Raw genomic sequence first — 56,008 nt, 5'->3', positions numbered from 1 at the left:
GCCGGAGGGGAGCGTCGGACCGCCGCCGTTGGCCTGCACGTAGGCCATCAGCTGGTCGATCTCCTCGTCGGAGAAGACGGCGGGCTTGCGCTGCGCGTCGGCCTCCTGGCGGACCAGCGGCATGCGGCCGGTGTGCACCTGGAAGTAGACCGATGCCTCGCCGACGCCGATCAGCGACGGGCCGCGGTTGGGCACGCCCTCGAGGTTGGCCCCGTGGCAGGTGATGCAGCTGCGCTGGTACAGCTCGCGGCCGGCGGCCTCGGCGGCGGACTCCGTGGTGTCGTCGGCGGCCTGTGCCGGTGCGAACACCGAGTACAGGGCGCCGGTCAGCACGAGAGCGGTCATGAGGCCGGCGACGTTCGCGAGGCGACGGCGGTGCTTGGACCGGCGGCGGACGCGGGCCCGGCGCGCCGGGGCACCGGCGATGGAGCCACCCTCGTCGGGGGTGGCCTCGGACTGCGGGTTCGTGGTGGACACCGGTTCCCTAGCGGATCAGGTAGATCGTGGCGAAGAGCCCGACCCACACGACGTCGACGAAGTGCCAGTAGTAGGAGACCACGATGGCCGAGGTTGCCTGGGCCGGTGTGAACCGGCCCATCGTGGATCTGATGAGCAGGTAGACGAAGGCGACGAGGCCGCCGATCACGTGCAGCGCGTGGAACCCGGTGGTCAGGTAGAAGACCGAGCCGTAGGTCGACGACGAGATCGTCGTGCCGTGCTCGGTGACGAGGACGCGGTACTCGTTCGCCTGGCCGAGGACGAAGGCTTCGCCTGGCCGAGGACGAAGGCCAGGCCCATCACGAAGGTGATCGTGAACCAGCGCCGCAGTCCGTAGACGTTGCCCTGTTCCGCTGCGAAGACGCCGAACTGGCAGGTCACGGACGAGGCGATCAGGATCAGCGTGAAGACGACCGCGTACGGGATGTTCAGCTCGGTCGGCTCCGGCGGCCACCCTTCGGTGGCCCGCGCTCGCGCGGTGAAGTACATGGCGAACAGGCCGGCGAAGAACATCAGCTCGCTGGAGAGCCAGATGATCGTGCCGACGCTGACCATGTTCGGTCGGGTCAAGGAGTGCACCCGCGATGTGTCGAAGGTGCTGCTCGCGACGGGGGCCGTTGTCACGAGGGTCATCATGGCATCGGCGGGGGGTCGCGACGACCGCGGGTGCGATGGGCGTGGCGGCAAAGTGATCAGCTCTTTACCGTGACCGCCGCCTACCGCGGAATCCGGACGGGCAGCCACTAGGCTCCGCCGCGTGATCTCCGCCGCCGACACCGCCGTTCCGGCCAGCGTGCTGGTCTACAGCCACCGGTCCCAGACCCGCGACGCCGTGCGGACGGCGGTGGGTCGCCGTCCCGCCTCCGACGTCGGCCCGGTCACCTGGATCGAGTGCGGAACCGGCGACGAGGTCATCGCCGCCGTGGATCGCGGCGGCATCGATCTGTGCATCCTCGACGGCGAGGCGCAGCCCGTCGGTGGGCTCGCGCTCGCGCGCCAACTGGAGGAGGAGGTCGCCGACCGCCCGGCCGTGTGCGTGCTCATCGCCCGCCAGCCCGACCGCTGGCTGGCGCACTGGTCGCGGGCCGAGGGCACCCTGCCACTGCCGATCGACCCGCTCACCGCGCCCGCCGTGGTGGCGGACCTGCTGCGCGCACACGCGCGGCGCCCCGTCGTCCGTCGGTGAGCTCGCCCGGAGGCCGCCCGACCTGGCCGGGCCTGCTCAACCGGCTGCTCGGCGGTCAGGACCTCACCTCGGCCGACACCTCGTGGGCGATGCGTGAGGTCATGACCGGCGAGGCCACGCCGGTGCAGGTCGCCGCCTTCGCCGTCGCCCTCCGCGCGAAGGGGGAGTCCGCCGAGGAGGTCGCCGGCATGGCGACGGAGATGCTCGCCCAGGCCACCCCCGTGGACATCCCGCTGGACTGCGTCGACATCGTCGGCACCGGCGGCGACGGCGCGCACACCGTGAACATCTCCTCCATGGCGGCGGTGGTGGCCGCGGCGGCGGGGGTGCCGGTCGCCAAGCACGGCGGGCGCGCCGCGTCGTCGTCCTCGGGGTCGGCCGACGTGCTCGAGGAACTGGGCGTCGCGATCGACCTCCCGGCACCCGGCGTCGCCCGCTGCGTGCAGGAGGCCGGCATCGGCTTTTTCTTCGCGCCGGTCTTCCACCCGGGCATGCGCTTCGCGGGCGGGCCGCGGCGGGAGATGGGCATCCCCACCGTCTTCAACTTCCTGGGCCCGCTGACCAACCCGGCGCGGCCGGTGGCCGCGGCGATCGGCTGCGCCGACCGCCGGATGGCGCCGGTCATGGCCGGCGTGCTGGCGGCACGCGGCGGCCGTGCCCTCGTCTTCCGTGGGGACGACGGCCTCGACGAGCTGACCACCGCCACGACCTCGTCGGTGTGGGTGGTCCGCGACGGCGAGGTCACCCCGGACCGGCTGGACCCGGCGGCGCTCGGCATCCCGGCGTCGGTGCCCGATGACCTGCGGGGTGGTTCTCCGGCCTTCAACGCCGACGTGTTCCGGCGGGTGCTGGCCGGTGAGAAGGGCCCGGTCCGCGATGCCGTACTGCTGAACGCGGGGGCGGCGCTGGCTGCCTTCGACGAGCGGTCGGCCCGGCTGCACGACGCGGTCGGCGCGGGGATGGCGCGGGCCGCGGCCGCCGTCGACGACGGCCGGGCCGTGGCACTCCTGGAGCGCTGGGTGCAGGTCAGCCAGTCCGCCCGCTGACGTCCTACTAGTCGGCGGTCTCGAAGCCGATCGCGAAGGCCGCTTCCAGGTCGTGCTGGGAGTAGGCGCGGAAGGCGATGTGGGTCTCGGTCTCGAGGACGCCCGGCACCTTGTTGATGCGGCCGGCGATGACGTCGGCGACCTGCTCGAACTCGCGCACCCGCACGATGGCGATCAGATCGACCTCACCGGCGGTGGAGTAGACCTCGCTGACCCCGTCGAGGTCGGCGATGGCGGCCGCGACCTCGGGGATCGAGTCGGTGGCGGCATCGATCATCACGATGGCGGTGATCACGCGGGCGAGCCTAGCCGGGTGCGCGCCGGAACACCCGCTCCGGCCGTCACCCGCTCGGGCCGCGCCCGCGTGCCCAGCGACCGCCCGTCGGCGAACGGGTCGCGGCCGCTGCGGCCCGCCTCGACCCGGGCCAGGAAGGCGCTGAACGCGCCGGTGCCCGGTGCGGGGCTGGCCAGCGTGCCGGTCACCTCCACCAGCCGCGTCCCCGGCTTCTCCATCCAGCGCAGGATCAGTTCGGTCTCATCGACCGAGGCGGCCAGTTCGTCGTCCGGACCGGTCGGTGTCTCAGCCGTCAGCAGCAGCCCCGCGATGGTGGAGCGCACCGAGGTGGCCTGCGGAGCGCAGCCTGCGGCGACCAGCCGGCCCCGGCGGACGACGGACAGGTGCCACCCGCCGTCGCCGTCGGAGCGCGCGATGGCCAGCTCGGGGACGGCGGCCAGCGACGCGAGGCGCTGCCGGCGCCGGACCGCGCGCACCAGGACGGCGACCCGGTCGCGGAGCATCGCGGCGTCCTCGTACCGCTCCTCGCCGGCCAGCCGGTCCACGCGGGCGAGGAGCGGCGCCACGAGCGCGGAGGGGTCGTGGTCGACCGCCGCCCGGAACACGGCGGCGACCGTCGCGTACTCGTCGACCGACTGCGCGCCGGTGCACGGCGCCCCGCACCGGCCCATGCCGGCCAGCGCGCAGGCCGAGGTCGGCACCCGCGGGGAGATCCGGGTCGTGCACTGGCGCAGGGGCAGGGACTCGTGGACGGCGGCCATCGCGGCGTCGGCGGCCCGGCGGTCGGGGAACGGACCGAGGAACACCCCGGTGCCAGGCCGCACCCGGCGGACGACCGACAACCGCGGGAAGGGCTCCTCGGTCAGGCGCACCCACAGCGCGCGCTCGGGGAAGCGGGAGCGGCGGTTGTAGCGCGGCTTGTGCTCGGCGATCAGCCGGAGCTCCCGGACGGCGGCCTCGAGGTCGTGCGCGCAGGGGATGGCATCCACCCGCTGGGACAGCGCGACCATCTCGGTGATGCGGCTGCGCTGCTCACCGGCGGAGAAGTAGCTGCGCACCCGGCTGCGCAGGTCGTTCGACGTCCCGACGTAGAGCGGCTCGTCGCGCGGCCCGCGGAAGAGATAGACCCCGGGGCCGCGCGGGACGGTGTCGGCGAGGTGCCGCTTGCGCAGGCGCTCGGGGTCGACCTGCCGGGTGAGCGAGGTCAGCTCCTCCAGCGTGGTGATGCCCAGCGGCCCCAGCCGCTCGAACAGGCCGTGCAGGACGTCGACCGTCGCGCGGGCGTCGTCCAGCGCGCGGTGGGTGGGGGAGGTTGTGGCGGAGAAGAAGGGCGCGAGGGTGGCCAGCTTGCAGTTGGGCACCTCGTCGCGGGTCAGTAGCCGCCGCGCCAGGACGGCGGTGTCGACGGACGCCGTGGGCGGCCACGCGAGCCCGTTCTCCGCGCAGGCGGCCTTGAGGAAGCCGAGGTCGAACGGGGCGTTGTGGGCGACCAGCACCGTGCCACGGGCGAACTCGAGGAAGGACGGCAGCACGGTGCCGATGCGTGGCGCGGCGGCCACCATCATCGAGGTGATACCGGTCAGCACGCTGATGTAGGGCGGGATCTCCCGTCCCGGGTCGATCAGGGTCTGGAACTCGCCGAGCACCTGGCCACCGCGGACCTTCACCGCCCCGATCTCGGTGATCGCGCTGTCCTTCGGCGATCCGCCGGTGGTCTCGAGGTCGACCACGACGAACGTCACGTCCGCCAGGCGGGTGCCGAGCTCCTCGATCGACACCTGCTGGTAGCGGTCGAGTGCGGTTGGCCGGGGCACGGATCGGACGGTAGGTCGGGCTAATGACACTCTTGTGATGCCGCGCCGCTGCCCGGTGCCGCACGGACGGGTGCACGTCGTCGCCCGGGCGGGGGATCAGCGCCGCTCACCTGGCGGTTCGTCGGCGATCAGGACACCATCTGTGCCGGTGGGTCGCCCTTGTCGAGGGGGCGCCCCGAACGCAGAGGTGGTCCGATGTTCCCGCGCTCCCCGTGGCGCACCCCAGGGACGGCGCGTGTGGTCGCCGCGGCGGTCGTCGCGCTCGTGCTGGCCGGCGCCGGTCCCGCCGCGGCCGCACCCAGCGACCAGCCCGGCGGCACCTCCGGCGTGCTCGACAGCCGGGCGCTGGACGAGCTCCAGCAGCGCGCCGCCGAGGTGCAGAGCGGGCTGCAGGCCCAGCAGGGCGAGGTCGTCGCGGCCCGCGACGCCCTGATACGGGCCGAGCAGCTGGTCGCGGACGCGCAGCAGGTCTTCGACGACGCCCAGGGGGAGCTCGCGGGCTACCAGAAGGTGGTGGCGAGCTACGCGTCGGCGCTCTACCGGGACGGCGGCTCGCTGACGCCGCTGACCCTGCTGCTCTCCGGCGGCGACCCGGGCGACGTCCTGTCGGCCATGAGCTTCCTGGACGTCGTCGACGCCCACGCCGCCGACGTCATCGGCGCGGCCGAGGCCATGCGGCAGGCGGCGCTGGAGCAGCAGCAGCGGGCCAGTGCGGCCCTGGACCAGGCGCGCGCGCAGAAGGACGAGGTCGCGGCCCGGGTCGCCGAGCTCGAGGCGGCGGCCGACGCGGTCACCGACGAGCTCGACGCGGCCCTGGGCGACGTCGACCGGCAACTGGCCCAGCTGCAGCAGGAGCAGGTCGACGTGAACACGCGGACGGCGGCCAACTGGAAGGGCTACGTCGACCAGCTGACCGCGGCCGGGGTCGTTCCTCCGCCGGCGGCCGAGCTGAAGGACGCGCCCGCCGGGATCCCCGCGGGCATGGTCCCGGTCGCGTCTGCCACCGGCGGAGCGCAGCGGGGAGCGGCCCAGCTCCCGCGCCAGCCCATGTCCCTGCTCGTCCTGCCCGCCGAGACTCTGGCCGCGGTGAGTGCGGCGATGAACGCCCTCGGCAAGCCGTACGCGCCCGGGACGGCCGGCCCGGAGTCCTGGGACTGCGGATCGCTGGTGCAGTCGGTCTACGGTGCCGCGGGCATCTCCCTGCCGGCGACCCAGGCCGACCTCTTCGCCGTCACCACGCCGGTCGACGCGGCCGACGTCCTCCCGGGCGACCTCGTCTTCCTGGGCAACGGCGAGGCCGGTCTCGGGCACGTCGGCATCGCGCTGGACCCCAAGACGATGCTGGCCGCCGACGCGCGGGCGGGTGCGGTGGTCGTGCGCACCCTCCCCGGCGACCAGGTGCTGGGCATCGGCCGCCCCAGCCTGGACCAGCGCGCTCCCGTCCCGGCGCAGGGCCCGAGCGGCGGCGCCCTCCGCATGGAGTGCGGCAACACCGTCTACCCGCCGAGCTACGACGGCGCCCGCTCGTGGGGTGGCTATCCCAACGGGCTCATCCCGCCGAGCGCGATGTGCCCCCTCGGCGTCGCCGGCCACTCGCTCCGGTGCGATGCCGCGGCGGCCTACCGGGCCATGTCGGGAGCCTTCGCGGCGGCGTTCGGCTCGCCGATCTGCATCACCGACTCCTACCGCACCTACGCCAGCCAGGTCCGGTTGTACGGCCAGAAGCCGGCGCTCGCGGCGGTGCCCGGCACCAGCAACCACGGCTGGGGGCTGGCGGTCGACCTCTGCGGAGGCATCGAGAACTACGACACCGCGCCCTACAACTGGATGAAGGTCAACGCCGGCCGGTTCGGCTTCCTCCATCCCGACTGGGCCGAGCCCGGCAACGGGCGCGAGGAGCCGTGGCACTGGGAGTACGCGGGGACCTGAGCCCGACGGCCCCGGAATTGTCGGTGGCCGCTCCTACCGTGCGGACAACTCACGGAGGAGAGATCCCATGCTGATCGACTGCGACACCTGCACCGCGCGGGGCACCGGCTGCGCCGACTGCGTCGTTACCGTCCTGCTCGGCGCGCCGCCGGGCTGGCAGAGCATCGACCCGGTCGTCGTCCCGATGGCGGGGCGGGCGCGCACCGGCTTCCCGGAGGACGACGTCCACACGCACGCCGAGACCGCCGCGGAGGACGTCGTCGTCCCGCCGCCGGGCGTCGTGGTGGAGTTCGACGAGATCGAGCGCCGGGCCGTGCGGGCCCTCGCCGACGTCGGTCTCGTGCCCCCGCTCCGGCACCGCGGTGCCTCCGGGGAGGGCTCGGGAAGTGGCCGGCAGACGGGCTAGGAACGGGCGGACGGACCAGTCCGCACCGGGTCACAGCCGGGTGACGGCGGGCCGCTGACCAGCAGGGACGACGGCCAAAGCGGCGCCGGTCACACCCGTCCCACGGCCCTCCGTTTGTCACAGCAGCATCACGGTCGTAGGGTCGTGCCGCTCGACCGAGTGGTCGTCGCCCGTTGAAGGGTGGCCTCGGCCGAGCACCGCCGAATTGCCCGACGGCGCCTTCGTGGCGTCCGACGGCGAACCGGGGACCCACCGCAGTCCTGGGGTGAGTTTCCCTGTAGGGCCGGCTCGCCGGTGCGCAGGGGATAGGGCCAGTCTTCCCAGCCCGAACCCGTCAGCTAACTCGGTAGGCGGTTGCAGAGGAAGAATGGAGAGCCGCCGCTCGTGGCGACCCCGCACGCCCTACTGAAGCATGCCCTTGAACAGTCTCCCGCCGATCTTCCAGCCGGTCTCCGCCTGTCCCGTCGCGTCGGCCGGGTCCGCTCCGGTCTGCTGATCGGGGCTGCCGCAGCCCTGACCCTCACGGCCCTTCCCGGGTCCGCAGCGGCGGCTCCGGGCGACGCCGCCGACGTGGCCTCGCAGGTCGCCGACGCCAACCACCAGCTGGAGGTCGTCACCGAGCAGCTCAACGAGGCGAAGGTCCAGCTCGAGAAGCAGCAGGCGGCGGTCGCGAGTGCCGACCAGGCCGCGGACGAAGCCCAGAAGCGGCTCGACTCCCTCGACGGCCAGATCCGTCAGCTGGCGCGCTCGGCCTACACCAGCGACGGGTTCTCCCGCCTGGACGTGATGCTCACCAGCTCCTCCGCTGATGAGTTCGTCCACCAGCTGGGCACGCTCGACGCCATCGCCGACCACACGAACGCGCAGGTGGTCGAGATCGCGGCCGCCGCCGACCAGGCGGAGCAGGCGGAGGAGGCTTCCTCGGCCGCCCAGGCCGCGGCGCAGAAGTCCTACGACGACATCGCCGCGCAGCAGACGGCCCTCGAGGCGAAGATCGCCGACTACCAGCGCCAGTACGCGGCGCTGTCCGCCCCGCAGCAGCAGCAGGTGCTCGCTGCCCACGGCGGTGACACCCAGGCAGTGCCCAGCGGGGTCATCGCCCCGAGTGCCGCCGCTCAGCAGGCGGTCGACACCGCGCTGGCCCAGGTCGGTGACCCCTACGTCTGGGGCGCCGGCGGACCGAACGCGTTCGACTGCTCCGGGCTCACGCAGTACGCGTACTCCGCGGCGGGGGTGAGCCTCCCGCACTCGAGCAGCAGCCAGTCGCAGATGGGGATGGCGGTCTCCCGCAGCGAGCTGCAGCCCGGTGACCTGGTGTTCTTCTACAGCCCGGTCAGCCACGTCGGCATGTACATCGGCAACGGCCAGATGGTCCACGCCTCGACCTCGGGCCAGCCGGTCAAGGTCGCCAGCCTCGACTCGATGGGCAGCTACAACAGTGCCCGGCGCATCGCCGGCTGATCCGCACCCGCACGTCCGGCGAGGGCCGGTGACCCCATCCGGGGTCACCGGCCCTCGCCGTTACCTAGGATCGAGCGCACCGATGAACAGAGCCCGTCGCGCCGCGCTGGTCACCGCGCTCGTCCTCGGCGTCGCGCTCGCCGTCGTCATCGCCGTCCGGACGCCGTGGACGGTGCTCCCGGTGCCATCCGGGGGCCACACCCCCCTCGATCCGACCGCGGGACTGTCCGCCGACCAGGTGGACCGGGCCGAATCCTTCGCGGCGCTGCTCCGTCCGACGTCGCTGTTCTCCCTCGCCCTCGGGCTCGCGGTGGCGGCCGTCTTCGGGCTCACCCGCCTCGGGAGCCGGCTGGTGCGGGCCGTGGCGGCCCCGCTCGGTGGGGGATGGGCCTGGCAGGTGCTGCTCGGCGTGCTGTCCCTGGCCGTGATCGGCCGGCTGGTCACCCTGCCGCTGGCGGCGTACGGCGAGGTGGTCCGGCACCGCTACGGGCTCTCCACCCGGGGCTGGGGCCTGTGGCTCCGGGACGTCGCCGTCTCCACGGCCATCAACGCCGCCCTCACCGCCGTCGGGCTGCTGGCCCTGGTCTGGCTGGCCCGCCGGGCGCCGCGCACGTGGTGGGCGTGGGGGGGCGTCGGAGCGGCCGCGCTGGTCGTCGTCGGGTCCTTCCTGTGGCCGGTCGTGATCGAGCCGGCCTTCAACCGGTTCGAGTCGATGCCTCCCGGGCAGCTGCGCAGCGACCTGCTGGAGCTCGCGGAGGAGAACGGCACTCCGGTGCAGGACGTGCTGGTGTCCGATGCGAGCCGACGGACGACGGCGCTCAACGCCTACGTCTCCGGATTCGGCTCGACCCGGCGGATCGTCGTCTACGACACGGTGCTCGACCGGCTGCCCGACGACCAGATCGAGTCGATCGTGGCGCACGAGCTGGGCCACGTCGCCGCCGACGACGTCCTGACCGGGACGCTGATGGGCGCCCTCGGCGCCGGGGCGGGAGTGGCCGCGCTCGGCTGGCTCGTGTCCATCGGCCCGCTGCGGCGACGGTCGGGGGCGGAGTCGCTGGGCGACCCCAGGATCGTTCCGCTCGTGCTGTTCCTGATGGCCGTCGGCACGCTCGTCTCGACCCCCGTCCAGAACCTGGTGTCCCGGCACATCGAGGCCCGCGCCGACGTGCATGCCCTCGATCTGACCGCGGACCCTGACGCCTTCGTCGAGATGCAACGCCTCCTGGCCACGACCAACCTCTCCGATCCCGACCCGCCAGCGGCCTGGCAGTGGTTCTTCGGGTCGCACCCGACGACGGCGCAGCGGGTCGTGCTCGCACGGGACTGGGAACGGCTGGACCGGCCATGACCCGGACCCTGGTCGTCACGAACGACTTCCCTCCGCGACAGGGCGGGATCCAGACCTTCGTGGCGGCGCTCCTGGCCCGCCGGCCGCCGGACTCGGTCGTCGTGCTCGCCTCGGACTCCCCGGGCTCGGCCGAGTACGACGCCGCGCTGGAGTATCCGGTCGTCCGGCGGCCCACCGGCATGTTGCTGCCGACGTGGGCCACCGCCCGCGCCGCCATCGATCTCGCCCGACGGCACGGCTGCGACAGCGCCTTCTTCGGAGCCGCGGCACCGCTGGGGCTGATCGCACCCGCCCTGCGCGTCGCCGGCGTCGGGCACCTGGTGGGCGCGACGCACGGGCACGAGACGGGGTGGGTGGCCCTGCCCGGCTCCCGGCAGCTGCTGCAGCGGATCGCCGGCGACCTGGACGTACTCACCTACATCAGCGACTACACCCGCGGCCGGCTCGAGCCTGCTCTGGGCCGCCGCACCCGGCTGGCCCAGCTCTCGCCCGGGGTGGACGTCGACCGGTTCATCCCGGACGCCGACGGGGGAGGCGTCCGCGAGCGGTACGGCCTCGGGGACGCGCCGGTCGTCGTGTGCGTGTCCCGGCTGGTCGCCCGCAAGGGGCAGGACGTCCTGGTCGCGGGATGGCCGCGGGTCCTCGAGGCACATCCCGGCGCCCGGCTGCTCCTCGTGGGGGGCGGCCCGGCGGAGACGTCGCTGCGCCGGGCGGTGGCGCGACTGGGCCTGGAGCGGTCCGTCGTCCTCACCGGTCCGGTGGCGGGGGAGCAGCTGCCCGCGCACTACGCGGCGGGCGACGTGTTCGCGATGCCCTGCCGCACCCGTCGCGCCGGCCTCGACGTCGAAGGTCTCGGGATGGTCTTCCTCGAGGCGGCCGCCTGCGGTCGGCCCGTCGTGGCCGGAACCTCCGGCGGGGCTCCGGAGGCCGTGCAGGAGGGAGTCACCGGGCACGTCGTCGACCCGCGGTCGCCCCAGGACGTGGCCGCCGCGATCGTCGGACTGCTGGCCGACCCGGTGCGCGCCCGCGCGATGGGCGCCGCGGGCAGGAGCTGGGTGGAGCAGCGCTGGTCCTGGACGACGATCGCCGCCACGTTCGACGAGCTGCTGGATCCCGAGGCCGCCCAGCACTGAGCCCCGCCGCGCGGCGTGCGCGACGGGGCTCAGCGGATGGAGCTAGCGGGCGTAGAGCTTCTCGACGTCGGCGTCGAACTCCTTCATGACGACGGAGCGCTTGAGCTTCAGGCTCGGCGTCAGCATCCCGTTGTCCTCGGTGAAGTCCGTGCCGAGGATGGTGAACTTCTTGATCGCCTCGGCCTGGGACACCGCCTTGTTGGCGTCCTTCACCGCCGACTCGATCTCGGCGTAGAGCTCCGGGTCCTCCCGGACCTGCTCGGCGGTCTGGTCCTTGGGCTTGCCCTTGGACTCCAGCCACTGCGGCAGCGCCTCCTCGTCGAGGGTGATCAGCGCCGCGATGAACGGCCGCTGATCGCCGACGACGATGCACTGGCTGACCAGGCGGTGGGCGCGGAGGCGGTCCTCGAGCACCGCGGGGGCGACGTTCTTGCCGCCCGCCGTCACCAGGATCTCCTTCTTGCGGCCGGTGATCTTCAGGAATCCGTCGCTGTCGAGCTCACCGAGGTCACCGGTGTGGAAGAAGCCCTCGGAGTCGATCGCCTCCTTCGTGGCTTCCTCGTTCTTCCAGTAGCCACGCATCACGATGCCGCCGCGGATGAGCACCTCGCCGTCCTCGCCGATGCGGAAGTCCACACCGGGCAGGGGACGGCCGACGGTGCCGATGCGCAGCCCCTCGTCGTGGTTCACCGAGGCGGCGGCGGTGGTCTCGGTGAGGCCGTAGCCCTCGTAGACGGTGACGCCGATGCCGCGGAAGAAGTGACCGAGCCGGTCACCCAGCGGGGCGCCGCCGGAGATGGCGCCGAGGCAACGGCCGCCGAGTGCGGCGCGGAGCTTGCCGTAGACCAGCTTGTCGAACAGCGTGTGCTGCGCCTTGAGAGCGAGGCCGGCGCCGCCCTTGTCCTGAGCGCGCGACCAGTCGATCGCGACCTGGGCGGCCTTGTCGAAGATCTTGCCCTTGCCGTCGCCCTCGGCCTTGCCCTTCGCGGAGTTGAAGACCTTCTCGAAGACCCGTGGGACGGCGAGGACGAACGTGGGCTTGAACTCGCCCAGGTCCTCGACGAGGTTCTTCACGTCCGGGGTGTGGCCCACCACGGTGCGGGTCTTCACCGCGCCGACGTGGATGACCCGCGCGAGCACGTGCGCCAGCGGGATGAAGAGCAGGAGCGAGCCCTCGACGTTGAGGAACCGGCCCAGCAGGCTCATCCCGTTGCCGATCTCGAACAGGAAGTTGCCGTGGGTCAGCTCGCAGCCCTTGGGCCGGCCCGTCGTCCCACTCGTGTAGATCAGGGTGGCCAGGCTGTCGGCGTTCAGGGTGGCGCGGCGAGCCTCGAGCTCGCTGTCGGGCACACCCTTGCCGGCCTCGATGAGCTGGTCGACGGCGCCGTCGTCGATGACGTAGACCGACTTGAGGTCGGGCGCCTGGTCGCGCACGGATTCGACGGCCGAGGCGTGCTCGTCCCGCTCGACGATGACCGCCGTCGCCCCGGAGTCGGACAGGATCCAGGCGACCTGGTCGGCGCTGGAGGTCTCGTAGATCGGCACCGTGGCAGCGCCGACGGTCCAGATCGCGAAGTCGATGACCGCCCACTCGAAGCGGGTCTTGGCCTGCAGGGCGACGCGGTCGCCTGCGGCGACACCGGAGGCGATCAGTCCCTTGGCGACCCCGGCGACCTGGTCGCCGAACTCCTTCCAGGTGACGTCCTGCCACTGGCCGTTCCGCTGCACGCGGAACCCGGTCTGGTCGCCGACCTCGGCCACGTTCTTGGCCAGCAGGTCGGGGAGCGCCTCGTCGGGGCCGACCTCGGTGGTCGCGGGAACGCTGAACTCGCGCACGCCTGGTCCTCTCTGTCCCCGTCCGTCCGAGAGCACCGTCGCCCGCGGCCCCGGTCGGGGTCGTTCGGGCAAATCTAGCCGCAACTACCTACCCGTGAGTAGCAGAGTGTCCAGCTGTCGCCTCGCTGAACAACCGGGAACGGATAGCCTGCTGCCCATGGCAGACCAGTCCACCCAGTCGATCACCGTCGATGCGCCTGCCGCCGACGTCATGGCTGTCATCGCCGACTTCCCCTCCTATCCCCAGTGGGTGTCGGCCGCGAAGAAGGTCGAGGTCGTCGAGACCGGCGACGACGGGCGCGCCAGCCGCGTCCACTTCGTGCTCGACGCGGGGATCTTCTCGGACGAGTACGAGCTGGCCTACGAGTGGGACGGCGACCGCGCGGTGTCCTGGACGCTCGTCACGAGCCAGCTGATGAAGCGGCAGGAGGGCTCGTACACCCTCGAGGAGACCGGCGGTCGCACCGAGGTCACCTACACGATCAGCATCGACATCAAGATCCCGATGATCGGGATGATGAAGCGCCGAGCGGAGAAGGTCATCCTCGACACTGCTCTCAAGGAGCTCAAGAAGCGCGTCGAGGGCTGAGTGGTCGACAGGCGGCCATCGGTGCGCACGCTTCTTCTGACCGGCCCGGGTGGGGCCGGCACCTCGACGCTGGCCGCGGCCGCGGCGGTCCGCTCCGCCCGTGCCGGGCGGCGGACCCTGTTGCTCACCCGGCAGGCTGCGCGGGTTCCGGGTCTGGACGACGTCGAGGGCCTGGACGTCCTCCGCGTCGACGCGCAGGCCTCCTTCGAACGACTCTGGGGCGGCACGGCCGGCGCCGTGGGGGCCGTCGTCCCGCACCTGACCCTGCCGCCGGACAGCTCCGTGGTCCCGATCCCGGGCACTGCTGACCTCGCGCTGTTCGCCGAGCTCGCGCGGGCCGAGGCCGATCTCGTCGTGCTCGACGCGGGTCCGCTCGAGGCGATGGCCGCGCTGGTGTCGCTGCCGTCGTCGCTGCGCTGGTGGCTGGACCAGGCGATGCCGCCCGGGATGCGGGCGCTGGGCGCCGTCCGGACGGCTGCCGTGGCCGCCGGCGCGGCGAAGCGGGGGCCGGTCGACGCCGCCCTCGCTGCCGTGCCCGTCGTGGAGAAGCTGCTGAACAGCGATCGACTGGCCGACCCGACCACCGTCTGCCTGGTCGCCGAGCCCCGGCGCGCGAACGTCGCGAGCCTCCGGGGGGCGGTCACCACGCTGGCCCTCCATGGGCTGGCGACCGGCGCGGTGCTCAGCCGCGTGCTGCCGCTCGGCGACCAGGGGGAGTGGTCCGCCCGACGGGCGGCCGAGCAGGACGCCGTCCTGCGCGAGCTCGCCGAGGTGGCGCCGCTGCACCGGATCGCGGAGCACGCCGTCGGTCCCGAGGACGTCGACGGCCTCGCCGGCCTGCTCGACGGCTTCGAGCTCCCGGCGGCGGCCGCGCCCGAGGCACCCGCCGCGGAGCGGCACGACGGGGCCTGGCAGCTGACCGTGCCCCTGCCGTTCGCCGAGCGGTCGGCGGTCCGGCTGACCCGTTGGGTCGACGACCTGGTGGTCAGCGTCGGGGATGCCCGGCGGTCGATCCGGCTCGATGCCCTGCTGCGCCGCTGCGAGGTGACCGGCGGCCGGCTGGTCGACCCGGGCACGCCGCTCGCCCGCCTCGTGGTCGGATTCCGGCCCGACCCGCAGCTCTGGCCCGCCGACCTCCTCGCCGCAGAGGAAAGGACATCATGAACCCCGGTACGAACCCCGGCACCGACTGGATCGAGCAGGGCCGACGGCTCCTGGAGACCCTGCGCGCCGGCGTCGCCGACGCCGTCCCCGCCGACGGTTCCGCCGCCCCGGAGCACGCCTCCGACTGCCTCTGGTGCCCCGTCTGCCAGGTCGCGGCGGTGGTCCGTGGCGAGCGCCCGGAGGTGACCGCGGCCCTCGCCGACGTCCTGACCGCGACGGCGACCGCGCTGCGGACCTTCGCTGCGGCCGGCGCGAGCGCACCGGACGCCCCGGCGGAGACCGCCGACACAGACGACGGCGACCCGCCCGCCGTCCAGAAGATCGACATCGCGTGACCTCCGCGGAGCCGGCGGAGCTGGCCGCACTCGGCATCGACATCGGCGGCACGAAGGTGGCCGGCGGGATCGTCGCTCCCGACGGCACGATCCTGGCGACCGCACGCCGGGCGACCCCGGGTGCCTCGGTCACCGACACCGAGGACGCGATCGCCGCCGTCGTCGAGGAGCTCGCGGCCGGGCACGACGGCGAACTGGTGGGCGTCGGGGTCGGGGCTGCGGGCTGGTTCGACCGGACCGGCGACACCGTGCTCTTCAGTCCCCACCTCGCCTGGCGCAACTCCACGCTGCGCAAGGACCTCGCCGCCCGGCTGCAGCGGCCCCTGTGGGTGGGCAACGACGCCGACGCCGCCGCCTGGGCCGAGTACCGCTACGGGGCAGCCCGTGGCGCCGATCTGGCGCTGATGATCACGCTCGGCACCGGCATCGGGGGCGGCATCGTCCTCGACGGCCGGCTGCGCCGCGGCTCCCACGGGGTGGCGGGGGAGTGGGGGCACATGCGCGTCGTTCCCGACGGCCGCCTGTGCGCCTGCGGCAACCGTGGCTGCTGGGAGCAGTACGCCAGCGGCACGGCGCTCGGGCAGACCGCCCGGGAGGTCGCCCGCACGTCACCGGCGGCGGCGGCCCGGCTGCTGGAGCGGGTGGACTGCGAGCCCGACCGGCTCACCGGCGAGGACGTCGCCCGTGCCGCCGCGGACGGCGACCCGCTGTCCCTGGAGCTGGTCACCGAGGTCGGGATCTGGCTGGGCCAGGGCATCGCCGACCTGGCGGCCGTCCTCGACCCGGAGGTCGTGGTCATCGGTGGCGGGGTGAGCAAGCTCGGCGAGATGGTGCTGGGCCCCGCCCGGGCGAGGCTGGAGCGGGCACTGCCCGGCCGCGGGTTCCGCCCCGGGCCGCGGGTGGTCGTCGCCGAGCTGGGTCCGCAGGCCGGGATCGTCGGTGCCGCCGACCTCGTCCGCCTCGCCGTCAGCGAGGGCGAGGCATAACCCGGGCTCAGCGACGGACGCGGTAGCGGATGTGGGTGGCCATCGGTGTGTCGAGCACGCGCACGATGTCCAGCTCGACGAGTGACGGCAACACCTCGAACAGCCGTCGGCCACCGCCAGGTCACGTACGTGACCAGCGGATAGCTCCACCGCGCGGCGGGGTCCGGGGGACGGTGGCTGGGGACGACGATCGGGCGCCCGTCGTGGCTCCCGCCCCGGTGGTCCATCAGCTCCGCGGTCCGCGTCCGGCGAGGACGGCACCGGCTTCCGTCGACTCGTGCTCAAGGCCTCGGACGTGCCAAGTCCCGACCCGTTGCGCCGGCCGCCGCCCACTCGTGCAGCCGCTCACCGTTCTCGCCGCCGAGGAAATCCGTGGAGTCGGCGATGTACCCGTCGAGAGACATCGACATGTCGAGTACTGGTGTTGCGCGAGAGGATGCCGCTTCAGGCGTCTCACTCCGGGGCGAGCTCGCGGGCCAGCTGCTCCAGGAAGAGGCCGATGTCGGTGATGATGCCCATCGCCTGCGCGCTGCCACGGTCGGCCAGCTTGGTCACCGTGGCCGGGTTGATGTCCACCGACACCAGGGGGATCGACGCCGGCAGGATGTTCCCGGTCGCGATCGAGTGCAGCATCGTGGCGACCATGATCGCGAAGCCCACGTTGGGCAGCTCCGCGCGCATCGCCCGCTGGCCCTCGATCACGTCGGTGTAGACGTCGGGCAGCGGGCCGTCGTCCCGGACCGAGCCGACCAGCACGAACGGCTTGCCGGCCTGCACCATCGCGTGCATCACCCCCCCGGTGAGGACGCCGGACGTCACCGCCGCCGCGATCGAGCCCTCCCGGCGGATCGTGTTGATCGCCCGGATGTGGTGCTCGTGGCCGTGCGGCACGCCCGAGCCCTTGGCCAGGTCGACGCCGAGCGACGTGCCGAACAGCGACGACTCGATGTCGTGCGTGGCCAGTGCGTTGCCGGCGAACAGGACGTCGACGTAGCCGGCGCGCACCAGCCGGACCATCGCCGGGGACGCGCCCGTGTGGACGACGGCCGGGCCGCCGACCCACAGCACCTTCTGCCCGGCCGCCTTGACCTCGCGCATGCGCTCCGCGATCTGCCGGACGAGCAGCGCCTGCGGCTTCTCGCTGGACACCGCCGAGGACATGAAGCCGAAGTCGTCCTCCTCGCCGCGGGGCGCAACCGGGGGCAGCTCGACCCGCACGCCGTGGGCGCCGCACACGACCGTGTCACCGGCTCGCACGTCGCTGACCGGCACGGTGTCGACCACCGGCCGCCCGTCCTCCTCGGTGACGACGAGGCCGCAGTCCATCTCCGGCTGGCGCACCCGCAACCACTCCCGGTCGAGCCGGACGAGGGTCTCCAGGTTGGTCGTCGAGTAGAAGTCGTCGGGGAAGACGCCGTCGGCCGGGGCGGACCGGGTGGTCGCGGTGCCGGGGTCGACGGCGTTGGCGCCGTGCACCTGGACCCGCATGAGGATCCGGTCCAGCAGCTCGGACTCGTCGGCACTGATCTCCACCAGCGCCCGGGACTCGTCCTCGTGCTGGCGGCCCAGGTCCAGGCGCTCGATCCGGTAGTCGCCCCCGTACTCCAGGACGTCGTCCATGATGCGGGCGAGGATGCCGGTGTCCATCAGATGGCCGGTCACGGTGACGGTCGCGGAGTGCGCAGCGGCTGGAGAGTTCACAGGTCCGGAACCTAGCCGTCGTGAGCAGTGGGTGCCCGGAGGGTCTCCCGACGAGCGACTGAGGGGCTCGGCGCGGCTACACCACCGCGCCGTCGTCGCCGTCGTCGTCGGACCTGTCCCGCATCCGGGACACGAGCATCGCCGCGCCGCCGGCGATCGAGGCCACGCCCAGGACCAGGCCGAGGTCGGCGGACAGGTGCAGCACCCCGGGCGCGCCGAGGAGCAGCACCCCGAGCGCCACGAGCAGCACGGCGTACAGCGAGGCGGGGGAGGGGGCCGGCAGCGGCGGGGGTGGCGGGGGCTCGTAGTGCTCGTCGGGGCGGTCGAGGATCGGCACCTCGTGCGGGGTCGGCGGCGGCGCCTCCGACGGCGGCTCCGCGACCGTGTTGCGGCCGTGCTCGGCCTCGAAGGCGGCGACGATGCCCGCCCACTCGGCCTCCTCGTCCACGTTCCGGCGGACGACGGCCCGCTCGGGCCCACGGACGGGCTCCGTCCGCGCGTCCTTCGGTCCGGTCGACTCCGGGGTCTCGGCGGCGGCCGGCACGTGCTCGTCGACGACGGTGCGGGCCTCGGCGCGCCGGGCACGGTCGACGAAGAGCCGGTCCGACGGCGGGCTGGGCAGGCTCACCGACCGCGTGTAGGGCTCGACGTCCGCGGAGGGCTCCAGGTACGCGGCGATGCCGACGGCGTGCAACAGGTCGAGCAGGTGCTCGCCGATCCGGGGGTCGACGTCGCGCAACGGGCTCCAGAGCGGGGCGTCCAGCCCGTTGTCCCGCCGCCCCCGGCGCGCGTTCACCGGGTCTCCGCCGCGGGACTCTCCGCGGGGGGCACCGAGGGGACGTGGGCTCGGATCCAGTCGACCGAGCCTTCGAAGATCGCCGGGGCGTCGTTGTCCAGGGTCGCCACGTGGTAGCTGTCCCGCAGGACGACCTCGGTGGTGTCGGTGCTGGAGATCCCGTCCAGGAGCACCTGGCTGTTGATCGGCTCGACGACGTGGTCCTCGGCGCTGTGGAAGACGATCACCGGGGCGGTGACCTTCGCGAGGTCGCCGCGGGTGGCGGCCCACAGCGTGCGGAGCTGCATCATCGCCCGGGTCGGCAGCTTGGGATAGGCCAGCTCGGTGATGCCGGGCTTCTTGATGTCGCTGGCGATGGGGGCCCAGCTGCCCGTGAGCTTGGCGATCATCGGCAGCAGCTTGGCGTCCAGGCGCTGGGTCAGCAGCGCCGGGTTCACCAGGATCAGCCCGGCGACGTCGTCCGGCCGCACCTGGGCCAGCCGGGTGGCCAGCGTGCCGCCCATCGACAGGCCGGCGACGAAGACGCGGTCGCACTCGGCGGCGAGGGCGTCGTAGGCCACGCTAACGGCCGTCGTCCACTGGTCGTGGGTGCTGGTGTTGCAGTCCTGCCACCGGGTGCCGTGGCCGGGCAGCAACGGACAGCTGACGGCGAAGCCCTCGGCCGCGAGGTGCTCACCCCACGGCCGCATGCTCATGGGGGTGCCGGTGAACCCGTGGACCAGCAGCACGCCGGTGCGCCCGTCGGGACCGTCGCCTCCGGGGAAGGCGAACGGCTCGGCGCCGGGCATGACGTCGGTGGGCACGGTCGGTCCAGACAACGGGGGTCCTCCTCGGCCTCCGGCGGCGGTGCCGACCGGCTGGGGCTGGTGCGCGGGTAGCTCACTCGGTGCAGCCGATTGTGATTCGGCGGTCAGGCTCCTTAGTCTGGCAGCTCACGAGGGAGGCGTGTTGTTCTACTGGTTCCTCAAGTTCATCGCGATCGGCCCGGTGGTCCACGCCGTCTTCCGTCCGCGCGCCGACGGCACGGAGCACGTGCCGGAGACGGGCGCGGCGATCCTGGCGAGCAATCACCTGTCCGCCGCCGACTGGATCCACATGCCGCTGTTGCTCAAGCGCCGGGTGACCTTCCTCGCCAAGGCCGAGTACTTCACGGGCACCGGGGTCAAGGGCAGGCTCCAGCGGGCGTTCTTCTCCGGCGCCGGGCAGGTGCCGATCGACCGGTCCAGCGCCTCGGCCGCGGAGGACGCGATCCTGACCGGTCTGCGCATCCTGCGGGAGGGCAAGGTGCTCGGCATCTACCCGGAGGGCACCCGGTCGCCGGACGGCCGGCTCTTCCGCGGCAAGACCGGCGTCGCCCGCATGACGCTGGAGACCGGCGCCCCGGTGATCCCCGTCGCGATGATCTACACCAGCCGCCCGCTGCCGTTCGGGAAGAAGATGCCCCGGGTCGAGGTGCGCTTCGGCAAGCCGCTGGACTTCTCCCGCTACGAGGGCCTGTCGGGTGACCGCTTCGTCGAGCGCTCCATCACCGACGAGATCATGTACGAGATCATGACGCTGTCGGGCCAGGAGTACGTCGACGTCTACGGCGCAACGGTGAAGAAGTCGATGGACGCCACCGGGTCGAGCGCTCCCGAGGTGGTCGCCCAGTTGCAGCCGCCGCCGGAGGAGTCCGCCGACCGCGCACCGACGTCCCTCGCGGGCTGAATCCGAGGAGCTCTCGGTACCGAGAGCTCCTTACGTGGTGAGGCGGTCCAGGACGTCGCGGAGCAGGGTCAGCAGCTCGGCCCGCGACATCGTCGGCTCGCGGGTCCACTGCCCGACCAGGTCCTCGGTGAAGGCGAACCAGGCGAGCACCACCTGCCGACGGCGGGCGTCGTCCGGGAGGTCCAGGGCCTCCAGGGCGACGTCCACCAGTCGGGCGCGGGTCTCCTCGTAGACCTCCGACACCCACGGATCGCCGCCGGCCGCGCCGCGCACGAAGGCGAGGTGCGTGTCCCGGAAGGTCTCGACCCAGCCGACGTAGCGGTCCAGCATCCCGGGGACCAGCTCGTCCCGCGGCGTCCCGGGCCGGGGGAGCAGGTGCTCCCACAGCAGGTCGGCGGCCGCACGGGTGACCGCGGTGTAGTACTCCCGCTTGGTGGCGAAGTAGTGGAACAGCAGGCTGCGGCTGATCCCGGCACGCCGGGCAACCTCGTCGATCGTGAGCTCCTGGACCGGCGTCGTCGGCAGCAGCTCGAGGCCGATCTGCACCAGCTGTGCCCGCCGGTCCCCGGCCGAACGCCGCAGGCGGATCGGCTCAGGAGCGGGGGAGGCCGTCACCGGCCCATCCTGCTCACCGCCCGCTCGGCGGTGGCCGCAGTCAGCAGCCGCTCGATCGCGTCGACGACGAGCTGCGGGCGCTCCTGGGTCAGCATGTGCCCGGTCCGCTCGACCACGTGCAGCTGGGCGTCGGGAAGGGCCTCCGCGAGCTGTCGGCTGTGCCGCCCGGGCGTGAGCTGGTCGCTGTCGCCGACGAAGATCTCGACCGGCACCTGGGTGAGGGCGGTGAGTTCCTCGCGCTTGTCGTGGTCGTCGAGGGCCGGCATGAAGGCGATGAACGAGCGGACGGTCGACGCGTGCATGATCCGCGCCCCGGTGGCGACCATCTCGTCGGTGGCGTCGGCGCCGTAGAGCAGGCCGCGGACCATCTTCTGGTGCCGCGGGTGATCGGGCGGCAGGAGCTGGCGCAGCCGCTCCAGGACGCGGGCACCCCCGAGGAGCGCGTTCAGCATTCCGGGCTTCAGCCGGGCCATCCGCCCGGCGGCGCTGCGCGGGTCCGAGGACAGATCGCCGGCGGACGTCGACACGAGGGCCACGCCGCGGACCCGGTCGCCGAACAGCTCGGGGCGCGCGGCGGCCAGGGCCATGATCGTCATGCCGCCCATGGAGTGCCCGCCCAGCACGACCGGCCCGTCGGGGGCCAGCTGCTCGAGCACCTCGCCGAGGTCCTGTCCGAGCTGGTCGATCGAGATGGGGGCTACATCGGGAGCACTGCCCCAGGTGGAGCGCCCGTGCCCTCGCTGGTCGTACCGGACGAGCCGGAGGTCCCCGGCGGCGATGCGGGGAGCGAGCAGGTCGGCGACGTCGTCCCAGGCCGCCTGGGCCAGCGTCCAGCCGTGGGCCAGGACGAGGGTGACCGGGGCGTCGTCGGAGCCGTCGACCGTGGCGTGCAGCTGGGCACCGTCGGGAGTGCGGACGGCGGCGACGCGCCGCCACACCGTCGACGCGGTCGCCGTCGTGGGCGCTGCGGCGGTCACGCGGCCACCTCCGGGGTGCCGGCCGGCGCGGCGGCGGGGGTGCCGACGTAGTTCTCCCGGTCGAGCGTGCGGGTGAGTCTGCGGAACCGGAACGTGAAATCGGGCCAGAGCGTGGTGTTGTGCCCGTGCTTGTCGAGGTACCAGCTGGCGCAGCCCCCGGCGAGCCACACGGTGCCCTTCGACTTCTCGGCGATCAGGTCGCGGTAGGCCTGCTGCGCCTGCTCCGTCGTCTCCAGCACCTCGAGGCCTTCGGCGTCCATGGTCTGCAGGGCGTCGTCGACGTAGGCGACCTGCGACTCGATCATGTAGACCATCGACGTGTGGCCGACGCCGACATTGGGCCCGACCAGCAGGAACAGGTTGGGGAAGCCGGCCACGGTGCTGCTCCGGTTGCTCACCATGCCGTCGGACCACACCTCGGCGAGCGACGTCCCGCCGCGACCGCAGATCTTCTCGGCGATCGGCAGGTCGGTGACGTGGAAGCCGGTGGCCAGCACGATCGTGTCGGTCGGGCGCTCGATGCCGTCCCGGTCGACGATCGAGTGCTCGCGCACCTCGGCGATCCCGGCCGTGACCAGTTCGGCGTTGGGTGCCGCGACGGCGGGGAAGTAGTCGTTGCTGATCAAGATACGCTTGCAGCCGATCGTGTAGTCCGGGGTCAGCGCCGCGCGCAGCTTGGGGTCGCGGACCTGGCGGTGCAGGTGGGTGCGGGCCAGCTTGGCCACCGGCTTGAGGAAGCGGCGCTGCTTGGCCATGCCGATGACGAGGAACTCGCGGAAGAGGTACAACGCGGAACGGACGGCGCGCTGCAGCCCCGGGACGAACCGGTAGAGCGTGCGCATCAGCGGCTTCACGGGGTGGTCGGTGCGGGGGACCACCCAGGCCGGCGTCCGCTGGTAGACCGCGACGCTGTCGACGATCGGCTGGATGGCCGGCACCACCTGGATGGCCGAGGCGCCGGTGCCGATCACGGCGACCTTCTCGCTGGTGAGGTCGTGCGAGTCGTCCCAGCGGGCGGAGTGCATGACCGTGCCGGCAAAGCCGTCGAGACCCGGGATGTCGGGATAGGTCGGGTCGGCCAGCGCACCCGCGGCGGAGACGAGCACCTGGGCGCGGAACTCGCCGGCCGTCGTCCGGACCTGCCAGCGCCGGGACGCGTCGTCCCACCGGGCCGAGGTGACGTCGGCGCCGAAGACGCAGTGCTCGCGGACGCCGAAGCGGTCGGCGGTCGCCTGCAGGTAGGCCTGGATCTCCGGCTGCTCGGAGTAGGAGCGCGGCCAGTCCGGGTTCGGGGCGAAGGAGAACGAGTACAGGTTGGACTGCACGTCGCAGGCCGCGCCGGGATAGGTGTTGTCCCGCCAGGTGCCGCCGACGTCGTCAGCCCGCTCGAGGACGACGAAGTCGTGCTCGCCCCGCCGCCGGAGTGCGATGGCCATGCCGAGGCCGGCGAAGCCGGACCCGATGATCGCGACGCGGACCTCACGGACGGCGGCGGCGGCCGGCCCGGGCGCGGCGGCGGGCTGGGTCTCGAGCGTGCTGGTCACTGGACTCCTCCGGCTTGCTGAGCAACGCTCAACAAGCTACAACGGCCTGCGAGCAGTGCTCAATTCGAGCGCTCGACCCCGAGGAGCAATCGATGGCGCGTTCCCGTACCTCCCTGGTCGGAAAGTCGGTGCTGATCACCGGGGCCGCCCGCGGCATCGGTGCCGCGCTGGCCCGCAAGGCGGCCGCACGGGGCGCGCGCGTGGCTCTCGTCGGGCTGGAGCCGGAGCGGCTGGCCGCGGTCGCCGACGAGCTCGGGCCGGAGCACCTGTGGGTCGAGGCCGACGTCACCGACCCCGAGGCGCTGAAGGCCGCGGTGCAGCGGACGGTCGAGACGTTCGGCGGCCTCGACATCGCCGTCGCCAATGCCGGCATCGCGCCGCTGACGACGGTCTACACCGCATCGGCGCACTCGCTGGCCCGCACCATCGAGGTCAACCTGATCGGGTCGATGCTCACCGCGCACGCGGCGCTCCCCGAGATCGCGAAGCGCAAGGGCCACATCCTGCTGATCAGCTCGGCGGCGGCCTTCACGGTGCTCCCCGGCATGAGCGCCTACTGCGCGGCCAAGGCGGGTCTCGAGCGGTTCGGCGACGCGCTGCGGCTGGAGGTCGCCCACCGCGGGGTGACCGTCGCCAGCGCCCACCCGACCTGGATCGACACCGACCTCGTGCGCGACACCGAGGAGGCGCTGCCCACGTTCAAGGCCACCCGCAAGCAGCTCCCCGGCCCGCTGGGCGCCTTCACGTCCGTCGAGGTCTGCGCCCAGGCGCTGGCGGAGAACTTGGAGACCCGGCGCCGGCGGGTGTTCGTGCCCGGCTCGGTCGCGGTGGTCTCGGCGCTGCGGCAGATGGTGACCGGCGTGCTCGCGGAGAAGGTCGCGATGGCGGTGTCGGCGAAGCGGGTCCCGCAGCTGGAGCGCGACATCGCCGCGTTGAACGGGCAGGAGTTCGGGAAGAACTCGATCGGAGCCCAGGCGAAGAACTCACCCGCCGCGTAAGGGCCTGCGACGGCCTGATCGCCGAACGGCGTCCCTGGGTCATCCCGCTGACGGAGAACGACGACCGCTGACGATCGAGTAACGCGACTCGTCGCCGTCGTCCGAACGGAAGGTCAGCCCGGCCTTCTCCAGCACGCGGACGGATGCGCCGTTGGTGGGGTCGACGCCCGCGACGACCTCCGTGACCCCCGGAAGACCGAGGGCCAGCTCGACCATCGCGCGCGCCGCCTCCGTCGCGTACCCGCGGCCGCGGCGCGACTCGACGATCCCGTAGCCGAGCTCGACCCGCCCGTCCTTCGGCGGACCGAACAGCCCGACCCCGCCCACGGTGAGCCCTGTCTCGCGCTCGACCACCAGTCGCTGGCCGAAGTGCGCGTCCGCGCCGGCCGGCACCCCTTCGCGGTCGAGCATCCCGGCGATCACGCGGTCGCCCTCGGACGGGAAGTCCGGCGCCCATGCGGGCAGCCGCCGTCCCGACGTGACCGCGGCGACGTGTGCGGCGGTGACCACCGGCAGGACGAGTCGGCCGGTGAGCACCGGCGGGGTCAGGAGGTCCACTTCCCGGCGCGGGGGAGGGCGTCGCGCCAGCGGTCGTGCCGGCCGTCGTCCCGTCGTCCCTCTTCGGGCTCGAACCGGCGGTCCAGGGCCCAGGTCTGCGCCAGCTCGTCGGTGCTGCCCCACACCCCGGTACCCAGTCCGGCCAGGAACGCCGCCCCGAGGGCGGTCGTCTCGGTGACCTTCGGACGGCGGACCGGGACGCCGAGCTGATCGGCCTGCAGCTGCAGGAGCAGGTCGTTCGCGCTGGCCCCGCCGTCGGCCGACAGCTCCGGCACCTCGAGCCCGGCCTCGGTGACCATCACGTCGACCACGTCGCGGACCTCGAAGGCGATCGCCTCCAGGGTTGCCCGCGCGAGGTGGGCGCGCGTGGTGCCGCGGGTGATTCCGACGATCGCGCCGCGGGCGTGCGGGTCCCAGTGCGGGGCGCCCATGCCGGTGAGCGCGGGCACGAAGACGACGTCGCCGGAGTCGGGGACGGTGCGGGCCAGTCCCTCGATCTCGGCGGCGGAGTCGATCAGCCCCAGGCCGTCGCGCAGCCACTGCACGGCAGCGCCGGTCACGAAGATCGCGCCTTCGAGGGCGTAGACCAGGCCGGCGCCGAGATCCCACGCGACGGTCGTCAGCAGCCCGGCGTCGGAGCGCACCGGTGTGGAGCCGGTGTTCGTGAGCACGAAGGAGCCCGTGCCGTAGGTGCACTTGCTCATCCCGGGGGAGTAGCAGGCCTGCCCGAACAGGGCCGCCTGCTGGTCGCCGGCGATCCCGGCGATCGGCAGCGAGAGCCCCAGGAAGGCGTCGGGGTCGGTGGTTCCGACGACGCCGGAGCTCGGCACGACCTCTGGCAGCGCGGACGCCGGGACGTCGAACAGGTCGCACAACTCGTCGGACCAGGCGCCCTTGCCGATGTCGTAGAGCAGCGTCCGGCTGGCGTTGCTCGGGTCGGTGACGTGCGCGGCGCCGCCGGTGAGGCGGGCGATCACGTAGGAGTCGACCGTCCCGAGCGCCAGCGAGCCGTCCCGTACACCGGCCCACAGCTGCGGCTCGTGCTCGGCCAGCCAGGCGTATTTGGTGCCGGTGAAGTACGGGTCCAGCCGGAGACCCGTGAGCTCGGAGACACGCTCCTCGTCGGGCCGGAGCCGGTCGCAGATGGCGGTGGTGCGCCGGTCCTGCCAGACGATGGCCGGGCGGGGCGAGTGCAGCGTGCGCCGGTCCCACACGACCGCGGTCTCGCGCTGGTCGGTGATGCCGATGCAGGTCGGGCGCTCGTCGGCACCCGCCATCGCCTCGCGGCACGCGGCGACCGTCGCCGTCCAGATGTCGTCGGGCTCGTGCTCGACCCACCCGGGGCGGGGGAACAGCTGCGCGAACTCGCGGTAGCCGCGGGACAGGACGTCGCCCTGCTCGCCCACGACCAGCGCGGTCACCCCGGTCGTTCCTGCGTCGATGGCGAGTACGGGCATGGGCGTGAAACTAGCGCCGCCTACCGTGACCCACGTGCGGCGCTTCTTCTACGACACCGAGTTCATCGAGGACGGCACCACGATCGACCTGGTTTCGATCGGCGTCGTCGACGAGACCGGCCGCGAGTTCTACGCGGTCAGCACCGAGTTCGACCCCGACAAGGCCATCCCGTGGGTGCGGCGCAACGTGCTCGACCAGCTGCCCTCCCCGGCGGACAAGGCCTGGCGCAGCAGGCAGCGGATCCGCGACGAGCTGCTGTCGTTCCTCACCGCGCCGGGCGAGGAGATCGAGCTCTGGGCCTGGTTCGGCGCGTACGACCACGTCGCCCTCTGCCAGCTGTGGGGCGCGATGCCGGCCCTGCCGCGGCCGATCCCGCGGTTCACCCGTGAGCTGCGCCAGCGCTGGGACGACCTGGGACAGCCCGCGCTCCCGCCCAAGCCACCCGGCACGCACGACGCCCTCGTCGACGCCCGCTACAACCTCCTCCGGTGGAACGCGATGGACGCCGCGGCCGGCTGACCGGCTCAGGCCGTCAGGACCGCCTGGGTCTGGGTCACCTGCGCGACCCGCCGTCCGTCGTCGTCGCTGAGGTCGACCGAGACCACGACGAACGACCGGCCGGCGTGGAGCGGTCGGGCAACGGCACGCGCGCTGCCGCTCCGCACCGCCCGCATCAGCGACGTGGACGACGACACCGTCGCCGTCGACGCGCCGGCCGGCAGGTTGAGGAAGGCGCAGACGGCGCCGACCGAGTCCGCCAGCGTCATCAACGCACCGCCGTGCAGCACGCCGCCGGCCGTGCACCGCTCCGGCGCCCAGGGCAGGTGGCCGGTCACCTCGTCCGGCCGGGCACGGTCGAGCCGCACCCCGGTGGCGACGGCGAAGGGCATGGTCGCGAGCAGCTCGTCGGTGTCCACCACCGGGGTCTACCGATCCGGCCGAGCACACACAAGGCGAGGATGTAGGCCCTCCCGTGACCCCGCGATGGCTCCCTCCGGGCGTGCCCCTGAGCCTGCGAAGGGCTCGGGGAGGGGGTCCTTCTTCAGACGGTGAACGCTCCGAGGAGCCGGTTGAGCTCGGCCGACAGGGCGTCCAGCTCGCGGGCGGCGGTCCGTGCCCGGTCGACGTCCTGGGCGCTGTCCTCGGCGTCCTGACTGACCGAGGTCAGCGTCGTGGTGACCGTGCCCGCTCCCTCGGCGGCCGCGGCGACGCTCCGGGTCAGCTCTCCGGTCGTCGCGGTCTGCTCCTCGACGGCGCTGGCGATCGTCGTCTGGTGGTCGTTCATGGTTGCCACGACCTCGGCGATCTGGGCGATGGCCCGCACGGCCGCCGTCGTCTCGGCCTGGATGCCCTGCACGCGCTGGGCGATCTCCTCGCTGGCCCGGCCGGCCTCCTGGGCCAGCTCCTTGACCTCGTTGGCGACGACGGCGAAGCCCTTGCCGGCGTCGCCGGCGCGGGCGGCCTCGATCGTGGCATTGAGCGCGAGCAGGTTGGTCTGCCCGGCGACGCCGGAGATCACCTTGACGACGTCGCCGATCTCGGCGGAGCTCGCGCCCAGGGCGGCGATGGTCGCCTCGGTCCGCTGCGCGAGGTCGGCCGCCTGCCGGCCCACCTCCGCGGCGTCGGCGGCGCTGCGGGCGATCTCGGAGATCGACGTGCCCATCTCCGACGCCCCGGACGCCGCCGCGGACACACTCGAGCTGATCTCGGCGGCGACCTGGTGGGCGCCCTGGGCCTGGTCGCGGCTACGGGCGGCCCGCACGGCGAGGCCGTCGGCGACGCCGGAGACCCCCGCAGCGGACGTGGCGACCTCGCGGGCGCAGGAGCCGATGTCGCGCACGGTGCCGGCCACCTTGTCGACGAAGCGGTTGAAGGCGCCGGAGAGCTGGCCGACCTCGTCCGAGCGCGAGTCGTCCATGCGCTGGGTCAGGTCGCCCTCCCCGTCGGCGATCTCGGCCATCCGGTCGCGGAGATCCACCAGCGGGGCGGTCAGCCGGCGGCCGATCCAGTACGAGACGGCGCCGCCGATGGCGGCGATGACCAGGACGGCGACGAGCAGGGCCGTGAGCATCGAGCTGCGGCCGCTCTCCATCGACTCGACCGGGCCGGAGAAGTCGCTGTCCCGGGCGACGGTCGCGATGACCCAGTCCCAGGGGGCGTAGTAGGTCAGGCGCACGGTGGTCGCGCCGGCCTCCGGGTCGACGTAGCGGATCGTGGCCAGCTCGCCGGCCGGGAGCGCCACGGCGGCCTCGACCAGCTGCTGCACGTACGGGGCTCCGTCGGCGTCGACGGCGTCGAGCAGGTTCTCGCCGTCGAGGGCGCCGTCCGGGCTGATCAGCACGGTGCCGGCGCGGTCGCCGGTGCCGCCGTACACCTCGACGTGGCCGTTCTCGCCGACGGAGGTCGCGTTCAGGCTCTCCCGCAGAGCGGGCAGGTTCTCCTGCTTCTGGCCGACGTAGAGCATGCCGACGACGTCGCCGGCAGGGCCCACCAGCGGCGTGTAGGCCGAGACGTACCAGGAGTCGACGACGAAGGCGTTGCCCCGGTAGGTCTGGCCGCTGGTCACCGTGGCGACGACCGGGTTGGGCTTGCCGTCCGGGTTGACGGCCGGGATGAACGTGCCGATGGCCCGCGCGCCGGAGGCGGCCTGGACGTTGGTGGCGACCCGGAGGAAGTCACCGGCCGGGGTCTTCTGGAAGATCGTCGCGGTCCCGCCGACCATCGACTTGACCGTGTCGACGACCGGGGTCGGGACGGCGACGTCGCTGTTCCTGGCCAGCCCCTCCTCGCCGATCAGGACGCGGGGGAGCTCGATCGGCGTCACCTCGCCGGACAACTGATTCTTGGCGTCCCACGTGACGATGTTCTCGGGGTCGTCGTCGACGCCGAACCCGCCGGCCTCGGCGAGCACGTACTGGGCGACGGCGAGGTCGGCGTCCACCTTCGCCGCGGTCGAGGCGCCCTGGGTGGCCACGACGTCGTAGACACCGGCCGCGGTCCGGGAGATGTCCTCCTCGACGAGCGCACTCACGTCGGTCCGCGCGACGTCGGCGAACCGGCCGCTCTGCCAGGCGCTGACACCGGCCATGGCGGTCCCGGTGACGACGACACTGACCAGCGCCAGCGCCACCACCTTGCTGCGGATACCCCAGTGGGCGGGCACGGCCCAGTCGGGCAAGGTTGTCGAACGCACGGTGCGGTTCCCCGGTCTCGTCGGCAGCTCAGTGGATCCTGCTGTCGTTCCGTTACTCGGCAGGCGGACCGCATGCCGGTACGTCCCGGCCCCGACCGTGACCGGACCGACATCACCCGCCCGGGAGGATGGCCCCATGACCACCAGGCGGATCGAGCCACCCCTCGTCGGCGGCGAGCGCGAGACGGTGCGCGCCTGCCTCGACTGGCACCGGGCGACGCTGGCGACCAAGTGCGACGGACTGGCCGACGAGGACCTCCGTCGTCGCTCCATGCCGCCGTCGACGCTCTCCCTCCTCGGCCTGGTGCGGCACCTGGCCGAGGTCGAGCGATCCTGGTTCCGCCGCGTGATCGACGGACAGGACATCCCGCTCGTCTGGTCACCGGACGGTGACTTCCAGGTGGCCTACGACGCGTCGGGCGCGAGTCGCGACGAGGCGTTCGCGGCCTGGGAGGCGGAGGTGGAGCACGCCCGCCGGATCGAGCGCGCGGCGCCGTCCCTCGACGTGACCGGCGTCGACCGGAGATCGGGTGACGTGTACTCGCTGCGCCTGGTGATGCTGCACGTGATCCAGGAGTACGCCCGGCACAACGGGCACGCCGACCTCCTGCGCGAGGGGATCGACGGAACCGTCGGGGTCTAGCGCAGGTTCGCCCAGTCCTCCGGATGGGCGTGCAGGTGCTCGGCCACCGTGCGGGCCGGGTGCCCCGTCACGCTAGGGACCACATCGGTGACGGCTGCCAGCTCGCCGGCGGCGATCGCCAGGTAGCTCGTCACCCAGCCCTCGATCTCCCAGTCCGGGTGCCCGGACGGACGACGGGTCGCCCACGCCTCCTCGACCGTCTGCGCGCGGTACTCGGTGGGGACCCCGGTGACCTCGGAGAGCACGCGAGCCGCGTCGGCCATCGACAGCGCCTCCGGCCCGGTGACCTCGAGGGCCTGGCCGTCGAATCGACCGGAGTCGTCGAGGAGGACGGCGGCGCCGACGTCGGCCAGGTCGTCGCGGGAGACGAAGCTGGTCCGGCCCTCGCCGGCCGGGGCGGCGATCACGGCACGGCCGTCCTCCCGCGTGGCGAAGAACGGCACGAAGTCGGCGTACAGGCTGTGCCGGAGGAAGGTGTGGCGGACGCCGCTCTCCCGGATGCGGTCCTCCGTCGCGGCGTGCTGGCGGACCAGCGTGAACACCGCATCGTGCGTCGCGCCGAGGAACGAGGTGTAGACGATCCGCCGCACGCCGGCCGCCACCGCCGCATCGACGGCGTCGACGTGCTGCTGGAGGCGGTCCTCTGCCTCCGCGGCGGAGACCAGGTAGAGGGTGTCGACGCCGTCCAGCACGGCCCGGAACCCCTCGGGGTCGGCGTAGCCGCCGGGATTCGCCACGACCTCGGCGCCCGGCACGTCGGGGGCGCGAGCGGCGTCGCGCACCACCAGCCGGAGGGGGACGACGTCCGCGGCGGCCAGTCGCGCCACGACCCGCCGGCCGAGTGCTCCGGTGGCTCCGGTGACGGCGATCATGACGAACCTGCATGTGTGGTCGTGACCTGCGGCATCATGACGCCGTCCAACCTCGTCCGGCCCCGACTCCTTCCCGGAGGAACTCCATGCGCATCGGCATCCTGACCGGCGGCGGCGACTGCCCAGGCCTCAACGCCGTCATCCGGGCGGTCGTCCGCAAGGGGATCGCCGAGCACGACGACGAGATCATCGGCTTCCGTGACGGCTGGCGGGGCGTGCTCGAGGGCGACACGGTGCCCATGGACCTGCACGCGGTCCGCGGGATCCTGCCGCGCGGGGGCACCGTCCTCGGCACCTCGCGCACCAACCCGTACGGCGTCGAGGGCGGGCCGGACCGGGTGATGGCCAGTCTCGAACGGCTCGGCATCGACGCGCTGATCCCGATCGGCGGGGAGGACACCCTGGGCGTCGCCACCAAGCTGGCCGAGGCGGGGGTGCGCGTCGTCGGCGTCCCGAAGACCATCGACAACGACCTGGACTCCACGGACTACACCTTCGGCTTCGACACGGCCGTGGGCGTCGCGATGGAGGCCATCGACCGGCTGCACACCACCGGCGACAGCCACCACCGCACCCTCGTCGTCGAGGTGATGGGGCGGCACGCGGGGTGGATCGCGCTGCACGCCGGCATGGCCGGGGGCGCCAACGTCATCCTGATCCCGGAGAACCCGTTCGACGTCGACGCCGTCGTCGCACACTGCCAGCACCGCTTCGACTCCGGCTACTCGCCGATCGTCGTCGTCTCCGAGGGCGCGAAGCCGAAGAACGGCGACCTGTCGCTCACGACGGGGGAGAAGGACGCCTTCGGCCACGTGCGTCTCGGCGGCATCGGCGCGGCACTGGCCTCGCTGATCGAGGAGCGGACCGGCCGGGAGGCGCGGGCCGTCGTCCTCGGGCACATCCAGCGTGGCGGCACGCCCTCGCCGTTCGACCGGGTGCTCGCCACCCGCTTCGGGCTGGCCGCGGTCGACGCCGTGCACGACGGGCAGTCGGGGGTCATGGTCGCGCTGCGCGGGACCGACATCGTGCGGGTGCCGCTGAGCGCGGCCACCGCGCAGCTGAAGCTGGTGCCGGCCGAGCGGTACGCGGAGGCCGAGGTCTTCTTCGGCTGAAGGAGGACCCCGTCCTCCTCACCCCTCGCAGGCTCGGGGCGAGCCTCGGGACGGGGCCTGAACGCCGTACTCTCGTGGGCGTGAGTCTCCCCGAATCTGCTGAGCTGGTCCCCGGTCTGGACCGGTGGCGGGATCTCCCCGCCGCCCAGCAGCCGCGCTGGCCGGACCGGCCCGCGCTCGACGCCGTCCTCGACACGCTCTCGACCGTGCCGCCCATCGTGGCGCCCGCCGAGATCGACACGCTGCGTGCCCAGCTCGCCGACGTCGCGCTGGGCAAGGCGTTCCTGCTCCAGGGCGGCGACTGCGCGGAGACCTTCGACCTCAACACCGACGCGCACCTGCAGAGCACCACGCGCACGCTGCTGCAGATGGCCGTCGTCCTCACCTACGGCGCGAGCGTGCCCGTGGTGAAGGTGGGCCGGGTGGCCGGGCAGTACGCCAAGCCGCGCTCGTCGGAGACCGACGCGCTGGGCCTGCCGTCCTACCGGGGCGACATGGTCAACGACCTGGCGCCGGTGCTCGAGAAGCGGATCCCCGACCCGTACCGGCTGGTCCGTGCCTACGCGAACTCGGCCGCGGCGATGAACATGATCCGGGCGTACGCCCGGGGCGGTCTGGCCGACCTGCACGCGGTGCACGACTGGAACAAGGACTTCGTCGCCAACTCCCCGGCCGGGGTGCGGTACGAGGTCATCGCCCGCGAGATCGACCGGGCGCTGGCCTTCATGAAGGCCTGCGGCATCGACTCCGAGGCCATGCGCGGGGTGGAGCTCTACAACAGCCACGAGGCCCTGATCCTCGACTACGAGCGGGCGCTGCTGCGGGTGCACGGCGGCCGGGCGTACGCCTCGTCGGCGCACTTCCTGTGGGTGGGGGAGCGCACCCGCCAGATGGACGGCGCCCACATCGAGTTCGTCTCGAAGCTGGCCAACCCGATCGGCGTCAAGATCGGCCCGACGACGACGCCCGAGCAGGCCACGGAGCTGGTCGAGCGCCTCGATCCGGAGGGCCTCCCCGGTCGGCTGACGTTGATCAGCCGGATGGGCAACGGCAAGATCCGCGACGTCCTGCCGGCGATCGTCGAGAAGGTCACCGCCAGCGGCCACCAGGTCGTGTGGCAGTGCGACCCGATGCACGGCAACACGCACGAGTCGCCGTCGGGCTACAAGACCCGCCACTTCGACCGCGTGGTCGACGAGGTGCTGGGCTTCTTCGACGTCCACCGGGCGCTGGGCACCTGGCCGGGCGGCATCCACGTGGAGCTGACCGGCGAGGACGTCACCGAGTGCCTCGGCGGGGCCATGGAGATCAGCGACGACGACCTGAACAGCCGCTACGAGACCGCGTGCGACCCGCGACTGAACACCGGGCAGTCGCTGGAGCTGGCGTTCCTCGTGGCGGAGATGCTGCGTGGATGAGGTCCCCGTCCTCGTCCTCCCTCGCAGGATCGGGACGAGCCTCTGGACGCGGCCGAAAGGCGTAGCGGAATGACCCCCTCTTCCCTGGTCGACCTGCGCTCCGACACGGTCACGAAGCCGACCGCCGGGATGCGCCGGGCGATGGCCGAGGCCGAGGTCGGGGACGACGTCTACGGCGAGGACCCGACGATCACCGCGCTCGAGGAGCGGGTGGCCGGGATGTTCGGCCACGAGGCGGCGCTGTTCGTCCCCTCCGGGACGATGGGCAACCAGATCGGCATGCGGCTGGTCTGCGAGCCCGGCCAGGAGGTGCTCTGCGACGCCGACGCGCACGTCGTCACCTACGAGATGGGCGCCGCGGCCGCGATCTTCGGCATCTCGACCCGCACGGTCGTCTCCGGCGCGCCGGGGCGAGGACAGGGCCGGCTCGACGCCGCCCAGCTGATCGCGCAGGTGCGGCCGAAGACCGACTGGCACCTGACCGCGACGGCCGCGATCGCCGTGGAGAACTCGCACAACCGCGGCGGCGGGCTGGTGCAGCCGCTCGGTGAGCTGCGCACGCTCTGGGACTGGTCCCGCGGCGCCGGTGTCGCCGTTCACCTGGACGGCGCCCGCATCTGGAACGCCGCCGTCGCCTCGGGCACCGAGCTGTCGACCTACGGCCGGCTCGCCGACACGGCGTCCGTCTGCCTGTCGAAGGGCCTGGGCGCGCCGGTCGGTTCGGTGCTCGTCGCGTCGGCGGAGCGGATCGCGACCGCGCGGCTGTGGCGCAAGCGGCTCGGCGGCGGGATGCGCCAGGCCGGCGTGCTGGCCGCGGCGGGACTGTACGCGCTCGACCACCACCTGCCCCGGCTGGGCGAGGACCACGAGCACGCGCAGCTGCTGGCGAAGCGGCTCGGCGTCGACCCGTCGTCCGTCGAGACGAACATGGTCGTGCTGGACGACGTCGCCGCGCCGGTGATCGCCGAGGCCGCGAAGGCGCAGGGCGTGCTGGTCAGCCAGGTGAGCGCCCGCCGGATCCGGCTCGTCCTGCACCTGGACGTCGACCGCACCGCCGTCGACCGGGCCGCGGACGTCCTGAGCGTGCTCCTCGACCGCTGAGAACAGGCACGCCGTGCGGGCGATGAGTCTGCCGGATCTCGGCAGTCGAACTGTCGACCACCACCGAGGAGAGCCACGTGAACCAGCTGCTGAGAGTCCAGAACTTCACCGTCTCGAGCGACGGGTTCGGTGCGGGCGAGAACCAGACTCTCGAGAGACCCTTCGGCCACGCCGACCCCGGCGAGATGTTCACGTGGGCCGGTGCCACGGCCAGCTGGTCCATGCGCACCGAGCCCGGGGGAAGCCGCGGTCTCGACGACTACTTCACGCGTGACTACGACCGGAACATCGGCGCCGAGATCATGGGGCGCAACAAATTCGGTCCCCAGCGGGGCCCGTGGCAGGACTACGAGTGGCAGGGCTGGTGGGGTGCCGAGCCTCCGTTCCGCACCCCGGTGTTCGTCCTGACCCACCACACGCGTCCGTCGTTCACGCTCTCCGACACCACGTTCCACTTCGTCGACGGCGACCCTGCCGCGGTCCTCGGACAGGCGCGGGAGGCGGCCCAGGGCAAGGACGTCCGACTCGGTGGCGGCGCCACCACCATCCGGCAGTTCCTCGACGCCGACCTCGTCGACACCATGCACGTGGTGGTCACCCGGGTGGAGCTCGGATCCGGGGCACGGCTCTGGACGTCACCCGAGGAGCTGCTCGACCGCTTCCACCTCGATGTCGTGCCCAGCTCGAGCGGCGTGACGCACCACCTGTTCTGGCGCAAGTGACCCACGACCGGTGATGAGTGCGGGTTGATCCCCGTCCTCAGGCGGCGACGGACGCGCGGGCGGGCAGCAGGGAGCACAGCAGGGCGATGTCGCGGGCGTGGCCCGCCGAGGGTGAGCCGTCGAGCTCGCTGGGCGTCTCGACCACCAGCGGGACGCCGTCCATGGAGGGGTGGGCCAGCAGCTCGGCGAACGGAGCCACCCCGATCGAGCCCTCGCCGATCGTCGTGTGCCGGTCGCGCTTGGAGCCGCACTCGTCGAGGGAGTCGTTGGCGTGCACCAGCCCGAGCCGGCCCGGGCCGACGGCGGCCTCGAGGGCGTCGAGCGTCGCGGTCATCCCGCCGGGGACGGCGAGGTCGTGCCCCGCCGCCCACGCGTGGCAGGTGTCGAAGCAGACGCCGACCAGCGGGTGGTTCTCCAGCGCCGCGAGGTAGGGGCCGAGGTCCTTGACGGTCGCGGCCAGGGACTTGCCGCCGCCGGCGGTCGGCTCGATCAGCAGCCGGGGCGCGGAGTCGCCGACGGCGTCGAGCACCGGCAGCAGCCGCTCGTGCAGCTGGGCCAGCGCGGCGTCGTAGCGGTCCTCCCCGACGGCCGACCCGGCGTGCACGACCACGCCCCGGCAGCCCAGCTGCGTGCCGCGCGCCAGGCTGTGGGTGATGGAGGCGATCGACTGCTCGACGGTGGCCTCGGTCGGGGAGCCGACGTTGACCAGGAACGGCGTGTGGATGAAGGAGGGCACACCCCGTTCGGCGCACCCCTCGACGAACAGCGCGTCCTGCTCCGGGTCCCCGGCGGTGAGCTTCCAGCCACGGGGGTTGCCGACGAAGACCTGCACGGCGCCGGCAGCGACGGCGTCGGTGTAGGCCAGGCCGCCCCGGGCGAGACCGCCCTTGACCTGGATGTGCGCGCCGATCACCGCTAGAAGGCCACCAGGATCTTGACGACGGTGCCCTGCTCGACGGTCTCGCCGGCCGCGGGGACCTGCTGGCGGACCTTGTTGCCGAAGAACGACGTGGCGTCGACCTTCAGGCCGGCGGCTTCGAGGATCGAGCGCGCCTCGTCGGCCTTCTTGCCGGTCACGTCGGGCACGGTCACCAGGGGCACGCCGACCGACACGGTGATCGTCACGACGCTGCCGAACTCGACGGGCCCGTCCGCCGGGCCCGGTGAGACCGCCATGACCTCGCCCACGTCGACGGCCGCGCTGCGCCCGTCCTCGCCCTTCTGCACCTCGAAGCCGAGCGCCTCCAGGTTGGCCACGGCCTGCTCCGGGCTCTGCCCGGTGACATCCGGGACGGCGACCGGCTCGTGTCCCTGGCTCACCAGGACCGTCACGACCGAGTCGCGCGGGAGGTCGGTGCCGGCGGGCGGGTCGAAACCGATCACCGCGCCGGCCGGGACGCCGTCGTCGTACTGCTCGGCGGTCGTGAACTGGATCTCGGGCAGGCTCTCCTGCAGCAGCGGCTCGACCTCGGCCCACGGCTTGCTCACCAGTGCGGTGTCGACCCGGAAGCGCTCCGGGCCCTTGGACACCACGAGCCGCACGTCGGTGCCGCGGATCGCCTCGCCGGCCTTGGGCTCGGTGGACATGACCGCGCCCGCGGGGAACTCCTCGCTCCACTGCTCGTCGCAGCAGTCGGGGTCCAGGCCCGCGCCCTGCAGCAGGTCGATGGCCGCGCTCTGCTCCTGGCCGATCAGCTCGGGGATCTGCGTCCACCGGCCCGATCCGAGCCACCAGCCGATGGCCCCGATGGTGATCGCCAGCAGCAGGATCAGCGCGACGGCGAACCGGGCCCGGCGCCGACGGATGTGCTGCGGCACACCGGGGCGGGCACGCTCGACCGCCGGACGGCGGCCGTTCACGTTCATCGTCGGGCCGGCGCCCATGCCCGGGAGGACGCCGGTGCGCCCGTTCCGCTCGATCTGGCGGCCCAGGACCTCGGTCATCGGGTCGCTCGGGTGGCGCGGGCGGGTCGGGCGGTTGGTGGGGCGCAGCGTGTCCGGGCCGGCGGTGCTGCGGCCGGTGGGCACCGGGACCGGCTCGAGGCCGAGGTCCTTGCGCACGTGGTTCATCTCGGCGAGGAAGGCGCCGGCGTCCAGCGGCCGGCCGGCCGGGTCGCGGCGCGTCGTCCGCGCGACCAGCTCGTCGACGGGCCAGGGCAGGCCCGGCACCTCCGCCGACGGGGCGGGGACGTCGTGGTGGACGTGCTGGTAGGCGACGGCCAGCGGGGTGTCGCCGCCGAAGGGCGGGTGGCCGGTGAGCATCTCGTACAGCACGATGCCGGCGGCATAGATGTCGCTGCGCGCGTCCGCGCGGCCGCGCTCGAGCTGCTCGGGCGAGAGATAGGCGACCGTGCCGATGAGCACGCCGCCGGTCTGGCTGGTCTGGCCGGTGCCGACGACGGCCCGGGCCAGCCCGAAGTCGGCCACCTTGACGATGCCGTCGAGGCCGATCAGGACGTTCTCGGGCTTGATGTCGCGGTGCACGATGCCGGCCCGGTGGGCGGCGGTGAGCCCGGCCAGCACCGGCTCCAGGACCGCGAACGCCTCGGCGACGGTGAGCCGGCCGCGCGCGGTGAGCAGATCGCGCAGCGTGCGCCCGCGGACGAGCTCCATGACCAGGAAGACCAGGCCCTGGTCGCTGCCCTGGTCGCTCACGCCGACGACGTTGGGGTGGCTGAGCATCGCCGCCGCGCGGGCCTCGCGGGTGAACCGGTCGACGAAGGTCGGGTCGTGGGCGAGGTGCTCGGCCATGACCTTGACCGCGACGGTCTTGTGCAGCCGCAGATCGGTGGCGGCGTAGACGGTCGACATGCCGCCGCGCGCGAGCCGCTCCTCGAGGCGGTAGCGCCCCTCGAGGACCAGTCCCATCACGGGGTCGGTCACGGCTGTGTCCACTCGAACGAGTGTAGGTAGGAGTTCGGCCGGGATCGTCGAACCACGCGGTACGGGTGGCCGCCGTTGCACATGGGACGAAATGAGCAAGGACCCCCCTGCCCCCCACCACTCGCACGCTCGCGGCGGGCCCCTGCAGGGCGGCCGTTCAGCCGAGGTCCAGTCCCGGGTACAGCGGGTGACCGGCGAGCAGCTCCGCAGCCGCGTCCTGGGTGCGGTCGGCCAGCCCGTCGGCGGTCGTGTACTTCGCCCGGGACGGCTCGCCGGAGGCGGTCGTGGCCGGGCTGGTGGCCGCGAGCACGTCGGCGATGAGCTCCGCCACCCGGTCGAACTCGGCGGCGCCGAAGCCACGGGTGGTCAGCGCCGGCGTGCCGATCCGGACGCCGGAGGTGTACCAGGCACCCTGCGGATCGGCCGGGACGGCGTTGCGGTTGGTCACGATGCCGGCGTCGAGCAGCGCGGACTCCGCCTGCCGGCCGGTCAGCCCGAAGCCGCTGACGTCGAGCAGCACCAGGTGGTTGTCGGTGCCGCCGGTGACGAGCCGGACGCCGCGGCGGGTCAGCCCCTCGGCGAGCGTGACGGCGTTGTCCACCACCGCCTGGGCGTACCCGGCGAAGGAGGGCTGCCGGGCCTCGGCGAAGGCGACGGCCTTGGCCGCCATCACCTGGGGCAGCGGACCGCCCAGGACCATCGGGCAGCCGCGGTCGACGGCGTCGGCGAACTCCGGCTGGGCCAGCACGAACCCGCCGCGCGGTCCGCGCAGCGACTTGTGGCTGGTGCTGGTGACGACGTGGGCGTGCGGCACCGGGTCGAAGTCGCCGGTGAGCACCTTGCCGGCGACCAGGCCGGCGAAATGGGCCATGTCGACGACGAGCGTGGCGCCCACCTCGTCGGCGATCTCGCGCATCGCGGCGAAGTCCACCCGGCGCGGGTAGGCGGAGTAGCCGGCCATCAGGATCAGCGGACGGAACTCCTTGGCCCGGGCACGGACGGCGGCGTAGTCGAGGAGCCCCGTCGTCGGGTCGGTGCCGTAGGAGGACTGCTCGAACATCTTGCCGCTGATGTTCGGGCGGAAGCCGTGGGTCAGGTGGCCGCCGGCGTCGAGGGACATGCCGAGCATCCGCTGGTCGCCGAGTGCGCGGCGCAGCGTCATCCAGTCGGCGTCGGTGAGGTCGTTGACGTGCTTGGCCCCGGCCTTCTGCAGCGCCGGCAGTTCCACGCGCTGGGCCAGCACCGCCCAGAAGGCGACCAGGTTGGCGTCGATCCCGGAGTGCGGCTGGACGTAGGCGTACGGCGCACCGAACAGGGCCCGCGCGTGCTCGGCGGCGAGCGCCTCGACGGTGTCGACGTTCTGGCAGCCCGCGTAGAAGCGGTGGCCGACGGTGCCCTCGGCGTACTTGTCGCTGAGCCAGTTCCCCATGGTCAGCAGGACGGCGGGGCTCGCGTAGTTCTCGCTGGCGATGAGCTTGAGCGAGGCCCGCTGGTCGGCCAGCTCGGCGCCGATCGCGTCGGCGATCCGGGGCTCGACGGCGCCGATGACCTGCAGGGCGTTGCGGTAGGCCGCCGATGCGGTGGCGGCGTCGAAGCTGTGGGTCGGCACTGATCCGGTCATGTCTGGGCTCCTGCGCGAGATGGTCGGAGAGGTGCCCAGGCGCACGGCGGGAGTCCGGCAGGCCGCTCCCCGGTGGTGGTCCACCTCGATGCGCCAGTCACGGCCCCGCGGACAGGTTAGCGGGCGGAGGCGACGGTGTCCCGTGGCACGGAGCGGACGTCGGACAGGCCGCACAGCGCCATGGTGTGCGCGAGCTGGGCGGACAGTCCGCCGAGGACGTCGGCCACGCCCTCGGCCCCGCCGGTCGCCAGGCCCCAGATGACCGGGCGGGCCACGAAGACCGCCGTGGCGCCGAGCGCGAGGGCGGTGAGCGCATCGGAGCCGGAGCGGATGCCGCCGTCGGCGTAGACCTCCACCTCGTCCCCGACGGCGTCGGCGATCTCGGGGAGGGCGGCGGCGCTGGAGACGACCGGGTCGGCCTGCCGGCCGCCGTGGGTGGAGACCCATACCGCCGCCGCCCCCGCCTGCACGCAGCGCGCGGCGTCGTCCCCACGCAGGACGCCCTTCACGACCACCGGGAGCCCGGACAGCCCGGCGAACCGGCTGATGTCGTCGAAGGTCCATTCCGGCGTGGGGGCGGCCGGGGTGCCGGGCGGCGGCGCATTGCCCAGCGGAAAGCCGGTGGGCAGCGCCATCCGGTTCGCCACATCGCGCAGTCGGAGTCCGAGGACCGGGAGGTCGACGGTGAGCACGAGCGCCCGGTAGCCGGCCTGCCCGGCCCGGCGGGCGAGGTCGTCGGTATAGGCGGGGGAGTGCCTCCGGTAGAGCTGGAACCACTTCGGGGCGTGCGGTTCGGCCGCCGCGACCTCCGCCAGGGCCGCGCTGGCCGAGGTCGACACCGTCATCAGCGCCCCGACGGCGGCCGCGCCCCGAGCGGAGCCACGCTCGCCGTCGGGGTGTGCCAAGGACTGGTAGGCCCAGGGGGCGATGCCGATCGGGGTGCGCACGTCGCTGCCGAGCAGGCGTGTGGACAGCTGGACCGGCGGGCCGCCGCGGAGCACCCGTGGCCGTAGCCGCCATGCCCGCCACGCCCCGGTGGCCTCCGCGAGCGTGATCTCGCCCTCGGCACCTCCGGCGTAGTAGTCGACGACGGCGGGCGGAAGGAGCCCCCGTGCCCGCTCCTCCAACGCGGCCAGGTCGAGCAGGGCGGGGTCGTCGGGCGCCGCCGCGGAGCGCGCGTGCAGCCCCGGCGCACCGGTGCCGCCCGGCCGCTGGCCGGGCACCCTGGGTGGAGGATCGGCGGGCGCCATAGGCTCGCACCCTATGGACACGCTCACTCCCACGGAGGTCGCCCAGCTCCTGGGCACCTCGCCGAACCGGGTTCGGCAGCTGCTGCGCGACCGCAAGCTCATGGCGGTACCCGGCAGCGGTAACGGCAAGATCCCGGCCGACTTCGTGCAGGACGGCGTCATCCTGAAGCACCTGCCCGGGCTGCTGACCGTCCTGGCCGACGGCGGCTTCAGCGAGCAGGAGGCCTTCGACTGGCTGTTCCGGGACGACGAGTCGCTGCCCGGCACGCCGGTGCAGGCGCTGCGCGACGACCGGCACACCGAGGTCACCCGCCGGGCCCAGGCCGCGGCGTTCTAGCCGGCCGGCGATGGGGCACCTGACCTATCTCGGTCTGCTGGCCGGGTGCCTGGTCGTGACCGCGCCGCTGGAGCTGGTGCTGCGGGTGCGCGTCTACGCCCGCTGGCGGCGGTTCCTGCTCGCGGTGCTGCCCGAGTTCGTCGTCTTCGTGGTGTGGGTGCTCTACGCCATCGCGCAGGGGCACTGGGACTACGACGGCGACCGCATCCTCGGCGTTCGTCTCCCCGGGGGGATCCCGCTCGAGGAGGTGCTGTTCTTCCTCGTCGTCCCGCTGTGCGCGGTGCTGGCGTTCGAGGCGGTGCGCCGGGTGACCGGCTGGGACCCCGGCTATCCCGCCGAGGAGGCCGAGACATGAGCTACTCGGCCCTGGCGGTGACCGCCGTCGTCGCCGTCCTCGTCGTCGACCTGGTCGTCTACCGCACCCGGCTGGTCACCCGGCCGATCTTCTGGGCGACGTACGCGATCGTGGTGGTCTTCCAGCTGCTGATGAACGGCGTCCTCACCGGGCTGGACGTCGTCACGTACGACCCGGCGACGATCTGGGGCCCGCGCATCGCCTACGCGCCGGTCGAGGACCTGCTGTTCGGCTTCGCGATGGTCACCCTGACCCTGGCCAGCTGGGCTGCGGTCAACCGGCGGGCGAACACCGCGAGACGGCGTGGCTTCGACACCGACACCCGCCGCTCGAGCACCCGGTAGTCGGCCCGCTCGATCTCCGTGAGGATGCCGCCGTACAGCGCGGTGGCCGCCCGCACGCAGTCCCGGGACTCCGGCGCGAGCAGGGCGGTGCCGGGGACCGCGTCGTCGTACCGGCGGCGGACGACGGCGACCATCTCGCGCATCAGCGCGGCGAAGCGGTCGTCGTGGCGCTTCTCCGCCACCTGCTCGCGGGTCACCCCGTGGGCGGCCATGAGGTCGGCGGGCAGGTAGACCCGGCCGCGGTCGATGTCCTCCGCGACGTCCCGGAGGAAGTTGGTCAGCTGGAACGCCTCGCCCAGCGCGATCGCGTACGGCTCGGCGTCCGTGCGGGCAACACCGGGAGCGGTGCCGAGAACCGGCAGCACCTGCAGTCCGATCACCGCCGCCGAGCCCCACATGTAGCGGTCCAGGGCGTCCATCGTCGCGTACCCGGTGACCTCGAGGTCGCTGGTCATGGCGGCGAGGAAGTCCACCAGGTGCTCGACCGGGATATCGTGGCGGCGGTAGGTGTCGACCAGCGCCAGCCGGACGGGATCGTCGGACCACCCGGCCGCCAGCTCGGTCAACGCGGCGGCCGACCATGCGGCGAGGTCGCCGGCGGGGTCCGCGCCGGGCAGGTCGACCAGGTCGTCGGCGGTGCGCGCGGCGGCGTACAGGGCGTGCACGGCCGGACGGCGGTCGGCGGTCAGCAGCCGCGTGGCCAGGTGGTAGCTCTTGCCGTACCTCGCGGCGATGGCGGCGCAGTGCCGGTACGCGGCATCGAGTTGCTGCTGACGGCCGGCCACGGCGGTCATGAGGCTCCCGGCCCGGTGATCCGTTCGGCGGCCAGGCGCCCGCTGATCAGCACCATCGGCACGCCGACCCCGGGCTGGACGGAGGAACCGGCGAGGACGACGTTCTCCGGTCCGGAGCGGGGAAGGGTCGAGGGCCGGAACGGCCCGGTCTGGCCGAAGGTGTGGGCGAGCGCGAACGGCGTGCCCGCGGCCATCCCCTGGGCGGCCCAGTCGCGCGGCGTCGCCATCTCCTCGACCTCGACGGCGCCGGTGAGCCCGGTCCAGCCGCGGGCCTCCAGGGTGGCGAGCACCTCGTCGCGGTAGCGCGGGCCGAGCCTCGCCCAGTCGATGTCGGGGTTGCCGCCGCTGCGCCGGTCGAGGTTCGGGGTGGGGGCCACGATGCTCAGCACCTGGCAGTGTCGCCCGTCCGCGGAGTCCGGCGCGAGGCTGCGGTCGGTGCGCGACGGCATGCTGACGAGCAGGCTCGGGTCGGTCATCGGGCGTCCCTCGCGGGTGAGCTCGTCGAAGACCCCGCGCCAGGAGTCGCCGAAGCTGATCGTGTGGTGCGCCTGCCCGGGCAACTCGTGCCGGACGCCGAGGTGCAGCGCCACGCACGACGGTGAGTAGACCGGCCGGCGGGGACCGCGCAGGCCCGGCACCAGCGTGTGCGGCTGATCGGTGGTGACGACGACGACGTCCGCGGGCAGGCGCTCGCCGTCGGCCAGCCGGACGCCGTCGACCCGGCGTCCAGACGTCGCCAGCTCCGCGACGGTCGCGTCGTAGCGGAAGGTGACCCCCGCGTCGGCCGCGGCGGCGGCCAGCGCGTCCGGGACCGCGCCGATGCCGCCCACCGGGTGCCAGACGCCGGCCCCGATGTCGAGCTGGGCGATGACGGCGTAGGCCGCGATCGCACGGAACGGCGAGACGCCTGCGTAGAGCGCCTGGAAGCTGAACAGCCGGCGCAGCCGGTCGTCGGCGAAGAACTTCCCCACGTGGCGGGAGAGCGTGCCGAACCCACCGCGCCGGGCCAGGGAGACCAGCTCGGGGCCGAGCAGGTCCAGGGGCGAGTCGAGGTTGCGGTCGATGAAGGTCGTGAGCTGGAGCCGGTACAGCTCGGCGAGGTCGGCGAGGTACCGATGCAGCGCGTCGGCCTCGGCCGGACCGCAGAGGGCGGCGACCTCGGCGGCGAAGGCATCGGGGTCGGCGTGCACGTCCAGGTGCGAGCCGTCGCCGAACTGCGCCCGGTAGGTCGTCTCCAGCGGGAGCAGGGTGAGCCGCTCCTCGAGCTTCTCGCCGACCGCGGCCAGGGTGTCGGCGACGATCTCGGGGGCGGTGAACACCGAGGGGCCGGTGTCGAGGGTGTAGCCGCCGCGCTGCACTCGTCCGGCGCGACCGCCCGGGCCGGAGCCGCGCTCGACCACGGTCACCTCGCGGCCTGCGCCGCGGAGCCGCAGCGCCGCCGCCAGGCCGGCCAGACCGGCGCCGACGACGACGACGCGGTCGGTGCGACCGGGGACCGTGCGCACGGTCAGGCCGTGCGCGAGGTGGCCGCGACGGCGAGCGCGTCGAGGGCGGCGCGCGCATCCGCGGCGAGCGGAGCCGACGCGATGGCCGCGCGGGCCAGCGCCGTCCGCTCGGTGATCCGCTCCTCGACGCGGGCGCGGGCGCCGGTGGTCTCCAGGAGCCGGCGCAGGGCGTCGAAGTCCTCCGGCCCGGCGTCGGCGTTGCCGAGCAGGTCGCCCAGCAGCCTGCGGCCGGCGTCGTCGGTGCGCTCCTCGGCCAGGGCGATGAGCAGGGTCTGCTTGCCCTCGCGCAGGTCGTCGTCGGCGGATTTCCCCGTGACAGCCGGGTCCCCGAACACCCCGAGGACGTCGTCGCGCAGCTGGAACGCCTCTCCCAGGGGGAGCCCGATGGCGGTGCATGCCTCGAGCACCTCGGCGCCCGCGCCGGCGATCGCCGCGCCCAGCTGCAACGGGCGCTGCACGGTGTAGCCGGCGCTCTTGTAGCGGGCGACGGTCAGCGCGCCCTGCGGTCCGGGCAGCCCGCCCGCGGCGCGCAGCAGGTCGAGGTACTGGCCGGCGGTGACCTCGGTGCGCATCGTGTTCCAGACCGCGCGGGCCCGTGCGAGCGCGGCCGGGGAGAGCCCGGAGCCGCCGAGCAGCTCGTCGGACCAGACCAGCGCGAGGTCGCCGACGAGGATGGCGGCGCCGGTGCCGAACAGCTCGCCGTCCCCATTGAGGTCCTGGCCGCCGTGGCGGTCGGCGAACCCGATGTGGGTGGCCGGGCGTCCGCGGCGGGTCTGGGCGCCGTCCATGACGTCGTCGTGGACCAGGGCACTGGCGTGCACGAACTCCAGCGCGGCCACGGCGCGCAGGACGGCGGCCTCGTCCTCGCCGCTCCCGCCGGAGGCGCCGCGCCACCCCCAGTAGGCGAAGGCCGGGCGCAGCCGCTTGCCACCCTCGGCGACGGCGGACACCTCGTCGACGACCGCGACGAGGCTGGTGTCCATCGCGGCGAGGGTCTCCCGCTGGCCGGCGAGGAACTCCGCCAGCGCCGCGGACACGGCGGCGCGGAGCCGATCGAGCTCGGCCGAGGCCAGCGGCGGGACCGGCTGACCGGGGGCTGGCTCTCGCTCCTGGGTCCCGGCGGTCACGGCGTCAGTATTGCCCAGCCCCGCGGAGGTCGAACGCTCGAGCAGGGCCTGCATGGGGGTTCCGTTCATCGTTCTGCATCTCCAGCGTCGGCGTGCCGTCGTGCTGGGACTTCCGCTGCCGTGCCGTTGTCGGATGCACCACCCGCGGGGGATCTCCGGGCCCGTCGGCGTGGCCGGCGCCGGCGACGCCCGTACCCTCGGTACCCGTGAACGGGACCGTGCGTGAGCTTCTGGCCTCCGACCGTCCGACGTGGTCGTTCGAGTTCTTCCCGCCGAAGACACCGGACGGCGCGGCGCAGCTGTGGACGGCGCTGCGGGAGCTCGAGCGGCTGCAGCCGTCGTTCGTGTCGGTGACCTACGGCGCCGGCGGCTCCACCCGTGAGGGCACCGTCTCGGTCACCGAGCGGATCGCGACCGAGACCACGATGACGCCGCTGGCCCACCTGACCGCGGTGGACCACAGCGTGACCGAGCTGCGGCACGTCGTCAGCCGGCTGGCCGCGGCGGGTGTGCGCAACCTGCTGGCGCTGCGCGGGGACCCGCCGGGCGCCGACCCCCAGGCGGAGTGGCTCGCGCATCCCCAAGGGCTCAACTACGCCGCCGAGCTGGTCGAGCTCATCAAGTCGATGGGCGATTTCTGCGTCGGCGTCGCCGCCTTCCCCGAGCGGCACCCGCGTTCTCCCGACTTCGACAGCGACGTCGAGATGTTCGTGCGGAAGTGCCGGGCCGGCGCGGACTTCGCGATCACCCAGATGTTCTTCCGGGCCGAGGACTACCTGCGGATGCGCGACCGGGTCGCGGCCCAGGCGTGCGACGTGCCGATCATCGCCGGGGTCATGCCGGTGACCAACGCCAAGCAGATCACCCGGATCGTGCAGCTGTCGGGTCAGGCATTCCCGGCCGACCTCGCCGAGCGCTTCGTCGAGCTCGACGGCGAATCCGCCGAGGAGAAGGCCGCCGTCCGCGCGTTCGGGGTCGAGGTCGCCACCGAGCTGTGCCGGACCCTGCTGGCCGAGGGCGTGCCCGGCATCCACTTCATCACGATGAACCGCTCGACGGCCACGCGTGAGGTGTACGCGAACCTCGCCCCCGAGGCCGCCCCTACCCGCTGACGGGGCCGGCGAGGACGGCGGTGGTGCGGGCCGCAGCGCGGCGGAGCCCCTCCCGCTCGGCGGCGTAGCCACCCAGGACGCCGACCACGGGGAGATTCGACAGCGCCCGGTGCCGCAGCTTGCCCTTGGGGCGGGCGTCGAGGGCGTCATCGATGCGGGCGAGCAGCCGGGACGTGCGCCACAGGGTGCGCACGACGCCGGCACGGTTCCCGCCGATGCCGAACGCGTCCTCCCGGTACGTGCCCTTCGCCCGCACGAGCAGGGGCTCGACGCGGTCGACGGGCAGGTCGCGGTCGAGCAGGACCCGGGCCAGCAGCGACACCCGTTCGGCGGGGTCCTTGACGCCGTGCTCCCCGGCCACGCCCAGGACGACGACCGACTGCACCGCCGTCCCGACGGTGTTCTGCAGCGGGAGCAGGTCGGCCAGCTTGCCGAGGAATCGCGGTGCGGCAGCGAGCCCGGCCGCCATCCGGGAGACCTGGTCGGCCCACCACCGGTCCCGCTCGGCCTGTGGGACCGCCGGCGGACGGCCCAGCCGGCCGGCGAGGGGGGTGAGCATCCGGTCGACGCGGCGGAGGACGTCGACCACGACGGCATCGCTGAGAGGAGCAGCCATGGGGGAGTCATGCCCAGCTTCTCGCGAAGATCAACGCAACGGTGCCGGGAGCCGTCCGGCTACCGTGCCCGTCGTGATCATGACCGCGGCCGTCGTCGCGCTCGCCCTGCTGGCCGCCCTCGCCGTGTTCCAGGGGTTGCTCGTCGCCGGGCGCCCGCTGGGCCGGTTCGCGTGGGGCGGCCAGCAGGACGTGCTCCCGGTCGGCCTCCGCGTCGGCAGCGCCCTGTCGATCGCGCTCTACGCGGCCTTCGCCGTCCTGATCCTGCAGGCGGCCGGCCTGATCTCGCCGCTGCCGGCCGGGTTCGCCGACGTGGCGATCTGGGTGCTCGCCGGCTACTTCGTGCTCGGGATCGGGATGAACGCGATCTCCCGGAGCCGGGCAGAACGGCTGACCATGACCCCGGTCGTCGTGCTCCTGGCCGGCGCCTGTCTCCTCCTGGCCCTCGGCTAGCCCTCAGGCCGGCGCCCGCAGGAGGTAGAAGCGGAACATCGGGGAGTCGATCGGGGCGACCTCGCAGGAGGCGAACCCGGCCTGCTCCGCATACGACCGCACGGTCGACGGGCGGATCGCCGCGCCGGTCCCGACCCCGCCGTCGGCGAGTGAACCGGGCAGGCACACCAGCACCGAGGAGGCGTAGAACAGCCGCTCGAAGGGATCCCCCGGCGCGGTGAACGTGTCGGCGGCCCGCTCGTCCGCCACCAGGAGGATCCCACCAGGCACCAGGGACCTGCGGATCGAGGTGAGGACCTGGACGGGGTGGCTGAGGTCGTGCAGTGCCTCGAACATCGTCGCGGCGTCGTAGGCGATGTCCGCCGGTCCCGCGAGGTCGCACACCTCGAACGCGACGCGTTCCTCGACCTCGGAACCGGCGACGCTCCGTCGCGCCATGGCGATCGAGGCGTCGTCGATGTCGAAGCCGTGCACGACGGCCTCGGGGTAGCGGCGGGCAAGCGCCTGCGTGGACCAGCCGCCACCGCAGCCCAGGTCGGCGATCCGTGAGGGCCCGGCGCTCAACCGCTCGTCGATCTCCGGGACCGCGGCCAGCCAGCCGCCGAGCTCGTGGGTGAAGGCCGGCCGGTTGAGGGCCGCCTGCGCCTCGACGGCCTCGGCCGGGAACTCCGACCAGCTCACGCCCTCCCCGGTCCGGTAGACCTCGACCAGCCGCTCGAACAGGGTTCCCAGGGGCGGCACGAGGGCCGCGAGAGGGGCCAGGTACGCGGGATGCGTGGGCTCCAGCAGCACCGGGACGACGGCCTCCGGCAGCGTGTAGCGGCGCTCGGCCGCCGACCCCGGGCCGACCTCGAGGATGCCTGTCACCGCTTGCTGCTCCAGCCACTCACGGGCGTAGCGCTCCGCCACCCCGGCGTGTGCGGCCAGTTCGGTGCTCGTCTGCGGGCCGTGCTCCTGCAGCGCGGCGTACAGGCCGAGCCGCGAACCCAGGCCGATGGTGAACAGGTCCATCGCCCCGAGCGCGGACTCGAACAGCCGGCCGACGAAGGCGTCGGTGGCGGCTCCGTCGTCGATGGTGGGGGCGTCGATGGTGGGCGCGTCGATGGTGGGGGTGTCGGTGCTCATGGCTTCCTCCTCAGTGGGGTCGGTCACCCCTGAGGCGTCAGGTCGCGGCTGACGGTGTCAGGAGGTCGGCGGCCGGCTCCTGACGCGCCAGCTGACCGGTTCCTCCGGCTCGTAGGAGCACGCCCGGCCGGTCCGCACCGCGGCGCGCAGGTGGCGCGCGAGAGCGGGAAGCGGCTGTTCGAGGCGGGCGATGACGTCCCGGAGCCGCATCGTGACCGCCTTGCGCGCCCGGTCGGCGTCGTCGCCCAGCCGACGCGGCCGGCCGCCCAGCCCGAGCGCGGCGGACAGCTCGCGGAGCAGGAACTCCCGCTCGTCCTCCAGGCGCCCGGCGCGCTCCTCGTCGGTGTCGCCCCTCGCCTCGGCGATGTAGTCCTCGAGCTCCCGGAGCCGGGTCCGGTAGGCCGACCGCGCCCGCTCGTCCAGGACCTCGTCGGCACCCGTCGAGGGCCCGAGCTCGACCCCCGCACCCGCGGCCAGCAGGCGGACGGCGGGCACCGGGATTCCCGGCCGGGGGAGCAGCTCCGCCAGGTCGTGCAGCCCCTTGAGGTCGGGGAGGACGGCCTGCTCGTCTCCCCAGCCGACGACCCACCCGCCGGCCTCGCGCCGCAGCTGCCCGTGCCTGCCCGTGGGCCGGTCGGCGTCGCCGTCCAGGCGGCGCAACGGTCCCGCGGCACCCGCTGCCCGGTAGGCCGCCGACGCCTGCCTCCGGAACCGCTCCGCGTCATGGCTGCGGCCGAGCAGCTCCGCCAGCCGGGCCAGCCACTCCGCGGCCAGCCCCCAGCAGGCCGCCCCGATGCCGTCGACGATCCACAGGGCGGCGTAGGGCTCCAGCAGGTCGAACAGCACCGCCGCGCCGGTCCGGTCGCCCAGCAGCGTCGCCGCCTCCACCGCGCCGAGCAGTCCGCTGAGGAATTCGGCGTCCTCCGGGAGCGTGCGGAAGCCGACGTCGGCGAGCGGGCGGTAGTAGCGGGCCGTCTTCTCCGCATCCCGGAGCCCGGCGTACATCGACGCCATCGCGACCAGGAGCTGGGGGATGTCGGGCGGGACGTCCGCCGCGTACTCCTCGACGCCGGCCACGAGGTCGAGGAGCTCGTCGGCGCGGCCCCAGCGGACGGCGCAGCGCAGTGTCGTGGCCAGCATGCGGGCGTTCATGCTCTGGGCGCGGTCGCCGACGGCGTCGACCTGGTCGGCGTAGCCCTCGGCCTCGGCCTCCCGCCCGGCCAGCAGCGCCCGCATCCCGCGCCACAGCGGCGGGTACCAGAGGTGGCCCGGTTCCTGCGTCCGGTGTGCCAGGGCGTCGAAGGCCGCGATCTCGGCGTCCGCGGCCGGGAAGTCGCCGACCTCGAGGACGGCGACCAGCCGGAACCGCCGCGCGAGCAGCTCGCCGTTGGCGTCCCCGAGCCGGCGGGCCAGCGCCAGCATCCGGTCGGCGACCGCGCGACGCTCCGCGACGTGCCTCGGTCCACCGATCGTGTCGGCATAGGCCGCCAGCGCGTGCAGGAGCGCCCCGTCGTCCGTGGTTCCCTCGGCCTCCCGGACCGCCGCCCGGGCCATCGCGACCCGCTCGGGCAGCGACGTGGTCACCGACGTGGCCACTGCCTGACGCGCCCGGACGCGGGCCCGCAGCCCGCCCGGCGGGAGGGTGCGCACCGCCTCGTCGAGCAACCGGATCTGGGCGTCGTCGTTGAGGGCGACCTCGAACCCGCCCTCGCCACCGGACAGGGCGAGGGCCGCCCGGGCCAGCACGTCGTCCCGGCCGGCCTCCCGCGCCCGGGACGCGGCCCGCAGGAGGTCCTCCCGGGCACCGGTGACGTTCCCGGACCTGGCCCGCAGGTCGCCCAGCGCCAGCAGGTCCGCCGGGTCGTCGACCCGGTCGCTGACCAGCTCGGCGAAGACGACCGCCTGCTCCAGGGCGGACGCCGCGCGCGCGGCGTCCCGAGCGGCCCGCGCATGCGCGACGGTCCGTTCGTCGGCGTGGGGCCCGGGCACGTGCGCCCAGTGCAGGGCCAGTGCCTCGTCGGCGTCTGGCCGGCACCGCTCCAGAGCGCGCGCCGCCCGGTCGTGGAGGGTGGCCCGACGTCCGGGCCCGGCCTCGTCGAGCAGCACCTCCCGCACGACGGCATGGACGAACCGGACCGGTCCCCGGTCATCGGGCGGCCCCAGCAGACCGGCCCGGACGGCGTCCTCGAGGACCCCGCGGACGGCGGTCGGCGGCTGCCCGACGGTCATCGCGAGGACGGCGAGATCGGCGTCGGTGCCGAGCACGGCGGCCGCGGTGATCACCTCGACCGTGGCCGAGGGCAGCCGGGCGAGCCTGCGAGCGAGCACGTCGCGCACCCCGCGCGGCACCCGCTCGCCGCCGGTCGCGCCGAGTCGGTGCATGCGGACCAGCTCCCCGACGAAGAACGGGTTGCCGCCGGACTGCCGGGCCGCGAGCTGCACGGCCTCGTCCGCCATGTCCCCCTCGGCGAGGGCCCGCGCCAGCTCGACGGTCTGCGCGGGCACCAGCGGTGCGAGGGGGACCCGGCGGATCCGCGGCGGCAGGCCGGCGAACCCGTCGTCGGACTCGGCGGTGCGCCACGTGGCCAGGACGCCGGCCGCGCGGCCCGCCGTGGCCTCCATGACGCCGCGCAGCAGCCACCGCGTGTCGGCGTCGGCCCAGTGCAGATCCTCCATGCAGAGCAGGACCGGCCGGTCGCGCGCGACCTCGTCGAGGCGGGTCACCAGGCTGTCGAGGACGGTGGCGCGGCCGTCCGGCTCCGCGGGCGGGGTGACGTCCAGCGCCCGGAAGACCTCCCGCCACGGCCAGTAGGGCGGAACCCCGTCGAGTTCGGTGCAGTGGCCCCAGGCGACGAGGACACCCCGGTCACGGGCGAGGCGGGCGACCTCCTCCAGCGTGCGGGTCTTGCCGATCCCGGCCTCGCCGTAGACCACGGCGGCCCAGCCGGCACCCGTCGCGAGGTCCGCCAGCGGCCCGGCGAGGGTGTCCAGGATGCCCGTCCGCCCGACGAAGGAGGTCCCGTCGGCCCGAGCCATGCCGGGAGTGTGCCCGGGCGGTACGGACCGCGGAAGCCCTGCTCTGACCAGCGCTCGCGCGCCGGGACCCACAGGAAGGCGTCGTACCGTGGGCCGGCATGCGGGCACGAGGGCACGGCGCGGCCCGTCGATGGGCGGCCGTCGGTGTCCTGATCGCCGCCCTGCTGGCGCTGCCCGCCGTCATCCGCACGTTGCCCGCGTCCGACGCCGACGTGCCCGCGGCCGAGCTGCGGGCCCGGGCGCTGGCGAGCGAGTCCCTCGGCTTCTCCGGCTACGCGGTCTCCGCCGGCTCGCTGGCGCTGCCGATCACCGACCAGCTCAGCTCGGTCGCCGACCTGTTCAGCGACCGCACGACGATGCGGGTGTGGTGGCGCGGGGCGACCGACAACCGGGTGGACGTCGTCACGCCTGCCGGAGAGACCGGCACGCACACCGGTTCGGGGGCGACCTGGACCTGGGAGTACGAGTCGGCGACGGCCACCCGCGCCGCGGCCAACCCGCTGGAACTGCCCGCGCCGCCGGACCTGCTGCCCAGCTCCCTCGGCCGCCGGCTCCTCTCGGAGGCCAGTGCGGACGAGCTGTCCCGGCTCGGCGCCCGGCGCGTGGCGGGGCGGGACGCGCTCGGCCTGCGCCTGTCTCCGGCCGCCGAGGCCGCGTCGGTGAGCCGGGTCGACGTCTGGGTCGACGCGGAGACGGGGCTGCCGCTGCAGGTCGAGGTGGTCGAGAAGGGCGCCGCACGCGCGGCGATGGACACCCGGTTCCTCGACCTCGACCTCGCCGTCCCGGCGCCGGAGGTCACCGCGTTCACCCCGCCGCCCAGTGCGCGCATCCGCGAGGGACGCGAGGCCGAGGTCGTGCTGGAGGCCGGCCGGCGCATCCGGCCGGTCGAGCTCCCGGCCGAGCTCGCCGGGCTGCCGCGCCGCCGGCTGGACGGGGTGCCGAGCGGGATCGGGCTCTACGGCAGCGGGGTGACCCTGCTGGCCGTCGCGCCGGTGCCGCACGGCCTGGCGAACGGGCTGCGCAGCGCCCTGTCCCAGAGCCCGGACGCCGTCGTCGACGAGCTGGGCACGCGGGTGGCTGCGGGCCCCGTGGCGCTGATGGTCGTGGAGCCGCCGAACCGCGGGCCCTACGTGCTGACCGGCACCGTGACCCTCGATGCGCTCGCCGCGGCCGCCACCCAGCTCCCCGACCTGGTGGGTGGCCCGTGAGCGCCGTCATCAGCACCCGGGGGCTGGTCAAGCAGTACGGCCGGGTGCGGGCCGTCGACGGCATCGACCTCGAGGTGCAAGTCGGCGACGTCTACGGCTTCCTGGGCGCCAACGGCTCGGGCAAGACCACGACCGTCCGCATGCTGCTCGGTCTGGTGCTGCCCACCGCGGGCGACATCGACCTGCTCGGTGAGCGGATGCCCCGCGCCGGACGACGGGTGCTGCCCCGCGTGGGCGCCCTGATCGAGGGACCCGCCCACTACGGGCATTTGTCCGGCCGCGAGAACCTCTCCCTCCTCGACGCCTCCGGCCGCGGTGGTTCGTGGCGCACGCGGGGACGCCGGGTGGACGAGGCGCTCGACCAGGTCGGGCTGGGCGGCGTCGGCCGCAGGCCGGTCAAGGCCTACTCCCTGGGCATGCGGCAGCGGCTCGGGCTGGCCGGCGCACTGCTCCGCCGTCCCGAGTTGCTCGTGCTCGACGAGCCGACCAACGGGCTGGACCCCCAGGGCATCTCGGAGGTCCGGGACCTGCTGCTGGACCTACACCGCACCGGGACGACGGTCTTCCTGTCCAGCCATCTGCTGGCCGAGGTCGAGCAGCTGTGCTCCCGGGTCGGGGTGCTCGACCGGGGCCGGCTGGTGCTGCAGGACGAGCTGGCCACCCTGACCGCGCCCACGGGGTCGACGGTGGTGCACACCCCGACTCCGGACCGGGTCCGCGCCACGCTCGACGGCCGGGTCACCTCGATCGAGGGCGAGCGCGTGATCGTCCGCGGCAGCGACCCCGCCGAGGTCAACGCCCTGCTCGTCGGTGCCGGGATCCCGGTGACCGGGCTGGCGCTGGAACGGCCGACGCTCGAGGAGGTGGTGCTGGCGGCTGCGGGCACCAGCCCCGACCGGATCGAGGTCCGCCGGTGATCGTCGTCGAGCTCCGGAAGATGTTCCGGCGGCCGCGCACGTGGGCGACGATCGGCGTCCTCAACGCACTGCCGGTCCTGGTGGCGCTGCTCCTGGTGCTCACCGACCTGGCGCCGCGGGCGGGGGAGGGCCCGCCGTTCCTCTCCGCCGTCCTCCGCAACGGGGCGCTGTACCCCCTGGCGGCGCTGGCCATCGTGCTGCCGCTGTTCCTGCCGATCGCCGTCGCCGTGGTCGCGGGCGACTCGATCGCGGGGGAGGCGCAGGCGGGGACGCTGCGCTACCTGCTCGCCCGCCCGGCGGGGCGCACCCGGCTGCTGGTCGCGAAGCTGGTCGCCGTCCTCGCGTTCGTGGTGGTGACCGTCGTCGTCGTGGCCGGGGTCGGGTACGTCCTCGGGTCGACGCTGTTCGACGCCCAGCCGGTCGGCGGCACGTCGGTGTCGGGGACGTCGCTCACCTCAGCCGAGCTCACCGGGCGGACGGTGCTGGCCATCGGTTACGTGGCGGTCTCGATGCTCGGGGTGGCCGCGTTCGCGCTGTTCTTCTCCACCCTGACCGACTCCCCGCTCGGGGCGACGATGGGGGCGCTGGCGGTGCTGGTCGCCTCGTCGCTGCTGTTCACCCTCGACGCCGCCTCGCCGATCGCGCCCTACCTGCCGACGCGCTACTGGCTGGCCTTCGTCGACCTGTTCCGCGACCCGATCCAGTGGCGCGACATCACCCGTGGCCTGGCGCTGCAGGGCGTCTACGTCGGTGTGCTGCTCGCGGCGGCCTGGGCCAACTTCACGACCAAGGACGTCACCAGCTGAGCTCAGCCGCCCAGGCGAGCGCAGTCGACCGGGCCGAGTTCCACCGGCCCTCCCGCCGCGAGCTCGGCGAGCACGATCTGCTGGACGAGCGGGTTGCGCGGCAGGTCACCGTGCCCCACCCGCGCGTCGGCGCACACCGACTGCACGGTCAGGTTCAGCGCGCCGTCGAGGCGGGCGGAGTCCGGTGGCGTGACGGTCTCGTCCTGCGTCGTCCACAGGGAGACCCAGGTGGGGCCCTCGGGGGTCTCGTCCCCGTCGTTGAGCCCGGCGAGCAGATCGCTGTCGCTCGCGAGCTGCTGGCAGCCGAGCGGGCACTGTCCGGGTGCGAGCTCACCGGCCAGGTCGGCGAGGGACGTGCCGTGGTGCGGCGACCCCAGGGTGAGGACCCGGCGGACGACGTCGGCGTTCCCGTCCGCCACCCACAGCCGCGCCACCACACCGCCCGCGGAGTAGCCGACGACGTCGACGCTGTCGGCACCGGTCCGGGCCAGCGCCGCGTCCACCGCCTCGCCGAGCGACGCCGCGGAGGCGCTCAGGTCGCCGGTTCCGTCGCCGGGCAGGTCGACGACCGTGACGTCGCGCCCGGCCGCGGTCAGCACGCCGGCCAGCGCCTGGACCGGCCCAGTTCCCCCGCCGTAGCCGGGCACCAGCAGCACCGGTCCGGGCCGTTCCTGGGCGACCGGTCCGGCCGCCGGTGCCGAGGTGCGCGACATCAGCGCCACGACGAGGACGCCGGCGGCCAGGACGACCAGCGCCAGGAACGCCAGGACGACGCGTCGGCGGGCGGGGGAGAGCGCGGCGAACACTCCCTTACTGTCCCTGCTGTCGTCCCGTGCGCCACTGCCGGCGTGGAGTCGGGGGATCGGAGGGCGTCGTGCTGAGCCGGGAGGAGTACCTCGCCGCCTGGTCCCGGTGGCACGGTGGGACCGGTACCGAGAGCCCGCTGGTGCGCGGCTGGCTCTCCGTGGCGTACACGCTGGCCCGGCCGCTGGCCGGCCTGCCGCCCGTCGTGGCGACGGCGCTCGGCCTCGTGGTGGCGGTCGCCGCGGTCGGGCCGGCCGCCGCGGGCGGGCTGTG

General features: G+C 73.7%; 54 protein-coding genes, 2 pseudogenes and 2 riboswitches (1 of these 58 cut by a window edge). Of the genes and pseudogenes, 28 read left to right on the top strand and 28 right to left on the bottom strand.

The features are described from left to right. The 3 genes in view from E4P38_RS23810 to E4P38_RS23800 are tightly spaced (at most 7 nt apart) and all read right to left on the bottom strand, a layout consistent with a single transcriptional unit that may run on beyond the window. Positions 1-477, bottom strand: partial view of a cytochrome c gene (locus E4P38_RS23810; protein ID WP_135130991.1) — the 5' portion only. Its footprint begins 375 nt before the window's first position; only the first 477 of its 852 coding nucleotides appear in the window; its start codon is at positions 475-477; its stop codon lies off the left edge, out of view. Between the two features lie 7 nt (positions 478-484). Next, a complete protein-coding gene (locus tag E4P38_RS23805) occupies positions 485-706 on the bottom strand; it encodes a cytochrome c oxidase subunit 3 (RefSeq protein WP_280791063.1) in 222 nt (73 codons plus the stop codon). Further along, entirely contained in the window at positions 670-1,122 is a 453-nt protein-coding gene (locus E4P38_RS23800; RefSeq protein WP_280791053.1) for a cytochrome c oxidase subunit 3, read from the bottom strand. Before E4P38_RS23800 ends, E4P38_RS23805 begins: the two co-directional genes overlap by 37 nt. A gap of 133 nt (positions 1,123-1,255) precedes the next feature. Here E4P38_RS23800 and E4P38_RS06655 point away from each other — a divergent pair, with 133 nt between their 5' ends. Further along, positions 1,256-1,684, top strand: coding sequence for a hypothetical protein (locus E4P38_RS06655; protein ID WP_135130990.1), 429 nt, complete (start codon positions 1,256-1,258; stop codon positions 1,682-1,684). Then, entirely contained in the window at positions 1,681-2,730 is a 1,050-nt protein-coding gene (gene trpD / locus E4P38_RS06650) for an anthranilate phosphoribosyltransferase (RefSeq protein WP_135130989.1), read from the top strand. The genes E4P38_RS06655 and trpD overlap by 4 nt, the downstream gene beginning before the upstream one ends. 7 nt (positions 2,731-2,737) lie before the next feature. Here the strand turns inward: trpD and E4P38_RS06645 are convergent, their stop codons facing one another. Both E4P38_RS06645 and E4P38_RS06640 read right to left on the bottom strand, forming a co-directional pair. Next, on the bottom strand, positions 2,738-3,025 hold the full coding sequence (locus E4P38_RS06645; RefSeq protein WP_135130988.1) for an Lrp/AsnC ligand binding domain-containing protein: 288 nt from the start codon (positions 3,023-3,025) through the stop codon (positions 2,738-2,740). Further along, a complete protein-coding gene (locus tag E4P38_RS06640; protein ID WP_135130987.1) occupies positions 3,022-4,839 on the bottom strand; it encodes a DEDD exonuclease domain-containing protein in 1,818 nt (605 codons plus the stop codon). The genes E4P38_RS06645 and E4P38_RS06640 overlap by 4 nt, the downstream gene beginning before the upstream one ends. Positions 4,840-5,034: 195 nt before the next feature. Between E4P38_RS06640 and E4P38_RS06635 the strand changes: the two genes are divergently transcribed. From E4P38_RS06635 to E4P38_RS06615, 5 genes are all read left to right on the top strand, one after another. Next, positions 5,035-6,768: a D-alanyl-D-alanine carboxypeptidase family protein gene (locus tag E4P38_RS06635; RefSeq protein WP_135130986.1), complete on the top strand. Its 1,734-nt coding sequence runs from the start codon at positions 5,035-5,037 to the stop codon at positions 6,766-6,768. Between the two features lie 67 nt (positions 6,769-6,835). Further along, complete coding sequence (locus tag E4P38_RS06630) at positions 6,836-7,174, top strand: hypothetical protein (protein WP_135130985.1); 339 nt, start codon at positions 6,836-6,838, stop codon at positions 7,172-7,174. A 188-nt stretch (positions 7,175-7,362) separates the two neighbouring features. After that, positions 7,363-7,543: riboswitch (cyclic di-AMP (ydaO/yuaA leader) on the top strand. Between the two features lie 201 nt (positions 7,544-7,744). Beyond that, on the top strand, positions 7,745-8,635 hold the full coding sequence (locus tag E4P38_RS06625) for a C40 family peptidase (protein ID WP_245160846.1): 891 nt from the start codon (positions 7,745-7,747) through the stop codon (positions 8,633-8,635). An 82-nt stretch (positions 8,636-8,717) separates the two neighbouring features. After that, positions 8,718-9,986 (top strand): M48 family metallopeptidase, encoded by a 1,269-nt coding sequence (locus E4P38_RS06620; RefSeq protein ID WP_135130983.1) that lies wholly within the window; start codon positions 8,718-8,720, stop codon positions 9,984-9,986. Continuing rightward, entirely contained in the window at positions 9,983-11,119 is a 1,137-nt protein-coding gene (locus E4P38_RS06615) for a glycosyltransferase family 4 protein (protein WP_135130982.1), read from the top strand. Before E4P38_RS06620 ends, E4P38_RS06615 begins: the two co-directional genes overlap by 4 nt. 42 nt (positions 11,120-11,161) lie before the next feature. Here the strand turns inward: E4P38_RS06615 and E4P38_RS06610 are convergent, their stop codons facing one another. Continuing rightward, positions 11,162-12,955 (bottom strand): long-chain fatty acid--CoA ligase, encoded by a 1,794-nt coding sequence (locus tag E4P38_RS06610; RefSeq protein ID WP_135130981.1) that lies wholly within the window; start codon positions 12,953-12,955, stop codon positions 11,162-11,164. Between the two features lie 157 nt (positions 12,956-13,112). Between E4P38_RS06610 and E4P38_RS06605 the strand changes: the two genes are divergently transcribed. The 4 genes from E4P38_RS06605 to E4P38_RS06590 are packed head-to-tail and all read left to right on the top strand — an operon-like array spanning position 13,113 to position 16,029. Further along, positions 13,113-13,544: an SRPBCC family protein gene (locus E4P38_RS06605; RefSeq protein ID WP_135130980.1), complete on the top strand. Its 432-nt coding sequence runs from the start codon at positions 13,113-13,115 to the stop codon at positions 13,542-13,544. A 21-nt stretch (positions 13,545-13,565) separates the two neighbouring features. Further along, on the top strand, positions 13,566-14,708 hold the full coding sequence (locus E4P38_RS06600) for an ArsA-related P-loop ATPase (protein ID WP_135130979.1): 1,143 nt from the start codon (positions 13,566-13,568) through the stop codon (positions 14,706-14,708). After that, a complete protein-coding gene (locus E4P38_RS06595) occupies positions 14,705-15,043 on the top strand; it encodes a hypothetical protein (RefSeq protein ID WP_135130978.1) in 339 nt (112 codons plus the stop codon). Before E4P38_RS06600 ends, E4P38_RS06595 begins: the two co-directional genes overlap by 4 nt. Then, positions 15,040-16,029: an ROK family glucokinase gene (locus tag E4P38_RS06590; protein ID WP_135130977.1), complete on the top strand. Its 990-nt coding sequence runs from the start codon at positions 15,040-15,042 to the stop codon at positions 16,027-16,029. Before E4P38_RS06595 ends, E4P38_RS06590 begins: the two co-directional genes overlap by 4 nt. 453 nt (positions 16,030-16,482) lie before the next feature. Here E4P38_RS06590 and E4P38_RS06580 read toward each other — a convergent pair whose 3' ends face one another. The 3 genes from E4P38_RS06580 to E4P38_RS06570 all read right to left on the bottom strand — a co-directional run bounded on the left by E4P38_RS06580 (position 16,483) and on the right by E4P38_RS06570 (position 19,329). Then, positions 16,483-17,730, bottom strand: a complete 1,248-nt coding sequence (locus E4P38_RS06580) for a TIGR00300 family protein (RefSeq protein WP_245160845.1) — start codon at positions 17,728-17,730, stop codon at positions 16,483-16,485. 76 nt (positions 17,731-17,806) lie between these two features. After that, positions 17,807-18,526, bottom strand: a complete 720-nt coding sequence (locus tag E4P38_RS06575) for a hypothetical protein (RefSeq protein WP_135130976.1) — start codon at positions 18,524-18,526, stop codon at positions 17,807-17,809. Continuing rightward, on the bottom strand, positions 18,523-19,329 hold the full coding sequence (locus tag E4P38_RS06570) for an alpha/beta fold hydrolase (protein WP_245160844.1): 807 nt from the start codon (positions 19,327-19,329) through the stop codon (positions 18,523-18,525). The genes E4P38_RS06575 and E4P38_RS06570 overlap by 4 nt, the downstream gene beginning before the upstream one ends. 142 nt (positions 19,330-19,471) lie before the next feature. Between E4P38_RS06570 and E4P38_RS06565 the strand changes: the two genes are divergently transcribed. After that, entirely contained in the window at positions 19,472-20,233 is a 762-nt protein-coding gene (locus E4P38_RS06565; RefSeq protein WP_245160843.1) for a lysophospholipid acyltransferase family protein, read from the top strand. Positions 20,234-20,263: 30 nt separating this feature from the next. Here E4P38_RS06565 and E4P38_RS06560 read toward each other — a convergent pair whose 3' ends face one another. Genes E4P38_RS06560 through E4P38_RS06550 form a run of 3 tightly spaced genes read right to left on the bottom strand, consistent with a single transcriptional unit; the run spans position 20,264 to position 23,369 of the window. After that, positions 20,264-20,848, bottom strand: a complete 585-nt coding sequence (locus E4P38_RS06560; protein ID WP_135130975.1) for a TetR/AcrR family transcriptional regulator — start codon at positions 20,846-20,848, stop codon at positions 20,264-20,266. After that, on the bottom strand, positions 20,845-21,825 hold the full coding sequence (locus tag E4P38_RS06555; RefSeq protein WP_167760472.1) for an alpha/beta hydrolase: 981 nt from the start codon (positions 21,823-21,825) through the stop codon (positions 20,845-20,847). The genes E4P38_RS06560 and E4P38_RS06555 overlap by 4 nt, the downstream gene beginning before the upstream one ends. Further along, positions 21,822-23,369 (bottom strand): NAD(P)/FAD-dependent oxidoreductase, encoded by a 1,548-nt coding sequence (locus E4P38_RS06550; protein WP_135130973.1) that lies wholly within the window; start codon positions 23,367-23,369, stop codon positions 21,822-21,824. Before E4P38_RS06550 ends, E4P38_RS06555 begins: the two co-directional genes overlap by 4 nt. Positions 23,370-23,461: 92 nt before the next feature. Between E4P38_RS06550 and E4P38_RS06545 the strand changes: the two genes are divergently transcribed. Then, positions 23,462-24,367, top strand: a complete 906-nt coding sequence (locus E4P38_RS06545; RefSeq protein ID WP_135130972.1) for a short-chain dehydrogenase/reductase — start codon at positions 23,462-23,464, stop codon at positions 24,365-24,367. A gap of 39 nt (positions 24,368-24,406) precedes the next feature. Here E4P38_RS06545 and E4P38_RS06540 read toward each other — a convergent pair whose 3' ends face one another. Further along, positions 24,407-24,925, bottom strand: coding sequence for a GNAT family N-acetyltransferase (locus E4P38_RS06540; RefSeq protein ID WP_209308975.1), 519 nt, complete (start codon positions 24,923-24,925; stop codon positions 24,407-24,409). Next, complete coding sequence (glpK, locus tag E4P38_RS06535) at positions 24,913-26,382, bottom strand: glycerol kinase GlpK (protein ID WP_135130971.1); 1,470 nt, start codon at positions 26,380-26,382, stop codon at positions 24,913-24,915. The genes E4P38_RS06540 and glpK overlap by 13 nt, the downstream gene beginning before the upstream one ends. Positions 26,383-26,416: 34 nt before the next feature. On the opposite strand from glpK, the gene E4P38_RS06530 reads away from it, so the two are divergent. Continuing rightward, the gene (locus E4P38_RS06530) at positions 26,417-26,902 is read left to right on the top strand and encodes a polyadenylate-specific 3'-exoribonuclease AS (RefSeq protein ID WP_245160842.1); all 486 of its coding nucleotides are present in this window, start codon (positions 26,417-26,419) and stop codon (positions 26,900-26,902) included. Between the two features lie 5 nt (positions 26,903-26,907). Here E4P38_RS06530 and E4P38_RS06525 read toward each other — a convergent pair whose 3' ends face one another. Continuing rightward, positions 26,908-27,300, bottom strand: a complete 393-nt coding sequence (locus tag E4P38_RS06525; protein ID WP_245160841.1) for a PaaI family thioesterase — start codon at positions 27,298-27,300, stop codon at positions 26,908-26,910. A gap of 125 nt (positions 27,301-27,425) precedes the next feature. Continuing rightward, a complete protein-coding gene (locus tag E4P38_RS06520) occupies positions 27,426-29,576 on the bottom strand; it encodes a methyl-accepting chemotaxis protein (protein ID WP_245160840.1) in 2,151 nt (716 codons plus the stop codon). 136 nt (positions 29,577-29,712) lie between these two features. Between E4P38_RS06520 and E4P38_RS06515 the strand changes: the two genes are divergently transcribed. Beyond that, the gene (locus tag E4P38_RS06515; RefSeq protein WP_135130969.1) at positions 29,713-30,219 is read left to right on the top strand and encodes a DinB family protein; all 507 of its coding nucleotides are present in this window, start codon (positions 29,713-29,715) and stop codon (positions 30,217-30,219) included. Here the strand turns inward: E4P38_RS06515 and E4P38_RS06510 are convergent. Next, positions 30,216-31,091 (bottom strand): SDR family oxidoreductase, encoded by an 876-nt coding sequence (locus E4P38_RS06510; RefSeq protein ID WP_135130968.1) that lies wholly within the window; start codon positions 31,089-31,091, stop codon positions 30,216-30,218. The genes E4P38_RS06515 and E4P38_RS06510 overlap by 4 nt on opposite strands. A gap of 86 nt (positions 31,092-31,177) precedes the next feature. Between E4P38_RS06510 and E4P38_RS06505 the strand changes: the two genes are divergently transcribed. From E4P38_RS06505 to E4P38_RS06490, 4 genes are all read left to right on the top strand, one after another. After that, positions 31,178-32,203: a 6-phosphofructokinase gene (locus E4P38_RS06505; protein WP_135130967.1), complete on the top strand. Its 1,026-nt coding sequence runs from the start codon at positions 31,178-31,180 to the stop codon at positions 32,201-32,203. 80 nt (positions 32,204-32,283) lie between these two features. Continuing rightward, entirely contained in the window at positions 32,284-33,621 is a 1,338-nt protein-coding gene (locus E4P38_RS06500) for a 3-deoxy-7-phosphoheptulonate synthase class II (RefSeq protein ID WP_135130966.1), read from the top strand. 69 nt (positions 33,622-33,690) lie between these two features. Continuing rightward, the gene (locus E4P38_RS06495; RefSeq protein WP_135130965.1) at positions 33,691-34,722 is read left to right on the top strand and encodes a GntG family PLP-dependent aldolase; all 1,032 of its coding nucleotides are present in this window, start codon (positions 33,691-33,693) and stop codon (positions 34,720-34,722) included. Between the two features lie 77 nt (positions 34,723-34,799). Further along, a complete protein-coding gene (locus E4P38_RS06490) occupies positions 34,800-35,444 on the top strand; it encodes a dihydrofolate reductase family protein (protein ID WP_135130964.1) in 645 nt (214 codons plus the stop codon). Between the two features lie 37 nt (positions 35,445-35,481). On the opposite strand, the gene E4P38_RS06485 is transcribed toward E4P38_RS06490, so the two are convergent. The 4 genes from E4P38_RS06485 to E4P38_RS06470 form a co-directional block, all read right to left on the bottom strand. Next, positions 35,482-36,357 carry a deoxyribonuclease IV gene (locus E4P38_RS06485; protein WP_135130963.1) on the bottom strand — a complete coding sequence of 292 codons (876 nt, stop codon included), beginning with the start codon at positions 36,355-36,357 and terminating at the stop codon, positions 35,482-35,484. Positions 36,358-36,359: 2 nt separating this feature from the next. Next, positions 36,360-38,339 (bottom strand): PASTA domain-containing protein, encoded by a 1,980-nt coding sequence (locus tag E4P38_RS06480; protein WP_135130962.1) that lies wholly within the window; start codon positions 38,337-38,339, stop codon positions 36,360-36,362. Positions 38,340-38,484: 145 nt separating this feature from the next. Beyond that, the gene (locus E4P38_RS06475; protein ID WP_135130961.1) at positions 38,485-39,948 is read right to left on the bottom strand and encodes a glycine hydroxymethyltransferase; all 1,464 of its coding nucleotides are present in this window, start codon (positions 39,946-39,948) and stop codon (positions 38,485-38,487) included. Positions 39,949-39,974: 26 nt separating this feature from the next. Next, positions 39,975-40,059, bottom strand: a riboswitch (ZMP/ZTP riboswitch). A 5-nt stretch (positions 40,060-40,064) separates the two neighbouring features. After that, the gene (locus E4P38_RS06470; protein WP_135130960.1) at positions 40,065-41,198 is read right to left on the bottom strand and encodes an alpha-hydroxy acid oxidase; all 1,134 of its coding nucleotides are present in this window, start codon (positions 41,196-41,198) and stop codon (positions 40,065-40,067) included. 13 nt (positions 41,199-41,211) lie between these two features. On the opposite strand from E4P38_RS06470, the gene E4P38_RS06465 reads away from it, so the two are divergent. The 3 genes and pseudogenes from E4P38_RS06465 to E4P38_RS23435 form a co-directional block, all read left to right on the top strand. Further along, positions 41,212-41,535 (top strand): Rv2175c family DNA-binding protein, encoded by a 324-nt coding sequence (locus E4P38_RS06465; RefSeq protein ID WP_135130959.1) that lies wholly within the window; start codon positions 41,212-41,214, stop codon positions 41,533-41,535. 10 nt (positions 41,536-41,545) lie between these two features. Then, positions 41,546-41,890 (top strand): lycopene cyclase domain-containing protein, encoded by a 345-nt coding sequence (locus E4P38_RS06460; RefSeq protein WP_135130958.1) that lies wholly within the window; start codon positions 41,546-41,548, stop codon positions 41,888-41,890. Continuing rightward, a pseudogene (locus tag E4P38_RS23435) lies at positions 41,887-42,096 on the top strand (lycopene cyclase domain-containing protein); the annotation flags it as partial. The gene E4P38_RS06460 and the pseudogene E4P38_RS23435, both read left to right, overlap by 4 nt. On the opposite strand, the gene E4P38_RS06450 reads toward E4P38_RS23435, so the two are convergent. The 3 genes from E4P38_RS06450 to E4P38_RS06440 are packed head-to-tail and all read right to left on the bottom strand — an operon-like array spanning position 42,093 to position 45,729. Beyond that, positions 42,093-43,028 carry a phytoene/squalene synthase family protein gene (locus E4P38_RS06450; RefSeq protein WP_209308974.1) on the bottom strand — a complete coding sequence of 312 codons (936 nt, stop codon included), beginning with the start codon at positions 43,026-43,028 and terminating at the stop codon, positions 42,093-42,095. The pseudogene E4P38_RS23435 and the gene E4P38_RS06450 sit on opposite strands and share 4 nt — an antisense overlap. Further along, the gene (gene crtI, locus E4P38_RS06445; protein WP_135130956.1) at positions 43,025-44,533 is read right to left on the bottom strand and encodes a phytoene desaturase family protein; all 1,509 of its coding nucleotides are present in this window, start codon (positions 44,531-44,533) and stop codon (positions 43,025-43,027) included. Before crtI ends, E4P38_RS06450 begins: the two co-directional genes overlap by 4 nt. Positions 44,534-44,535: 2 nt before the next feature. Further along, positions 44,536-45,729 carry a polyprenyl synthetase family protein gene (locus tag E4P38_RS06440; protein ID WP_245160839.1) on the bottom strand — a complete coding sequence of 398 codons (1,194 nt, stop codon included), beginning with the start codon at positions 45,727-45,729 and terminating at the stop codon, positions 44,536-44,538. Positions 45,730-45,866: 137 nt separating this feature from the next. On the opposite strand from E4P38_RS06440, the gene metF reads away from it, so the two are divergent. Beyond that, positions 45,867-46,772: a methylenetetrahydrofolate reductase [NAD(P)H] gene (gene metF, locus E4P38_RS06435; protein ID WP_135130955.1), complete on the top strand. Its 906-nt coding sequence runs from the start codon at positions 45,867-45,869 to the stop codon at positions 46,770-46,772. On the opposite strand, the gene E4P38_RS06430 is transcribed toward metF, so the two are convergent. Beyond that, positions 46,762-47,388 (bottom strand): hypothetical protein, encoded by a 627-nt coding sequence (locus E4P38_RS06430; protein ID WP_135130954.1) that lies wholly within the window; start codon positions 47,386-47,388, stop codon positions 46,762-46,764. The genes metF and E4P38_RS06430 overlap by 11 nt on opposite strands. 79 nt (positions 47,389-47,467) lie before the next feature. Between E4P38_RS06430 and E4P38_RS06425 the strand changes: the two genes are divergently transcribed. Further along, entirely contained in the window at positions 47,468-47,839 is a 372-nt protein-coding gene (locus E4P38_RS06425) for a hypothetical protein (RefSeq protein ID WP_135131172.1), read from the top strand. Positions 47,840-47,842: 3 nt separating this feature from the next. Here the strand turns inward: E4P38_RS06425 and E4P38_RS06420 are convergent, their stop codons facing one another. Next, a complete protein-coding gene (locus tag E4P38_RS06420; RefSeq protein WP_135130953.1) occupies positions 47,843-48,964 on the bottom strand; it encodes a class I SAM-dependent methyltransferase in 1,122 nt (373 codons plus the stop codon). Between the two features lie 57 nt (positions 48,965-49,021). Further along, positions 49,022-52,000 (bottom strand): AAA family ATPase, encoded by a 2,979-nt coding sequence (locus tag E4P38_RS06415; RefSeq protein ID WP_135130952.1) that lies wholly within the window; start codon positions 51,998-52,000, stop codon positions 49,022-49,024. A 98-nt stretch (positions 52,001-52,098) separates the two neighbouring features. Between E4P38_RS06415 and E4P38_RS06410 the strand changes: the two genes are divergently transcribed. Genes E4P38_RS06410 through E4P38_RS06400 form a run of 3 tightly spaced genes read left to right on the top strand, consistent with a single transcriptional unit; the run spans position 52,099 to position 54,931 of the window. Beyond that, entirely contained in the window at positions 52,099-53,208 is a 1,110-nt protein-coding gene (locus tag E4P38_RS06410; RefSeq protein ID WP_135130951.1) for a transcriptional regulator, read from the top strand. Further along, the gene (locus E4P38_RS06405) at positions 53,205-54,125 is read left to right on the top strand and encodes an ABC transporter ATP-binding protein (RefSeq protein ID WP_135130950.1); all 921 of its coding nucleotides are present in this window, start codon (positions 53,205-53,207) and stop codon (positions 54,123-54,125) included. Before E4P38_RS06410 ends, E4P38_RS06405 begins: the two co-directional genes overlap by 4 nt. Then, complete coding sequence (locus E4P38_RS06400; RefSeq protein ID WP_135130949.1) at positions 54,122-54,931, top strand: ABC transporter permease; 810 nt, start codon at positions 54,122-54,124, stop codon at positions 54,929-54,931. The genes E4P38_RS06405 and E4P38_RS06400 overlap by 4 nt, the downstream gene beginning before the upstream one ends. A gap of 2 nt (positions 54,932-54,933) precedes the next feature. On the opposite strand, the gene E4P38_RS06395 is transcribed toward E4P38_RS06400, so the two are convergent. Then, a complete protein-coding gene (locus tag E4P38_RS06395) occupies positions 54,934-55,737 on the bottom strand; it encodes an alpha/beta fold hydrolase (protein ID WP_135130948.1) in 804 nt (267 codons plus the stop codon). Positions 55,738-55,805: 68 nt separating this feature from the next. Between E4P38_RS06395 and E4P38_RS06390 the strand changes: the two are divergent. Next, positions 55,806-56,008, top strand: a pseudogene (locus E4P38_RS06390) (CDP-alcohol phosphatidyltransferase); the annotation flags it as partial.

The organism is Blastococcus sp. CT_GayMR16 (assembly GCF_004570875.1).
GTDB lineage: Bacteria > Actinomycetota > Actinomycetes > Mycobacteriales > Geodermatophilaceae > Blastococcus_B.
The sequence above is the reverse complement of the archived record's forward strand: the minus strand, read 5'-3'. Positions and strand labels throughout refer to the sequence as shown.

Coding starts and splice junctions, on each gene's coding strand:
- E4P38_RS06430 (WP_135130954.1), bottom strand. CDS start 47,388: ATGGCTGCTCCTCTCAGCGATGCCGTCGTGGTCGACGTCCTCCGCCGC.
- E4P38_RS06630 (WP_135130985.1), top strand. CDS start 6,836: ATGCTGATCGACTGCGACACCTGCACCGCGCGGGGCACCGGCTGCGCC.
- E4P38_RS06615 (WP_135130982.1), top strand. CDS start 9,983: ATGACCCGGACCCTGGTCGTCACGAACGACTTCCCTCCGCGACAGGGC.
- E4P38_RS06595 (WP_135130978.1), top strand. CDS start 14,705: ATGAACCCCGGTACGAACCCCGGCACCGACTGGATCGAGCAGGGCCGA.
- E4P38_RS06425 (WP_135131172.1), top strand. CDS start 47,468: ATGACCGCGGCCGTCGTCGCGCTCGCCCTGCTGGCCGCCCTCGCCGTG.
- E4P38_RS06510 (WP_135130968.1), bottom strand. CDS start 31,091: ATGATCGCCGTCACCGGAGCCACCGGAGCACTCGGCCGGCGGGTCGTG.
- E4P38_RS06465 (WP_135130959.1), top strand. CDS start 41,212: ATGGACACGCTCACTCCCACGGAGGTCGCCCAGCTCCTGGGCACCTCG.
- E4P38_RS06505 (WP_135130967.1), top strand. CDS start 31,178: ATGCGCATCGGCATCCTGACCGGCGGCGGCGACTGCCCAGGCCTCAAC.
- E4P38_RS06450 (WP_209308974.1), bottom strand. CDS start 43,028: ATGACCGCCGTGGCCGGCCGTCAGCAGCAACTCGATGCCGCGTACCGG.
- E4P38_RS06470 (WP_135130960.1), bottom strand. CDS start 41,198: ATGGCGCCCGCCGATCCTCCACCCAGGGTGCCCGGCCAGCGGCCGGGC.
- E4P38_RS06635 (WP_135130986.1), top strand. CDS start 5,035: ATGTTCCCGCGCTCCCCGTGGCGCACCCCAGGGACGGCGCGTGTGGTC.
- E4P38_RS06440 (WP_245160839.1), bottom strand. CDS start 45,729: ATGAACGGAACCCCCATGCAGGCCCTGCTCGAGCGTTCGACCTCCGCG.
- E4P38_RS06420 (WP_135130953.1), bottom strand. CDS start 48,964: ATGAGCACCGACACCCCCACCATCGACGCGCCCACCATCGACGCCCCC.
- glpK (WP_135130971.1), bottom strand. CDS start 26,382: ATGCCCGTACTCGCCATCGACGCAGGAACGACCGGGGTGACCGCGCTG.
- E4P38_RS06415 (WP_135130952.1), bottom strand. CDS start 52,000: ATGGCTCGGGCCGACGGGACCTCCTTCGTCGGGCGGACGGGCATCCTG.
- E4P38_RS06620 (WP_135130983.1), top strand. CDS start 8,718: ATGAACAGAGCCCGTCGCGCCGCGCTGGTCACCGCGCTCGTCCTCGGC.
- E4P38_RS06495 (WP_135130965.1), top strand. CDS start 33,691: ATGACCCCCTCTTCCCTGGTCGACCTGCGCTCCGACACGGTCACGAAG.
- E4P38_RS06460 (WP_135130958.1), top strand. CDS start 41,546: ATGGGGCACCTGACCTATCTCGGTCTGCTGGCCGGGTGCCTGGTCGTG.
- E4P38_RS06545 (WP_135130972.1), top strand. CDS start 23,462: ATGGCGCGTTCCCGTACCTCCCTGGTCGGAAAGTCGGTGCTGATCACC.
- E4P38_RS06605 (WP_135130980.1), top strand. CDS start 13,113: ATGGCAGACCAGTCCACCCAGTCGATCACCGTCGATGCGCCTGCCGCC.
- E4P38_RS06515 (WP_135130969.1), top strand. CDS start 29,713: ATGACCACCAGGCGGATCGAGCCACCCCTCGTCGGCGGCGAGCGCGAG.
- E4P38_RS06475 (WP_135130961.1), bottom strand. CDS start 39,948: ATGACCGGATCAGTGCCGACCCACAGCTTCGACGCCGCCACCGCATCG.
- E4P38_RS06410 (WP_135130951.1), top strand. CDS start 52,099: ATGCGGGCACGAGGGCACGGCGCGGCCCGTCGATGGGCGGCCGTCGGT.